Source organism: Rhodococcus sp. 06-470-2 (genome assembly GCF_002258235.1).
GTDB lineage: Bacteria > Actinomycetota > Actinomycetes > Mycobacteriales > Mycobacteriaceae > Rhodococcoides.
The window spans coordinates 1-52029 of record NZ_NOYB01000048.1 but is presented as its reverse complement, the minus strand read 5'-3'; the positions used below and the strand labels follow the sequence as shown (position 1 = coordinate 52029).

Sequence of the window (52029 nt, the reverse complement as noted above, 5' to 3'; positions counted from 1 at the left end):
ACAAATGCGCGCGCATTCGCGACGATCAGGGCCGAACCCGGATGCCGGCGCGCACACCGGCGGCCACCCGAGCGTCTCGGCACCCCGACTGCCGCCCCTGCTCGCACCCCCTCCGACAAACGCGCGCGTATTCGCCACCTGCGCGCGGAATCGCACCCCGACCAGCCCCATTTTCCGCGCACCCGACGAACGCGCGCGCATTTGCGGAACGGCGATCACCACCGGCAGCGAGCGCCTACCCGATCTCGACCCGACCACCACCCACCACCACCACCGCAGCCGGGATCAGCCCACATCCCCGCGACAAACGCGCGCGCAGTCGCCAACCGCGCGCACAATCGCGGCTCGGACACCCGCCATTTCCCGCGCACCCGACAAAGGCGCGCGCATTTGCGGACACCCAGGGCTGAACTCCGGGGCTGAAGTCGGGTGCCGGTGCGTGACGCGAGTGCGGGCTGCCGACGGGAGCGCGAACGCGCGCGCGTTTGCGAGCTGGGACTCTCGACCTCGACTCCGGTGGCAGTAGACGGGAGTTTCATCGGGCAGTACACGGTGTGTCGGTTCGTTGCGTCGGCCTATGTCGTCCGCAATGCCTACTGGTTGCCAAATAGCCGCTATGCCAACCTGATTCGTGGACCACAACGCGTGCGCCTCTAGCGTCGAATTTAATCGGTGGAGTTCGGGGCGGCGGCCGTGCATGATCGTGACACAGGCACATCGCAGAGACCGTGGAGGTGGACAATGGCAGCAGAAATGAATTACGCACGCCGTCGAGTTGTCTGCACGCGGTTTGCCATGGTCGCCGATCATGCTCTCTGAGTAGGCCTTCGGCCCAATCGGTGCTAATCGGTTGACCCAATTTCGCAATCTGACCAATACTTCGCCGCACAACAATGCCCTGTGTCCGGCGTCCACTTTTGTTGTAGGAGAACAGATGTACCACTACGAACAGATCCTGAACGAACACCGACAACGCGTCGCGCGTGGTGTGCAGAATTACGAACGGCGTCGGGTGGCGGAAGAAAGAGCTGCCGAAGCAGTTGTCGCAGAATCGGATTCACGTGAGAGTGAGGCCATGGGAGCGGTGGCCTCGAACGACTGCGAATCGGACTCCGAGATCGGCATCGGGGTGATGTCGTCCAGCCGGTGACAGTCAGGTCTCCACCAGATGTAAGTAGCGATCACCCGCGGCTGCTATGAAGTCGCGAACGAACCAGCACGTAGGGACAACGCGGAGTCCCTGCGTGCTGGTGTCGTCGAGAGCGAATTCGGTGAGCGCAGCGGCAAGTCCTCGGCCGCGAAACTGCGGAAGCGTCACAGTGTGATGAAACGTTCTGGAACTGTCCGATTCCAGGTACTCCGAGTAGCCCGCCAACTCGGAATCGACATGGATCTCGAATCGATGGTCGGCACTGTCATGGGTGATCTCGACAGTCATGGTGGTACCTCCTCGCCGAGTTCGGTGTCACCACCGTAACCGGCACTCGTCCCGCGGAGTGTTCTGCGGTTACTCGAGCACGCATCGACGCAGTAGGGTGAGAGAAACCGAGTCGTGCGAGCGCCACCCGTCGCAACACCGCTCTTCATAGATACGGGGCGCTCTCGAGGCTGAAGGTGGCAATCCGTGGAAGACACATCCGACCGGGGAATCAAGGCATTCATTCGAACCGTCGCTCAGCGCGGTGGTCGCGCAGAGCGGCTGACGACGTCGCGGCGTAACCCCGTGCAGGTCTGGTCCATGGACGGTAGTTCCTCGTGCATAGTCCGAGTGCGATCCAAGGTGACGGGTGACTGGAAAGCCCGCAGGCAGGACGAATCGCTCGAGAGTGACGACACTGGATCCTCGTACTGGGTGTTCGTCGATCTCGCGAACGAAGAGCCGCGCTTCTACATGGTCTCGTCCGAGGAGATGGCCACCGACATTCGCGGAGAAGTCGACCTGTGGGTCCAGGACTCGCCCCTCCGTACCAGGACTGGGCATCATGCAATCGCGGTGGACAGAGTGCTGCACGGCAGTGAGCGTTGGGACCTGCTCGGTCTGAGTGCAACCTTGGACACAACGGTCGATCTGGGACCCGAACAGACGTGGGTTCGTACTCCACGGGTGAAGACGCCTCGTAAATCGGCCAAGGCGGCCGTCGAAGAGGAAGTTGTGGACAACCGAGTACGCGTCGTTGCCGACTGCGAGGGCTATCGGCTGAGCGGCCGCTACGACCCCGAGACGCAACGGCTCGAGATCACCGCAGGGCCGATGGAGGGTCGACGGTTCGACAATCCTTCCGTCGCAGCCAGTGCGGTAGCCACTCACATCAGTGGGGACGTCGAGGAGCGCGACGGTTGGCAGTTCTGGCAGCTGGACACTCCGGATCGAGCTCCGTTGGGATCGTTTCAGTAGGAAACCACAGCGCACGGCTGCTCTGTTGTGATTGCTCACCAAATTGGCCTGTCCGGCAAAAACGGGACAAAGGTCCGATTAACCTAGCGCTGGTAGGACGAGCTCCCTGCTTTAGCCCCTGGGTCGAATCGATGTTCGAGAGTTCGTCCGCGCATCGAAATTCGGGTACCAGCGAGCTCAACGGTCGACAGTGCGAGGGGTGCTGTCGACCGTGGGGAGAGGTTTTCACCATGGAACATTCCTTCCGGACGGGCACAGCCCATGCGTCCCGTTTTCTGTTCCTCATCGCCCAGTTCGTCGATCGGAGAATCCCGGCCGAGTTCTTCTCTGCTCAGTTCCGCGAGCTGCAGAACACCCAATCCACCTATCTCGATGCCGACGTCTCTTCGGTCATCGGAATGTTGTCGGTCGACGTCGGCGCGTACCTGGGGGATGTCGAAATCAGAGGGGTGGACTACATCGACTCCGAACAACTGTGGCTGGCTGCCGGGCAAGCGTTTCGCGATCTCATGACCGTCCAGTCCCAGCACATCGAACGCGAGGCAGGGTGACGGCAACGCGTACTCTCACCGGAATCGATCACGCTGTCGCAGAAGGTCTTCGAGCCTGAATCGTCGGTGCGTGCCGCGCATTTCGATCGATAGGTCGCCCGCGTCGGCCAACCGTCTGACATAGGTGCCGGAGACACCGAGGACCTCGGCAGCTTGCGAAGTGGTCAGCAACTCGTCCACGGTTCCGATGGCCACCGCCCGGCCGGTCGAGAGTTGGGTCAGAAGTTCCAAGACCGCACTGCGTGATGCGTCGTCGAGTCGAACCTCCGAACCGCCGATTCTGAGGTCGACGTCCGCTCCGGTTCGCTCGTGAACGACTGCCGCCAACGAGTTGGCCGATCGCGACTCGAGAGCAGGCATGACGAATCGGAAGTCCATTCGTCCAGGATAGGAGTGGGCGCGGGCGTCGGTACGCATAGGCTCGGAGCACCCAGCATGTGAGGAGTGTTCCAGTGCCACAGTTGTTGCACCTCGATTCGTCCGCCGACCCGGATCGTTCGACAAGCCGTCGGGTGACGGCCCGCTTCTCGGACGCCTGGCATGGCATCGGCACCGACCACTCGGTGATCCATCGAGACCTGCATTCGAGTCCGTTGCCCCACCTACCCACCTCGGCGCTGCATTGGGCACCTCGCCTGCGAACCGCCGACGAAATCGTGGAGCCGTCCGCCGAGGCGTTGCAGGTCGAACTGATCGAGGAACTGATCTCGGCCGATGCGGTGCTGATCGGCGCGCCGATGTACAACTGGTCGATCCCGTCGACCCTGAAGGCATGGATCGACTACGTACACGTTCCGGGTGTCACTGTTCCGTTCGACAGTGACACGGCACCTCTCGTCGGCAAGCCCGTGGTCGTGGTGACCAGTCGGGGAAACGACTACACCCCCGGTACCGACAACGCGTCCTCCGACCACACCACCGCGCAACTGCGACAGGTGCTCGGAGTTGCGCTGGGGATGGACGTCCACTTCGTCCCGGTCGACTTGACACTCGCCGAGCGGGTGCCGGCGCTCGCACCGCAGATTCCGCAGGCACGAGCCAATCTCGAGGCGGCGTTCTCCGCCGTCGACGATCTTGCGTTGCGATTGGGTGGAGCAACCACCAGGTGAGCGCCGAGTAGCCTGGCGAGGTGCTCTCGAACGGCCCAGGTAACGACACCACCCGCGGTGAACGTGGATCAGGGCGCCATCGCATCAGGACGCCGTCGCGCAACCGCGGTCTCGCGCTCCGAATCGGCCGAATTGTCGTCGCCACTGCGGCAGTTGCCTCGATCGCGGTGAGTGGAATCGGCTTCGCGGTGTACCGCGAAGCCACCACGGGGCTGACCACCTCGGACGCGCTCGACGGCATCGCGAACAATGATCCGGGCGGCAACGGCGAGGACACCAACATTCTGTTGATCGGTCTCGACAGCCGCAAGGACATGGACGGCAACGACCTGCCTGCCGAGTTCGTCACCGATGCGCTGCATGCGGGCGACAGTGACGTCGGCGGTTACAACACCAACACACTGCTGCTGGTGCACCTTCCGGCCGACGGAGGGAGGGCGACTGCGCTGTCGATACCTCGCGACGACTACGTCGACGTTCCCGGATACGGCAAGCGAAAGATCAAGGAGGCGTACGGACTTGCCAAAGCCGACGCCGATACACAGTTGCTCGACGAGGGCGTCACCGATTCGGCCGAACGTGAGCGTCGAGCACGCGACGCGGGTCGGCGATCGACGTTGACCGCGGTTCGTGACCTGCTCGACGTGCCGATCGATCATTTCGCCGAGGTGAACCTGCTGGGCTTCTACGACGTCGCGACAGCCGTCGGGCCGATTCAGGTGTGCCTGAACAATCCGGTACACGACAACTATTCGGGGGCGGACTTCGCCGCGGGCGCGCAGGAACTGAGCGCTTCGCAGGCGCTGTCCTTCGTCCGGCAACGCCACGGCCTCGACAACGGCGATCTCGATCGAACCAAACGACAGCAGGCCTTCGTGGCAGGAGTGATGGCCAAGCTCAGCACCTCCGGTGTCATGGCGAACATCGGCGAACTCCGGGCGCTCGTCGCGGGTACCAAGAACGACGTCGTGATCGACGCGTCCTTGGATCCGGTGAAGCTTGCAGGCGGAGCCGGTGCAGTTATGCAGGGAGACATCGATTTCTACACGCTCCCGATCACCGGCTACGACACGATCGACGGGCAGGACGTCAATCTCGTCGACGTCGACGCCGTCCGGGCCGAGGCAGCCCGGCTGATCGGCGACGTACCTGTGCAGGCACCGCCGACCACCGCGGCAGCTGATCCCGCAACGACGCCGCCCCCGATCGAGGTCGCCGCACAGGATCCGTCCCTGGATCCGGCGGCAGCCCCCGACGAGGGTGTGCACAGCGACGGCGGCATTCCCTGCGTCGACTGAGTCCAGCGTCGACCGAACTCGCCAGCGGGTATCGGTCAGGGCGTCGGCGCGCTGAGCAGAACGTCCATCAACTGCTTCTCGACCGCCGCGAACTGCGGCGTCGTGACGATCTCGAGCCCGCGTGGACGTGGCAGAGCCACCTCGATCTGCCGTCGAACGTGTGCCGGTCTGGGGGAGAGAACGATCACGCGATCGGAGAGATAGACCGCTTCGCGGATGTCGTGCGTGATCATCAGGACCGTCCACCGAAACTCAGACCAGACCTGCTGCAACCAAGCCTGCATATCGCTTCGAGTCAACGAGTCCAGTGCCCCGAAGGGTTCGTCGAGCAGTAGTACCGATCGTCCCTGCACCACCGTGCGCAGCAGCGCCGCCCGCTGGCGCATGCCGCCGGAGAGCTCGGACGGTCTGGCCGACTCGTACCCGTCCAAGCCGAACACCGGGAACAGCTCGCGTGCCCGCGCCCGCGCCTCCTTCTTGGCAACGCCCTGCACTTCGAGCCCGAGGGTGGTGTTGTCCAGCACCGAACGCCATGGAAACAGGAGATCCTTCTGCGGCATGTAGGCGCACGGCGGTACTCGAACCGTGCCGGAGTCGGGCTTGTCGAGTCCGGCCAGCATGTTGAACACCGTGCTCTTACCGCAACCGCTCGGGCCGATGATCGACAGGAACTCGCCGGGGCCAGCACTGAACGACACACCGTCGAGTACGGGCTTGTCGCCGAATGATTTGGTGAGATCGTGAACGTCGATGCAGGTGTCGGGGTCAGACATGAAGACCAACCGACCCGTGGCGCGCCCAAGGCGCAACGAACCGCTCCACCAGGAAGGTGGAGACGAACAGGACCACGCTGATCACGGCCGTCACGGCAACCGCGGCGAGAACCAGATCGGTACGAAACGAGTTCTTTTGTTGGCTCATGTAGATGCCGAGCCCGGCACTGGCCCCGGCATATTCGGCAAAGATCGCGCCGACCACGGCGTAGGTGATTCCGATGCGCAGGGAGGTGAAGAACCGGGGTAGCGCCGACGGTAGCCGCACGTATCGAAACTGTTGCCAGCGCGAGGCACCCATGCTGGCCAGCAGCGATCGCGCGTCTCGATCCGCCGCCGCGAAACCCTCGATGAGTCCGATGGCCATCGGGAAGAACGTCGCCAAAGCGATCACCAGGATCTTCGGAAGCAGCCCGAAGCCGAACCAGATGATCAACAGTGGCGCGATCGCGATGATCGGAAGCGTCTGCGATACGACGAAGAGGGGAACGAACGCGCGACGCAGCCACGGCGAGAAGTCCACCGCGATGGCCAGCAACCAGGCCAGGGACAAGGAGACCGCGAACCCGACGAGGGTCACCTGCAGGGTTGCCGCTGCGTTCTCGGCGATCGCATCGCGTTGCGCCCAACCCTGGACCACCACGCGGCCGGGGGACGGCAGCACCTGCGGGCGGATGCCACTGATCTCGACGTAGATCTGCCAGGCGGCGATGATCAGAACGACGACGGTCAGCGCCGGCCACGCCCAACGCAGCGAGGCTCGGATACCACTGAGCGAGAAGGAAACTCGATCAGCGGCCACCGTCTCATCGATCGCCGAGGTAGTCATTGGTGAAGTAGGTCGACCAATCCGGCTCCGCGGTCAGAGGCGCGCCGTTCTCATCGGCCAACACGCCACTGTCGTACAGGAACTTGGAGTACGCCGTCCACTTGTCGATACTCTGTCGTCCTACTTCGCCGGACGAGTCCTTCATGTACTTCGCCGCGAGCATCTTCTGGCTCTCGAAGACCAGCGATTCGTCGGTGAACGTTCCCGGATTGGCGTCGATCAGATCCTGTGCGGCCTTGTCCGGATCGTCGGCGGCGAGTTGGTAGCCGCGCTGAAGAGCCTGGACGAACTTCTCGGCCTGGTCTGGATGGGCTGCGAGCCAGGGCTCGTTGCCGCTGATCGTGATGGCGTAGGCGTCGGGAAAGCCGTAGTCGGTGTAGTCGAAGTACTTCATCGGGGTTCCGCTGTGCTCGGCTTCGATGCCTTCCCACGCGAAATAGGAGACGGTGAAGTCCGCGGTCCCCGAATACACCGCCTCGTACGCCGAGGTTCCCAGGACGACGGTCTCGTATTCGCCTGTGCCACCGTCGTTCTTGATGACCTGCTGGAGTCCGGCCTGCTCACCGGATTCGCCGAAGCCGGCGTAGACCTTGCCGTCGAGCGCCTTCGGGCTCGGTATATCGTCTCGATCTGCGCGGACTCCGATGCCGGTCGCCCAATGTTGGAGCGGCGCGAGGACCGAGACGATCTGCGCGCCCGCCGAGGTGGCGAACACACCCGAACTCTGTGTACTGATACCGAATTCGGCGTTTCCGGCATCGACGAGAGTGTCCGCCGCGGTGTTGTTGTACGGCAGAATCTCCACGTCCAGACCGGCGTCGGCGAAGTAGCCTTCCTGCAGCGCCACGTAGAGGCCGGTGTGGTTGGTGTTCTGCGTCCAGTCCAACGCGAATCGAATGGTGTCGGAGTCCGTCGACTGCGAGCAGCCCACCAGTCCGGTCGTGGCAACGACGGCCGCCGCCAACGCGGCGAGGATCCGAGCGGTTCTCATGCGTGCACCGCACTCTCGGCCAGGGGCCACGGAGTGGGATGCAAAGCGCTGTCCCAGAACATCAATTCGTACCGCGATGCCACGACGAAGGCGTCGATCATCTGCTCTCGCTGTAGCGGAGTCGCGGCAGCCGCCGCGTCGTCCACGAATGTCCTTGCGGCGTCGACGATCGCATGGAATTCGGGTGCGTCGTACGCGGCCACCCACCGCGCGTACGGGTGGTCGGGATCGCGATCGAGAACCGCTCTCGCGGCACCGGCGAGTGAGCGGCCCACGTCGGCGTAGATCCAGAAGCACGGCAGAACAGCCGCTGCTGCAACAGGATACGGTTCGGTTGCCGCAATCGCGGTGAGGTAGGAGGTGTAACCGAGGCATGCCGGTGAAGGCTCGGGTGTCCGGGTCGAGGTGGGCAGCGCTCCACCGGTCAGCATCTCTTCGTGCGAGGCGGCCTCGTCCATCGCGCTGGCGGCGGCGCTCGCCCAGAATGCTCCGGCAACCGGGTTCGGTGCGTGTGCTGCCAGTAGCGACAGCGACTTGACGTACCCACCGAGATAGAGCGAATCCTGCTCGAGATACCGACGGAACGCATCGAGCGGAAGTGTCCCGGCTCCGAGAAGCCGGAGAAACTCGAGGTCGTCGATCGCGCGTCGGATGTTCTCGGACGCATCCCACAGTAGATCGGTGAAGCGGACCGGGTCCGCAGATACAACAGGCGTCATCGCCTTGACATCCCTTCGTCAGCATTACCTGCATCAGGTTCGGCGGGTTTGATCTCAGCATCCGCATCGGCGGACACACCCCGTGTCAGAACGAAAGCGACAGTAACACCGCTCACCCGGTGGCGCTGGTGCCGCCCCTGCATCTGCGGTCCGGCGTCAGCCCAGCATGTCCTCGAGTTCCATGCCCTTGGTCTCCCTGATCTTGGCCTTGACGAAGAAGAACGAGAGCGCGGCGAACAGAGCGAATCCTGCGTAGATCGCCCACAGCCCCACGGACGACGTCAGCGGCGGGAAGGCAAGCGTGACAGCGAAGTTGGCCATCCAGTTGGCTGCGGTGCCGATGCCGAGCGCCATAGCACGCATGCGGTTGGGGAACATCTCACCGAGCATGACCCACATGATCGGTCCCCATGTGGAGGCGAAGAAGATGACGAACAGATTGGCCCCGACCAACGCGATCGCACCCCACGGAGCGGGCAACGTGACGTCGTCGCCGCTGCCGGTCGCCTGCGAGAATGCCACCGACGCCATGACGAGCCCGACGAACATGCCGATCGAACCCCCCATCAGCAGTTTGCGCCTACCGATTCGGTCCACGAACAGGATCGCCACGAACGTCATGACCACGTTGATCACAGCGGTGATCACGGAGGTGGTGAACGATTGATCCTCGGAGAAGCCGACCGAACGCCACAGCGTCGTCGAGTAGTAGAAGATCGCATTGATGCCGACCAGCTGTTGCAGCACGGCCATCGTGATGCCCACCCAGACGATGGGTTGCAGGCCGAACTTCGGCCCGCGAATATCGGCGAACGACGAGCGTGACTCCTTGCGCAGCGTCAGCCTGATCTCGTGGACGCGCTCGTCCGGGTGCAGCTCACCGGTGATCTCGGCGAGTACGCGGGCCGCTTCCTCGTCGAGATGCTGACCGACGAGGTAACGCGGAGACTCCGGGATCAGGGTTGCCAGCAACCCGTACACGAGAGCGGGAATCACGCCGACCAGGAACATCCAGCGCCATGCCTCGATGCCGAACCACAAGTCGTTGGACGCGCCGTCGGCGGCACCGGCGAGAAGAGCGTCGGACAGCAGAGCAGCGAAAATGCCGATGGTGATGGCCAATTGCTGAAGCGAGGCCAAGGAACCGCGCCATTTGGCGGGAGCGATCTCGGCGATGTACGCCGGTGCGATCACCGAGGCGATGCCGATTCCGAGTCCGCCGAGCACTCGCCAGAGCATCAGGTCGGGGACGCTGAACGCCAATCCCGAGCCGATCGAGGAAACGACGAACAGGGCCGAGCCCAGCAGCATGACCTTCTTGCGTCCCCAACGATCTGCGAGGCTGCCGGCGAACCAGGCACCCACTGCGCACCCGATGAGGGCGATCGCCACCACGAAGCCTGTGGTGAACGAGCCGAGGAGGAAATGATCTTCGATCGAGTCGACAGCGCCGTTGATGACCGAGCTGTCGAAGCCGAACAGGAACCCGCCCACAGCAGCGGCGATGCTGACGCCGATGACCTTCGCTGTGTGGCGGTCCGAGGTCTGATTCATGTGTGATGCACCTTCCGGCCGCGCGCACGGGCGTCGGCCGCTGGGGAGACCGTACGGCAGGGATTGTCGTACCGTCCCCGGACATTACGCCTGGTAATTTGCCGCGCGAACGAGACCGTCAGCGAAGGTCGAAATCCTCGTTCGAGACGGTGAAACCGTGGCCGACCTGATCGGAGCACGTGACCCCGGTCTTCTCGTCGACGCTGCACTGCAGGCCGTTGGTGGAACCACTTCCGGGGACGGTGAGAACTTCGCCGTACGGCAAGGCCGTCGCAGGCCCGTCGAAACGGTGGAACTTGGGATCGCCGAGGCTCTCGAACTTCGCTGGGGACCCGGCGATCAGCTGTACGGCATTCGGTTTCACCGCCGTCCCCGACGCTCCGCTGCCGGGAACCTCGGGTGCCGAATCGGGGAGTGATCCGTGGCATCCGGCGATCGAGGATTCGAGGACGGCGATACCGCACTCGAATTTTCCGCTGGGGCTCGAGAAGTAGTACCAACCGGGTGCCTTGCCTGCGTAGTCCTGCGGCTTTGCCTGGGCTGCAGCAGGACTCGTCGGCACCACCGTGGTGGACGTCGGCGTGACGATCGATGTGGTGGACGGTGATGCCGACGTGGCAGAGGGCACGGAGGGAGCCGTGGCGACCGGGGTGGGGCGGTCGGTGATCACGGTTGCCATCGGACCGTCGCCTTCACCGCTCGCACCGCACCCTCCGAGCATGCATGCTCCGACGACTGCCACTGCGACACATCCGATTCTCTTCATCGCCGGTTCCTTCGCTCGCGGGCGTCGACGCTGTGAGTAACGTCGCCGAGGGGACGGTTGATGTTGGTACGTTGGGCAACGACCGAACGGGAGGTTCCATGGTCACCGCGTCCGACTCCGCTGCGTCCGATTCGACCGTGCTCGTGAGCACGCCCTACGGCGAGGTTCTCGGCTATCCGGTCGATGCCGATACGTCGCCGATCGTGGCCTGGCGGGGTATTCCCTACGCGACGCCTCCGGTGGGCAAGCTCCGGTTCCGCGCGCCGCGACCGTTGCAGCCCTGGGCGGGAGTGCTCGACGGCCTCGAGTTCGGTGCGATGGCTCCGCAGGGCCGCGACAGTCCGGTGCCGATCGATCCGTCGCTGTCGATTTCCGAGGACTGTCTCACGCTCAACGTCTGGGCTCCCCGTCCCGAGGCAGAACTGCGGCCGGTGCTGGTCTGGATCCACGGCGGCGCCTACTCGCTCGGATCGTCGGCACAGCGGGTGTACGACGGGAGGAACCTCAGCGAGAACGGCGATGTGGTGGTGGTGACCATCAACTTTCGTCTCGGTGCGTTCGGGTTCCTCGACCTGTCGTCGTTCTCCACCGACGAGCACACCTTCGAGACCAATCTGGGACTGCGAGATCAGATTGCCGCACTGCAGTGGGTCCGCGAGTGCATCTCGGCGTTCGGCGGCGATCCCGATCAGGTGACGGTGTTCGGCGAATCCTCCGGGGGAGCGTCGGTCACCACGTTGATGACCTCGCCGAAGGCCGAGGGTCTGTTCCAGAGAGCGATCGTGCAGAGCGCGCCTGCGACCTCGGTGTACGGCCCCGAACGCGGAGCCGCGGTGGCCTCGAGGTTCCTGGAGTTGGTAGGCGTCGAGCCGGCGGACATCGGTGAACTCTTGGACATGCATTTCACGAGGCTGGTCACCGCCGGTGACACACTCTGCTACGAGATCCCGACGACAGTGCCTGGGACACTTGGTCTTTCGCCGGTCGTCGACGGAGATATCGTTCCGCGCTATCCCGTGGCTGCCTTCCAGAAGGGGCTCTCGCACAAGATCCCGTTGATCATCGGCACCAACCACGACGAGCCCTCGATCTTTCGATTCATGAAGTCTCCGTTGATGCCGATCACCTCCGACACGGTCTCCGAGATGTTCCGCGCCATCGCTCACGACCACGCGGATCTGCCTGCTTATCGAGTGGCCGAGATCATGGCGGCATACCCGGACCGAGACAAACCGGCCGGGGCACAAGCCATATCGCGCGACGCGGGATTCCTCATGCCGAGCGTGTGGATCGCCGACGGGCACAGCAGGCACTCGCCGACATGGATGTACCGATTCGATCATGCGACACCGATGCTCAAGGCCGCACGAGTGGGAGCCGGCCACGCGACCGAACTGCCGTACGTCTTCGGCAATTTCGGAACGCTCAACCGAGACCCCACCTTCTGGCTCGGTGGCCGAAAGCCGGCAATGGCGGTGTCTGCGCGGATGCAGAGACGCTGGCTCGCTTTCGCGCGGTACGGCGTCCCCGCTGCGTTGGATGCGTCCAAGCATTGGGCTCCGTACACCGAGAAGACGCGCTGGACGCTGGTGATCGATGCATCCGACACTCTCGTCGACGACCCCGACGGCGACATGCGCGCTGCGTGGGGCGACCGCGTTCTGGGATTCAGCTGACACGTCGCCCGTGCGTTGTGTCGCACGGACGTTGCTGACATGAATCGAACGTAACAGCAACAACACGGGTCGCTCGAGTCACAGCGGTAACAATTGGATGTCAGCACGCTGTCGGTGGGGGCGGTTATGTTCGGTGTGTGTTGATGTCGAGGATCGTCGAAACCTCCCGTGCCGTGGCAGCGACGCGCTCGCGCAAGGTCAAGATCGAGCAGCTGAGCGCGCTCCTGGCCGAAGCGGCAGCCGGTGACATCGAGCCTGCTGTCTCGTGGCTCTCGGGGGAGTTGCCGCAGGGTCGGATAGGTGTCGGCTGGCGCACGCTGGCCGATCTCGACGTCGCGGCTGCCGCGGATTCGACACTGACGGTTGCCGAGGTGGACGAGGCGATATCGTCGGTCGCGGCGACGTCGGGGGCCGGTTCTGCTGCTCGCCGGGTGGCGCTGCTGACGGCCCTGTTCTCCCGGAGCACAGCCGAGGAGCGTCGGTTTCTGATCCGGCTCGTCACCGGTGAGCTGCGTCAGGGCGCGCTCGAAGGAATCATGGTCGACGCTGTCGCCGCCGCGACGAATCTGCCGCAGGCCTCGGTGCGTCGCGCATTCATGCTCTCGGGGAGGTTGCCTGCCACTGCGATCGCTGCCATCACCGGTGGCGTCGAAGCGCTGGACGCATTTCGGCTCGAGGTGGGTCGCCCGGTCCGGCCGATGCTGGCCTCGCCCGCGGAGTCTCTGCGGGGCGCATGGGAACAGCTCTCCGGCGATGTCACCGTCGAATACAAGCTCGACGGCGCGCGAATTCAGGTGCACCGCTCCGGAACCGACGTGAGCATCTACACGCGCACTCTGCGCGACATCACTGCGAGTGTGCCCGAGCTGGTGGATCTGGTTCTCGCGCTGCCGTGCGACTCCGTGGTCCTGGACGGTGAGACCCTCGCGCTCGAAGACAGCGGCCGCCCGCGACCTTTCCAGGAAACGATGAGTCGGTTCGGTGCCGAGAGTGCGCACGAGCTACTGCTGCAGCCCTACTTCTTCGACTGCCTGCACCTCGACGGTGTCGACCTGCTCGATGCCCCGTTGGAGCAGCGTCTGGCTGCACTGGACCGGGTGGCACCGGGACACCGAATTCCCTGTGTCGTCAGGCCCGACGCGGACGCGGCAGCAGCCCATTTCGACGCGGCACTCGACGCCGGGCACGAAGGGATCATGCTCAAAGCGCTCGGTGCTCCGTACGCCGCAGGCCGCCGCGGAAAGAGCTGGCAGAAGGTCAAACCCGAGCACACCCTCGACCTCGTCGTGCTCGGAGCCGAGTGGGGATACGGGCGTCGCACCGGTTACCTGTCCAACCTGCACCTCGGAGCTCGCGATCCCGACGGCGGTGACCCGATCATGGTCGGTAAGACCTTCAAAGGCCTGACCGACGTTCTGTTGCAATGGCAGACCGACGAATTCCCGAAACACGAGCGCGAGCGTGACGAGCACACCGTGTACCTGCGACCCGAGCTGATCGTCGAAATCGAACTCGACGGCGTGCAGGTCAGCCCACGCTATCCGGGCGGTGTTGCACTGCGGTTCGCGCGAGTACTCCGGTATCGACCCGACAAGAACCTTGCCACCGCGGACTCCATCGACGCCGTGCGTGCACTGCTTCCGCACTCGTGAACAGTTCGGACGATTAATACGTACGAAACCGCACGAACGATCCCGTAACACGGCGCAAAATATCTTGAGGGTGCAAGCCAGCGAGAGATGGAGTGCCAATGATGTCCACAGTTCGAGCTGCTCTGGTCCAAAGCAAGTGGACCGGTGACAAAGAATCGATGATCGCGGCGCACGAGGGGTTTGCTCGGTCCGCCGCCGAGCAGGGCGCGAAAGTCGTTTGTTTCCAAGAACTTTTCTACGGTCCGTACTTCTGTCAATTGCAGGATGCGAAATTCTACGAGTATGCAGAATCGGTACCCGGGCCGACCGTCGACCGTTTCGCCGCATTGGCGAAGGAACTCGGCATCGTGATGATTCTGCCCGTCTACGAGCAGGAACAACCCGGACTTCTGTACAACACCGCTGCCGTCGTCGATGCGGACGGCACCTATCTCGGCAAGTATCGAAAACACCACATTCCCCACGTGAACGGATTCTGGGAGAAGTTCTACTTTCGCCCGGGAAACCTGGGGTGGCCGGTGTTCGACACCGCGGTCGGCCGAATCGGTGTGTACATCTGCTACGACAGGCACTTTCCCGAGGGTTGGCGGGCGTTGGGCCTCGCCGGTGCCGAGATCGTCTTCAATCCCTCGGCCACCTCGCGGGGCCTGTCGAACTACCTGTGGAAGCTCGAACAGCCCGCATCCGCCGTCGCGAACGAGTACTACGTGGGCGCGATCAATCGAGTCGGAATCGAATCCGAATACGGTGACGACGACTTCTACGGAACCAGTTACTTCGTGGACCCCGAAGGCAAATTCGTCGGCGAGGTGGCGTCGGATTCCGAATCCGAAATAATCGTGCGCGACCTGGACATGGATTTGATCAAGGTGGTCCGCGACCGGTGGGCCTTCTATCGTGACCGTAGACCCGACGCATACGGCCCGTTGGTGCAACCCTGATGGCCACCACCTTCGTGCACGGCGGGACAGTGGTATCCACTACCGGCGCACAGGAATTGGATGTGCTCATCGACGGCGAGAGCATCGTCGCGGTACTGGCACCCGGATCGGTCTCCCTGGCCGCGGACCTGAAGACCTCGGCGGACGTGGTCGTCGACGCGACCGGAAAATACGTGATCCCGGGTGGGGTCGACGGGCACACTCACATGGAGATGCCCTTCGGCGGTACGTTCGCCTCCGACACCTTCGAAACCGGAACGCGCGCAGCGGCGTGGGGTGGCACGACGACGATCGTGGACTTCGCGATTCAGACTCCCGGTCAGCGCGTCCAGGACACTCTGGCGCAATGGCACGAGAAGGCCGCGGGGCAGTGTGCCGTCGACTACGGATTCCATCAGATCATCGGCGACGTGACCGACGATTCCTTGAAAGCCATGAGCGAGTTGGTATCCGAGGGCGTCACCAGTTTCAAACTCTTCATGGCCTACCCGGGTGTGTTCTACTCCGATGACGGCAAGATCCTGCGCGCCATGCAGTCCGCCGCCGAAACGGGTGCACTGCTGATGATGCATGCGGAGAACGGCATCGCGATCGATGTTCTCGTTGCTCAGTCGATCGCCCGTGGAGACACGGCCCCGTACTTCCACGGCACGTCACGGCCGTGGCAGCTCGAGGAGGAGGCGACGCATCGAGCGATAATGTTGGCCGACGTCACCGGTGCACCGCTCTACGTCGTACACGTCTCTGCCAAGCAGGCCCTGGAACAGATCGCGCAGGCCCGAGGCAACGGACAGAACGTCTTTGCCGAGACATGTCCGCAGTACCTGTATCTGTCGCTAGAGGAACAGCTCGGCGCTCCGGGCTTCGAGGGTGCCAAGTGGGTCTGCTCGACGCCGTTGCGGTCGCGAGCGGAGGGGCATCAGGACGAGTTGTGGCGATACCTGCGCACCGGAGACGTGTCGACCGTCAGTACCGATCACTGCCCCTTCTGCATGAAGGATCAGAAGGAGATGGGTATCGGTGATTTCTCGAAGATTCCCAACGGGATCGGCTCGGTGGAACACCGCATCGATTTGATGTTCCAGGGTGTCAAGAGCGGCAAGATCACGCTCGAGAAGTGGGTCGACGTCTGCTGCACCACCCCGGCCAGGATGTTCGGGATGTATCCGAGGAAAGGCGTCATCACCCCCGGTGCCGACGCGGACATCGTGATCTACGACCCGAACGGACACACCAGCATCGGCGTCGAGAAGACCCACCACATGAACATGGACTATTCGGCGTACGAGGGTTTCGAGATCGACGGCCATGTCGACACCGTGATCTCGCGTGGCCGGATCATCGTCGACGGTGGATCCTATTCCGGCACTGCGGGACACGGCCGATTCGTCCGGCGCGACCTGTCGCAGAATCTGATCTGAGCCATGGACATCGGGGTAGTGCTCCAGTGCAATCCGCCGGCGTCCCGTGTGGTCGACCTGGCCAGACAGGCGGAGACACATGGCTTCTCGCACGTGTGGACGTTCGATTCGCATCTGCTGTGGCAGGAACCGTACGTCATCTACAGCCAGATTCTGGCCGCGACGAGGCGTGTGACCGTCGGTCCGATGGTCACCAATCCCGCCACCCGCGACTGGACGGTGACCGCATCGACGTTCGCGACGCTCAACGACATGTTCGGCAATCGGACCGTCTGCGGCATCGGCCGCGGTGATTCGGCCGTCCGCGCCCTCGGCGGGAAGCCGACAACCCTTGCCACGCTGCGGGAATCGATCGAGGTGATCCGTAGCTTGGCCAATGGGCGAAGTGCCCGGATCGGGGAGACGACAGTGCAGTTTCCGTGGGCGGAGCGGTCCCGACTCGAGGTGTGGGTAGCTGCGTACGGCCCCAAAGCCCTCGAGCTCACCGGACAGGTGGCAGACGGGTTCATTCTGCAGCTGGCCGATCCCGACATCGCAGCGTGGACGATCGGCCGGGTCCGCGCTGCGGCCGAGCAAGCGGGTCGCGATCCGGATTCGATCTCGATCTGCGTCGCCGCTCCCGCCTACGTCACCGACGGTACCGACGCAGGGCTCGAACACGCCCGAGATCAGTGTCGTTGGTTCGGCGGGATGGTGGGCAATCACGTCGCCGATATCGTCTCGCGGTACGGCGGCGACGGCAGCGGTGTTCCACAGGCACTCACCGACTACATCGCGGCGCGTGAAGGGTACGACTACAACGAGCACGGCCGCGCAGGCAATTCGCACGCAGAGTTCGTTCCGGACGAGGTGATCGACAGGTTCTGTCTGCTCGGCTCCCCGGCCGATCACATCGTCAAGCTGAAGGATCTCGAGGCTCTCGGTGTCGATCAGTTCTCGGTGTACCTGCAACACGATGCCAAGGCAGCGACGCTGGAAGCCTACGGGGAGAGCATAATTCCGCAGATCCGCCCGAGCGTGACGGCGACGTCGTGACGGGTGTTCTCGATCAGGCCTCGGTGGTGACGCCTGCTCCCGCCGGTGCGCATCGAGGAGCGCGGCGTCCGTTGATGGCAGTGGGGGCCGTCGGCGTGCTGCTGGTGTTCTGGGAGTCGGTGAAAGTGCTCGTCCCCGACAACGGGGTGAGTATCGCCGGCGTGCGGGTGCTGCCCCGCACCGACGACGGAGCGCTACCGCACGTGTGGTCGGTGTTGGCAGCGCTGACCGAGCCGGAGGTGAACGTCGCGGGGGCTCGCAGTGTCGGTGCGGCGATCGTGTCCAGTGGCCTGTTCACCTTCGGGCTCGCGGTACTCGGGTTCGCGCTGGGGACGGTGGTCGGGCTGGTTCTGGCGGTGGCGATGCAACGATTCGTGTGGGTCGAGCGCTCCGTACTGCCGTATGTGATCGTCTCGCAGACGGTTCCGCTGATCGCGTTGGCACCGCTCGTCGCAGGGTGGGGCGGAAAGATCGCGATCGGCGGTTACGCCTGGCAGCCGTGGATGAGCATCACCGTCATCGCGTCGTATCTTGCGTTCTTCCCGGTGGGGGTGGGGATGCTGCGCGGCCTGCGTGCACCCGATCGGGCAGCGTTGGACCTGATGCACAGTTACGCGTCCGGATGGTGGACCACACTCGTTCGACTACGCCTACCCGCCTCGGTTCCTCATCTGATTCCGGCGCTGCGTCTGGCCGCGGCCGCTGCCGTGATCGGTGCCGTGGTCGCCGAGATCTCCACCGGAACGACCGGCGGTATCGGCAGGCAGATCATCGTGTTCTCGCAGCAGGCAACAGGAGACGCATCCCGCCTTTACGCAGCCGTTCTCGGCGCAGCGGTGCTCGGACTGGTGGTGACCGGGTTGGTGTCACTGCTCGACATAGCACTGGGTCGGTACGCCGGTCGCTCACCGGGTCGAAAGGATCGGTCATGACCGAGCATGCGGTACTCGTCGAGGGCGTCGGAAAGACGTTCGACGGGGGAGTGACTGCGTTGGAGGACGTATCGCTCGCGATCGCCCCCGGCGAATTCGTCTCGCTGATCGGGCCTTCGGGGTGCGGTAAGTCGACGTTGCTCCGTATCGTTGCCGATCTCGAGCAACCCACGTCCGGTACTGCCTCGGTGTTCGGTCTGACTGCTCGCCGAGCCCGCGTCGATCAGAAGTACGGCATCGCCTTTCAGCAGGCCGGGCTGCTCGAGTGGCGCACAGTGCAATCCAACGTCGCATTGCCGCTCGAACTCCACAAGGTTCCCAAGAAGGAACGCGCAGAACGGGTTCGCGAACTACTGGACCTCGTCGGACTCACCGATTTCGCCGACAAGTTTCCCAGCCAGCTGTCCGGTGGGATGCAGCAACGAGTGGCGATCGCGCGGGCGCTGGCCCGAACGCCGGGACTGCTGCTGATGGACGAACCGTTCGGTGCCCTGGACGAGATGACCCGCGAGAAGATGCAGAACGACCTACTGCGCATCGCCGAGGAGTCGAGCGCAGCAGTGGTGTTCGTGACCCACTCGATTCCCGAAGCGGTCTACCTGTCCGATCGGGTGGTGGTGATGTCCGCTCGGCCGGGGAGGATCGTCGACACACTCACGATCGACAGATTCGACACGAACGACGATCCGCGCGAATCGGCGGAGTTCTTCTCGTCCATCACCGCGGTTCGGGATGCACTGCACGGCCGTTCGGTTCGAAGTGCGGATCTGCGATGAAGCTCTGGCTGCCACCGGTGGTGTTCGGGGCGGCGGCGCTCGCACTGTGGCAAATGCTCACGGTCGTCGCGGGGGTTCCGTCGTTCCTGCTGCCGTCCCCGAGCGCCATCGCCGAGCAATTCGTGCGAAACCTCGGAAACATCGGATCGGCAAGTCTGGCAACGGGAACCAACGCTCTCGTGGGCTTGATCGCAGGCTCGGTCCTCGGTCTCCTGGCAGCGATGGCAGCAGTTCGCCTGCGGATCGTCGACGAACTGCTCACCCCGTTGGCAGCAGGTGCCGCAGCCGTTCCCATCGTCGCTCTCGCGCCGGTGTTCAACTCGATGTTCTCCTCGACCACCGATCTACCGCGCCGCCTCGTGGTCACCATCGTCGTGTTCTTCCCGGTCTTCGTCAGTGCGGCGAAGGGACTGCGTCAGGTCTCGGCCGTGCACCACGACCTCATGACGTCGTATGCCGTCGGTGGTTGGCAGTTCACCCGAATCGTCCGCCTCCCGTCCGCCGTTCCACACATCTTCACCGGGTTGCGGGTTGCCGCTCCCAATGCTGTCATTGCTGCCATCATCTGCGAGTACTTCGGCGGACTGCAGAACGGTTTGGGGTCGCGGATCACCTCCGCCGCGGCGAACACGGCCTACCCCCGGGCATGGGCCTACGTGATGGGCGCCATCGCAGTCGGTTTGCTCTTCTTTCTGCTTGTTCTGCTGCTCGAGAAGCTCGTGTCCCGGCGTCGTACCTAGGAGATGAACGTGAAGATCACCCGAACCCCCCGATCTCTTCTCGCCGCCGTGATGGCGCTTGCAGTGGTCGCCTCGGCGTGCAGTACCACCACGACAGACACCGACACCGGTGCCGACGGAGACACCACGATCAAGCTGCAATTGCAGTGGTTCAAGCAGGGCCAATTCGCCGGCTACCTCGCCGCCGTCGATCAGGGTTTCTATGCGGAACAGGGGTTGGACGTCGAAATCCTGGACGGTGGAACGGATATCGTCCCGCAAACCGTGCTTGCCCAGGGGCAGGCCGACTACGCCATCGCGTGGGTACCGAAGGCGCTCGCATCCCGCGAGGCCGGAGCCGGCATCACCGACGTGGCTCAGATCTATCAGAAGTCGGGCACCCTGCAGGTCTCGTTCGAGGATCAGAACATCGCCTCACCCGCGGACCTCCGAGGCAAGACCGTCGGAAACTGGGGCTACGGAAACGAGTTCGAATTGTTCGCCGGAATGACGAAAGCGGGAGTGAGCCCGGCGGACGTGACGCTGGTGCAGCAGCAGTTCGACATGAACGGCCTGTTGTCCGGCGATATCGCTGCAGCCCAGGCGATGTCGTACAACGAGTACGCTCAGTTGCTCGAGACCGTGAACCCGGCAACCGGAGCTCTCTACACCGCAGACGATTTCACCACGCTGAACTGGAACGACGACGGCGTCGCGATGCTGCAGGACGCGATCTGGGCCAACACCGACAAGCTCTCGGACGAGGCCTACCAGGAGCAGACCGTCAAATTCCTGGCGGCATCGTTGAAGGGCTGGATCTTCTGCCGCGACAACGTCGAAACGTGCCGCGACATCACCGTCGCTGCAGGCTCCACACTCGGCGCGAGTCACCAGCTCTGGCAGGTCAACGAGGTCAACAAACTGATCTGGCCGTCTGCGGAGGGCATCGGCATGATCGACGAGGCGGCCTGGCAGCAGACCGTCGACATCGCCAAGAGCACCGAGAATGCCGAAGGATCGACGGTGCTGACCGCCGATCCCGATGCCGAGGCGTACACCAACGAGTACGTCACGCAGGCGCTCGATTTGTTGAAGGCCGACGGAGTGGACGTCACCGGAGAGTCGTACGCTCCGATGGAGGTCACACTGGAGGAAGGCGGCAAGTAGATGGATCACGTGTTCTACTCCTGGGCGGCGCAGGCCGAACTGAACCCGATCACCGTCGAGGGAGCGGAGGGGGCGTGGTTCTGGGACGACAAGGGCAACCGGTACCTCGACTTCTCGTCGCAGTTGGTCAACGTCAATCTCGGTCATCAACACCCCGACGTGGTCGCCGCCATCGTCGAACAGGCTCAGGTTCTGACGACCATCTCCCCGACCGTGGCCAACAACAAGCGCAGTGAACTCGCCACGTTGATCGCCGAACGTGCGCCGGGTGATCTGAACCGAGTGTTCTTCACGACCGGTGGGGCGGAAGCCGTCGAGCATGCGGTGCGGTTGGCGCGACAGCACACCGGGCGTACGAAGATGCTTGCCGCGTATCGCTCGTACCACGGTGGAACCGGAGTTGCGATCGGTCTCACGGGCGAGCCGCGGCGATGGGGCACCGAGCCGACCAACGTCGACGTCGTACGTTTCTTCGGGCCGTACCCGTACCGCTCACCCTGGGGCACAACGACTCCCGAGGACGAGACGGCCGCAGCGCTGGCACACCTCGAGCAGGTCATCGTGCTCGAAGGTGCGCAGAACATCGCCGGACTGATCCTCGAATCGGTCATCGGCACCAACGGTGTGCTGATCCCGCCGCCCGGCTATCTGGCCGGCGTTCGAGCGCTGTGCGACAAGTACGGGATCGTCTACATCGCCGACGAGGTCATGGTCGGGTTCGGGCGCATCGGCGAATGGTTCGCCTGCCAGGCCTGGGATGTGACACCGGATCTCATCACGTTCGCCAAAGGCGTCAACTCCGGATACGTGCCCCTCGGCGGGGTCGTGATCTCGGAGAAGATCGCCTCGCAGTTCGACCACAAGCCGTACCCGGGCGGCTTGACCTACTCCGGTCACGTGCTCGGGTGCGCCGCGGGCGTGGCTTCCATCGGAGTGTTCGAGCGCGACAAGATCCTTCCTCACGTGCGTCACGTCGGCGAGGACGTACTCGGTGCGGGCCTGTCCAAGCTGGCCGAATCGCATCCGAGTGTGGGCGAGGTACGCGGTAAGGGATTCTTCTGGGCCGTCGAACTGGTCAAGGACGGAACGACCCGAGAGCCACTGGTTGCCTTCGCCGCGTCGGGCAAGGACGCGGCGGCGATGGGCACGGTGACCGCCGCGGCGAAGTCACGTGGACTGTGGCCGTTCGTCGCAGGCAATCGCCTCCAGATCGCCCCTCCGCTGACGACGTCCGAGGACGAGATTCGTCAAGGACTGGAAATCCTCGACGAGGTGCTGACGGTGGCGGACGGATTCACCGTCGACGGGTGATCACAGCACGGCACCGGGGTTGAGGATGCCCGCCGGATCGAGAGCGGTCTTGATTCGGCGGGTCAGTTCCATGACGTCCTCACCGACCTGATCGGGCAGCCACGCCTTCTTGAGGCGACCGACACCGTGTTCGCCGGTGATGGTGCCGCCCAACGAGATTGCCAGATCCATGATCGCGCCGAATGCGATGTTGGCGCGACGTGTCATGTCGGCGTCCTCGGGGTCGAAAACGATCAGCGGGTGAGTGTTGCCGTCACCGGCGTGGGCGATGACCGCCACCAGCACGTCGTATTTCGTGGACAGCTCGGCGATTCCGTCGACGAGGGCCGGAAGTGCGGGCAGCGGAACCCCGACGTCCTCGAGGAGCAGGCTGCCGAGTCGCTCGACAGCGGGAATGGCGAACCGCCGCGCGGCAGCGAAGGCCTCGCCCTCGTCGGGGTCGTCGGTGGTGAACACATCCGAGGCACCGGCCTCGGTGCACGCGGCCGCCATGATCTCGATCTCGCGGCCTCGGTCGGCACCGGGGGAGTCGGACCGAGCAATGAGCATCGCCGCCGCCTCGCGATCGAGCCCCATGTTCATGGCATCTTCGACGGCACCGATGGAAGCTCGGTCCATGAACTCGAGCATCGACGGGCGCAGTGTCCGGGTGATGGCCAGAATTGCGGCGGTTGCGTCGTGCACCGACGCGAACGAGGCGACCACCGTACTGGCGGGAGGTTGCGCCGGAATCAATCGAAGAGTGATCTCGGTGATGATGCCCAGCGTTCCCTCGGAGCCGACGAACAGCTTCGCAAGGGACAGACCCGCAACGTCTTTCAGTCGTGGCCCGCCGAGCCGGACGGCGGTACCGTCGGCCAGGACGACCTCGAGACCGAGAACGTAATCGGTGGTGACGCCGTACTTCACACAGCACAGTCCGCCCGCGTTGGTGGCCGCATTGCCTCCGATGGAACACATCTCGAACGAGGACGGATCCGGTGGGTACCAGAGGCCGTGTTCGGCGACGGCCTTCTTGACCTCCGCGTTGAGCAGTCCGGGTTGTACGACGGCGATGCGGGTCACCGGATCGACGGTGATCTCTCGCATCAACTCGGTGGTGAGCACGATTCCACCGTCCACGGCGGTGGCTCCACCGGACAGACCCGATCCCGCGCCGCGTGGGACGACCGCCACGGCGTGCTCGGTGGCCCACCGCATCACGGCACGAACGTCCTCGGTGGACTGTGCGCGCACGACGGCCAGCGGGGTGCCCGCGTCGGGATCCTTCGCCCAGTCGCGTCGATAGCCCTCGGTGATGTCCGGGTCGGTGACCACCGAGCCGGGTGAAAGAAGGGATTCGAGCGCACTCAGGCGGGCATCTGCATCGGTCGTCACGGACATCTCGGTCTCCTCACGTCAGAAATGTGACCGTCGACACTCGAGTCTGTCACGGCGGAGCGTGGGGCGGAGTCGGGGTCGGTCGACGCTCGGTCACTGGTTGCGTTGCAGTGTCAGTTCTGCCAGTTCCGTGGCGGCGGCGCACGGGTCGGTCGGACTGGTGCCTCGGTACTGCACCCACCAGGTGATGACGCCCGAATACGCCGCGCTGATTCCGCACGACGACGGGTCGGCCGGTCGTCGTGACAGGAACGCCGTGGTGCCGGCAACAGGGACGTTCTCGGTCGCGTAGCCGAGCCGCTCGGCCAACTCTCGCTCGCGGGAGAGCGCATCGTCCTCGAACCAGGCGAAGGTCACGTCGATGAGCCCGGCGGCACCGATGCCCGTCCACATGCACACTGCACCGTAGAAGTACTGATCGACGAGGTCGGCACCCACTGTGTCGGCGATGGTGGGATCCGGGACGGCGATGCACTCCTCGAGCAGCTTGTCGAACTCTCCGCTGTCGGCCGATCGAGCAGGTACCGCCGTACCGGCCACGGTGGTGGTGCATCCGGTACCGACGGCCGCAGTGACGAGGACAGCGGCGAGGACGCGACCTTTGGACTCGGTGGAGGGGAACGTCCTCATGGGGCTACTTCGCCTTCGACATCGTGGTTCGTGCCAGATCCTCGACGACGTCGCAGGAATCGCGGGGCCCGTCGATCACGTAGTTGACGGACCAGTGTAAGAAGCCGTCCCCGTTCTCGACCCCGGCCTCGCACGACGCTCCCGACGCCGCGGCGGTGAATCCCGGGTGACCGTCCACATCGATGCGCTCGATGGTGCGGCCGACGGCTTCGGCCACGGATCTCTCTCGGTCGATGGAGCTGCCGCGATACCAGGTGAACATCGCGTACGCGCCGGTCGCGGATTCCCATCGACACCGAACGGCGTTCTCGGACACCACCGTCAGGTCGGATACGGCCGTGAGTCTCTGCACTTCCGTATTGTCCATCGACCCGCATTCGCCGACGAAGAGTTCTTCGGTGACGGGCTGTTCGGCCGTCTCGGGCGAATTCGGATCGGCCTCGGTTCCCGGCGTGTTCGAGCATCCCACCAGCCCGCACGCGATCGCTGCGATCGACGCTGCAACGGCTCGGGTGCCCACGAATGCGGACTTTACCCACCCTGTTCGAGGTGGGTGAGCCTTTTCCGGAAGCGAGTCACATCAGTAACACCAGCCTCAGGCGTTACCAGATCGATGCGTCGTCGACACGCAAATTTGTAGTTCGCCACGCTAGCGTCCAGCGCAGCGAATCTCGCACCTCATGTGGTGCGAGTCGACAAGGAGGCTGCACCATGATCGATCCCGGAAGTGACTCCTGGAACTACGTGGCCGCGATGTTCTCGTACGAATTCCTTGGGGGCGGAATCGAATACGACACCATCGAGCGCATTCACCGAGGCGAGGTCGACGAATGGGTTCAGGCGTTGACCCAGTCCGGATTGTTCGATCGAGCCACCATCGCGCAGATTGCCCACTCGTGGCATCAGGCCCCTCGGCAGTTGTTCGACATGCTGGTGCTCGACGCGGACGAAATGACCGCAAGGCGGTGCTCGCTGGCGTGGTCCTCGCTGGATCGACTCGCTCCACTTGCCCGCCTGGGCTGACCGACGGTCAACTACCGAGCACACGCGTCCCCGACGCGTCGACGACGATGGCCTGGTCGTCGGTCAACCCGTGACAGTCCATGCCGGCCCGGCGAAGGCGCTGCACCGTCACATGCCCCGAATTCTGCTCGTCGAGAACGGAATTCAGGTGCGGGACAATGGAGAAATTCACCAGACCCAACCCGGTCCACACCGGATCGATACCGGTGGCGTGCCGAACCTCGCCCGGGTCGTCCGCGTCCTCGACTCCGATCAACGACGGTGCGGCCACACAGGCACCCGCACTGTATCCGCCGTACGCGATCGATCCTCGCCGAACTCGGTCGGCCAGAACCTCGTCCGCACCCGAGCGGGCGAGCTGAGCGCGCAGGACGAAGGTGTTGCCCCCGCGCACCCACACCGCACCGAATCCTTCGAGCGCGCGCTCGAAGGCCGCGGGCCGACCCACGTACTCGCGCAGATCCAGCTCCGCCGGCCGATACCCGAGAGCGCGCAGCGGACCGAACTCACTGCGAAGCGAGGACTCGCGAGCGGCGGCGGGCCACGCGTCCGACGCGTTCGCGATCACCGCAAGATCGGACGGCGGCCCGGTCAGCTCGACGAAAGCAGCGGAGTGGCCCCCGAATCGATACGACGACAGGAACAGTCTCACGCCGTCGATTCGCCGTTCAGCCGGGCCAGCCCGACGCGAACGGCGTCCGCGACATGCTCGGGCTCACGCAGGCGGCGCGTCACGAACCCGGTAGCGAACCGCAGCCGGTCCCGATGCCAGCGAGGCACCACGTGCAAGTGCAGGTGGAAAACCGTCTGAAACGCGGCCTTGCCGTCGTTGATCACGAGGTTGGCTCCGTCGGCGCGCAGATCCGAGTGGCGCACCGCGCGCGCCAGCGTGTGACCGACGCGAAATACGTCGGCGGCCGCGTCCGGATGGGTCGAGTTCAGATCGGTGGCGTGCTCGCGCGGGACGACGAGCAGGTGTCCGCGACTGACCGGCCGGATGTCGAGAAAGGCCATCGCGTGGTCGTTCTCGAACACGCGGTGTGCGGGGGCGTCGCCGGCGACGATGGCACAGAAGATGCAAGATTCCACGGTTGTCACTGTAGGGTCCGATCATCACCGATAGACCTGTATGGCGTGCATCACAATTGCCCGCCCTGTAACTGCGGAATGCCGAACGGACTCGATTCAGAACGAATCGGACTGTGTTCCGAGTTACCCGTGGTCTGTTTCCTCTGGCTACTATCAGGGACCTTGTGCCTTTGTCGCATGGGTTCGTCCACTCGTCGCAAGCTCGGGGCCGTTGGCCGATCAGTGGACACCATTCAACGCAGGAAGACGGAGATTTGGATACATCGCAGAGCACTGAGAAGGGTTCGGGATCCACGACCGTGGTCGGTGTGGTTCGGGAATCGGGGGAGGGCGAACGTCGCGTCGCCCTGGTGCCCAAGATCGTTGCCTCCCTGACGGGTAAAGGCGTCGAGATCGTCGTCGAATCGGGTGCCGGTTTGGGCGCTCTGATTCCCGACGAGCTGTACGTCGCCGCCGGAGCGACCATCGGTGATCCATGGTCGGCGGACGTCGTGGTGAAGGTCGCGCCGCCGTCCGACGCCGAGATCGCCAAGCTGTCGTCGGGTTCGACACTCATCGGATTTCTGGCACCGCGCAACGCGGAGAACAGCATCGGGGCGTTGAAGGCGGCCGGAGTGCAGGCCTTCGCCGTCGAAGCGATCCCGCGGATCTCGCGGGCGCAGGTGATGGACGCACTGTCGTCTCAGGCCAATGTCGCCGGATACAAGGCCGTCCTGCTGGCCGCGTCCGAGTCCACCCGATTTTTCCCGATGCTCACCACTGCCGCGGGCACCGTCAAGCCTGCCACCGTGCTGGTGCTGGGTGTGGGCGTGGCAGGTCTGCAGGCGCTTGCCACCGCGAAGCGTCTCGGCGGCCGGCCCACCGGGTACGACGTGCGTCCGGAGGTCGCGGACCAGGTTCGCTCCGTCGGGGCGCAATGGCTCGATCTCGGGATCGACGCCGCAGGTGAGGGCGGGTACGCGCGTGAGCTGACCGAGGACGAGCGGGTGCAACAGCAGAAGGCTCTCGAGGAGGCCATCAAGGGATTCGACGTGGTCATCACCACCGCGTTGGTGCCCGGACGCCCCGCCCCGCGACTGGTCACGGCCGCAGCCGTCGAGGGCATGAAGCCCGGCAGCGTCGTGGTCGACCTCGCCGGTGAGACCGGCGGCAACTGTGAGCTCACCGAGCCCGGAGAGACCGTCGTCAAGCACGACGTGACCATCTGCTCGCCGTTGAACCTGCCTGCCTCGATGCCCGAGCACGCCAGCGAGCTGTACTCGAAGAACATCTCGGCATTGCTCGAACTCATGCTGGTCGACGGCAAGCTCGCCCCCGACTTCTCGGACGAGGTTCTCGCCGGTGCCTGCGTGACACGTGAGAAGGAGAACTGATGTACACCCCGCTGCTCGCGAACATAGCGATCCTGGTGTTGTCCGGGTTCGTCGGCTTCGCGGTGATCTCCAAGGTGCCCAACACCTTGCACACCCCGTTGATGTCGGGCACCAATGCCATCCACGGCATCGTCGTGCTCGGCGCGTTGGTCGTCCTGGGCAAGGTGGCCGATCCGTCCATCGGATTGCAGGTGATCCTGTTCGTGGCGCTGGTCTTCGGAACGGTCAACGTGATCGGTGGATTCGTCGTCACCGACCGCATGCTCGGCATGTTCAAGTCCAAGCCTGTCCCTGCCAAGGCCGAGAAGGGCGCTGACTCCTGATGGACAATCTCGTCAACATCCTCTACATCGTCGCGTTCGCGATGTTCATCTACGGTCTGATGGGTCTGACGGGCCCGAAGACCGCTGTCCGCGGCAATCAGATCGCAGCCGTCGGCATGTTCATCGCAGTGGTGGCGACCCTCATCTCCATCCGAGACACCGGCAACTGGATTCTCATCGTCGTCGGCCTGGTCGTCGGCGTCGCTCTCGGTATCCCTCCCGCACGTCGGGTCAAGATGACGGCAATGCCGCAGTTGGTGGCCCTGTTCAACGGCGTCGGCGGTGGAACGGTTGCACTGATCGCCTGGGCCGAGTTCCTCGACACATCGGGATTCTCGAACTTCAAGCACGGTGAATCGCCGACGGTCCACATCGTCATCGGGTCGCTGTTCGCGGCGATCATCGGGTCGATCTCGTTCTGGGGATCGCTGATCGCGTTCCTCAAGCTGCAGGAGACCCTGCCCGGTTCGCCCATCACCATCGGCAAGTTGCAGCAGCCGCTCAACGCTCTGCTGCTGATCGGTGCCGTGGCGGCTGCGGTGGTCATCGGAATCAACGCCACTCCGGGCGGCGGGGTGTCGCAGTGGTGGATCGTCGCGGTTCTCGTACTCGCCGGAATTCTGGGTCTGACGGTCGTGCTGCCCATCGGCGGCGCGGACATGCCGGTCGTCATTTCGTTGCTCAACGCTCTGACCGGTCTGTCCGCTGCGGCGGCAGGTCTGGCGCTCAACAACACAGCGATGATCGTCGCAGGCATGATCGTCGGCGCGTCCGGCACGATTCTGACCAACCTCATGGCCAAGGCCATGAACCGTTCCATCCCGGCGATCGTCGCCGGCGGATTCGGTGGCGGCGACGCGGCTGCCGGGCCTGCGGGTGCAGGCGGCGGAACCGCGAAGGCCACGTCCGCGGCGGATGCGGCGATCCAGATGGCCTACGCCAACCAGGTCATCGTCGTACCCGGATACGGACTCGCGGTTGCGCAGGCGCAGCATGCGGTCAAGGACATGGCCAAGCTACTGGAGTCGAAGGGCGTCGAGGTCAAGTACGCCATTCACCCCGTGGCCGGTCGCATGCCCGGGCACATGAACGTGCTGCTCGCCGAGGCCGATGTCGCGTACGACGCGATGAAGGAAATGGACGACATCAACGACGAATTCTCCCGTACCGACGTCACGTTGGTCATCGGTGCGAACGACGTGACCAACCCGGCGGCGCGCAACGATCCGTCGAGCCCGATTCACGGGATGCCGATCCTGAACGTCGATCAGTCGAAGTCGGTCATCGTTCTGAAGCGGTCGATGTCGTCCGGGTTCGCCGGCATCGAGAACCCGTTGTTCTTCGCCGAGGGCACCTCGATGCTGTTCGGTGACGCGAAGAAGTCGGTGTCCGAGGTGACCGAGGAGCTCAAGGCCCTCTAGTCACGAGCAGTCAGCAGTCAGATGGGGCGCTTCCGGTTGTTCGTCAACGGGAGCGCCCCATTTTGCGTTGAACGGCCAGAGCGGCCGTGTCGAGCGGGTTGCGAGCTTCGCGGGCAGCTGCGACGGGCGAGTAGAGCATGACGATCGAGCACGCCGGCCACCACACGAACACGATCGACGCTGCGCTCACGATCCCGGTCACGGACGCGGAACCGACGAAAAGGGCAGCCGCCGCGACCGCGAGCGTTGCGACGGTGCCCAGGCCGAGGACCACGGGCCGCCACGCTGCGGACGCCACCATGGACGCTGCTCCGAGTAGAGAGGCCACCGCGACGAGTTGACCGTTCGGAAGATCTGCCGACGGCATCGACGCTCCCAGGACCTCGCGAGCGAGCGCACTGCTGACGACGGCACCGATGGTGCAGGCGATCACCACCCCGATCCCGAACGGCAGCTTTCGTATCAGCGCCACGACGGCGAGCGCGGCGACGGCGATCAACACCGCGGTCACATCGATCGCATCGAGTACGTGAGTGGCCAGTGCCGTGGCAGGGGTCGATTCGACGGACGTCGAGGGTGCGACCTGCGGTGCCCACATCAGGATCAACAGCAACAGGACGGCAGAGGCAGCGGACACGGCCGAGCGAGCGACCACGGCGCGCCGTCGCGGACGGGTGGGGGCACTGGACGACACCGCGGGCGTCTCGGCGTCGGTTTCGGCGTGACGGGACGCTTGGATCGGTCCGGAACCGAGGCTCGGTGTTGGCATGCGGCCACGGTGCCCGACTCGGCTGAACATCGGATGTGAGGAAGTTGGGAACGAGCTGATTGTTTTCGTAATAACGTTTCGATCACGCAGCGGCCTGAGGGGTATCGAAAAGTGAGCGGCAGGATGCTCACTTCGTCAAATTCTGCATGTCGGCAAATCGGCCACAAGTCGGGGCAAGAGATCGAAAACTGGCCCGATACAGAACTGCGTGCCTTCTTGCAGCTCGTGTAGCGGAGGCATGCTGAGTTCGAGTTGCTGCAGTCGGACGTCGGTCCGAATGGTGCGAATGCCCTCCGACCTGGCGTTTTGTCGATAACTTGTTTCCTGTCACAGCATTTCGTAAACCAAACTATGACTTCGTTGCAAGACGTTGATTGGATGGGTCCAAGTGTGTGACGATAGTCACAGAGTCCAGTTCACCCTGGGCGAGACCGACCAAAAGGGCGTAGTTTCAGCCGCATCGGAAACCCGCAATCGACCGTTACAGCCAAATCGATAACGATCTGGAAACGGACCGTGGTACCCGTCACAACCCGTCGGAATCGGGTATTCGACACCTACGGACGCCGACAACTCGAGGGAGAAGAACATGACCGCAATGTCTCAGGGACAGCTCGCTATGGTCCGCGCGTTCTTTTGCAACGAGTTCCAAGCGGACTCGCTCGACCGATCGACCGTGCCCGATCCCACGGCCGACGCCGTCGCCGAATGGATCGACGCTCTGGCAACCAGCGGACTGTTCGCACCTGCCGAAGTGCGGAACATCTCCTCCGTCTGGGCCTCCGAGCCGGAGACGATGGTTGCCCTGCTGGTCGGTGAAGTGGACGAAATTGCCGTCAAGCGCAACGAGGTAGCCGCTCCGGCTCCGGCGATCGCGACTCCAGCGCTGATCTCCGCGTTCGAGCGCGCAAGTTGATCGGCCCCGCTCGGTGCCTCGGCACCCGAGCGGGTTCAGCTTCGCTACTATCGGTCGAATTCCGATGACGGCAGTCGACAACGGTGTCGCGCGGCGAAGTGAGGGTTCTGTATGGGTGCGGTGGGACTGGACGAAGACGCGGTATCGACCTGGATCGCAGGATTGGGAATCGGCGCAACCTCGCCTCTCACCTTCCATCGGATCGGCAACGGTCAGTCCAATCTCACCTACGCGGTTCGTGATGCCGGCGGCAGTTGCTGGGTGCTTCGGCGTCCACCACTGGGGAAACTGTTGGCGTCCGCACACGATGTGGTGCGTGAGCATCGAATTCTGTCGGGCCTGCAGAACACGGCGGTTCCGGTTCCGAAAATGATTGCGATGACCGAGGATTCGTCGGTGTCCGAGGTCCCACTCGTGCTGATGAGTTTCGTCGACGGGATCGTCGTCGACTCGGTGGCGGTAGCCGAAGGACTCGACCCCGATCACAGGCGCCGAGTAGGGCTCGGCCTGACGGTCGCGCTGTCCGACATCCACCGCGTGGATCTGGACTCCTCGGGTCTGGCCGATCTGGCCAGTCACAAGCCGTACGCCGCTCGCCAACTGGCACGGTGGACCAAGCAATGGCAATCCTCGCGCACTCGCGACGTACCCGGTATCGATTCGCTGGCAACGCGATTGGCAGCCGGCATTCCATCGCAGCACGAGGTGACTCTGGTGCACGGAGACTTCCACCTCAGCAACGTCATCACGGCCCGCGACGACGGCCGTGTCGCCGCGGTTGTCGACTGGGAGCTGTGCACACTCGGAGACCCCTTGGCGGACCTCGGAGGACTTCTGGCCTATTGGCCGCAAGCCGACGACGGGGTCGCCGGTCCCTTCATGGCGTCGACTCTGCCGGGCTTTCCTACTCGGGCCGAACTCGTCGAGTCGTATGCGGGGCACACCGGCCGCGACGTCTCCGATGTCGGATTCTGGCAGGTACTGGCGCTGTGGAAGCTCTCGATCATCGCCGAAGGTGTCATGCGCCGGATGGAAGCAGACTCGCGAAACCGGGCGGTGGCAGGCGGGCCGACCACGACGCTCATCGACGACATCGTCAGCAGGGCTCTGCGTACGGCCGACGAGATCGGGCTGTAGTCGGTCAGGCCGACGCCGTCCCGATCACCAAAGTGCGAGCTGCAGTCTCGATTTCGGGCGGAATCGCCACCGGCCTACGGGTGACCCCATCGACGTACACGTGTACGAATCGACCCCTGGCCGCCAGCTCCAACGCATCGTCGTCGGCTTCGCGGAACAACCCGAGCGAGTACACGATGCTGCGGGTGCCCAGCTTCTCGACTGCCAGGCCCACCTGAAGGCGATCCGGAAAGCTCAACTCGGACAGGTATCGGCACGAGGTTTCGGCAACGACACCGATCGCAGGCAGTGTCCTGATATCGAGACCGGTCGTCTCCATCAGCCAACCGTTGACGGCGGTGTCGAAATAGGCGTAGTAGGTGACGTTGTTGACGTGGCCGTAGTGGTCGTTGTCGTCCCATCTCGTCGTCACCGGCCACAGTGCCGGAAAATCCGATGCGTGCGACAAGTCCGACGCGGGGCTCACTCGATCGGTCATGAACGTGACCCTAACCAGTGGCGTCGGTAGCTGGCGTCGCCGGGGATTGCCGACGCAGGATCGCTCGGACCATCAGACCGACGACCAAGGCCCAGAATGCGGAGCCGATCCCTGCGAATGTCAGGCCGGACGCAGCGACGAGGAATGTCAGAACCGTTGCTTCTCTGTCCGCTGCATGTTCCAGCGCGCCGAACAACGACGCCGCGAGGGTCCCCAACAGGGCAAGCCCGGCAACTGTTTCCACCACACCTGCGGGAGCGGCAGCGACCAGGGTGGCCAGGGCGGTGGAGAGAAGCGCCAGCACCAGGTAGGACGATCCGGCCGAGAAGGCGGCGATCCATCGCCGCTTCGGGTCCGGATGGGCACTGGGATTCGCCGAGAGCGCAGCGCTGATCGCGGCGAGGTTGATCGTGTGACCGCCGGCGAATGCGCCCAGGACGGTTCCGGTTCCGGTGACGGCCATCGAGGCACGCCAGGGAATGCGGAACCCGAACGACGCCATGACCGTGACGCCGGGGATGTTCTGGGACGCCATCGTGACGATGTACAGCGGCACCGCGATACCTACTGTGGCCTGCCAGCTCCAGTGCGGAACCGTCCAGTCGATTCGGGGGACCAGATCGTTCGGCGCGATCGGAGTGCCGCCGCCGACCAGACCGGCCGCGATCACCACCGCCGCCGCGGCGAATGCTGCCGGAACTGCCCAACGTGCACTGAACCGCAGGACCACGAGCCAGACCAGGACCACTGGAGCCACCTGGGCGGGGGAGTCGGCGAAGGCGACCACCGGTGCTGCGCAGAGAGGAAGGAGAACTCCGGCCAGCATCGCCTGCGCGAGTGGCACCGGAATTGTCGACACGAGTGCGCCGAGTCTCGGCCACAGGCCCGTCAGGACGATCAGGACTCCGACGGTGACGAACGCACCCACCGCCGCGGGCCACCCTCCGACCACCATGCCGGTTCCGGCGAGCAGCGCCGCGCCCGGTGTCGACCACGCCAGAGTGATGGGCTGTCTGTATCTGCGCGCGAGCCACATCATTCCCACGGCCTGGGTGACGCACAGTGCCAGCAAACCGGATGCCGCCTCGGTCGGGCTGGCACCTACCGCCCGCAGGCCCGTCAGTACAACGGCGAACGAGCTGGTGAAGCCGACCAGTGAGGCCACGATTCCAGCGCTGACGGGGGTGGAGAGTGGCGTCGGTCTGTCGGCAGCGTCGGCGGTGGTCACGACTGACGATGATGCACTGTGGGCCGTCGCCTGTCGCGTCGTTTCCCGTCGAGCCGAGTCGCCACCAGGGGTCGGTGGTCGAATGCTGTCGGGGCACCGCCGATGTGACGTAGTCTCTTGGTTGGACCGGACCAGTCCGTACCGCTGGTTCGGCGAGTGACGGAAAGGCCTGCGCAGTGGTGATGCCCGTACATCTGAGGGACAGTCAGGTCCCCAAGCACGAACAGCTTCGCGCAATTCTGTTGCACCGTTGCACGAAGGAGTTGCAACCCGGCGATCTCATGCCCAGCGAGCGAAAGCTGATGGAGGACTACGGCGTCAGCCGCATCACCGTTCGCGAGGCCATCGGTCAACTCGTCAACGACGGACACCTGGTGCGGGTCCGTGGCAAGGGCACGTTCGTGGCCAGTCGCACCGTGCAGTCTCGTTTGCACCTGGCGTCGTTCTCGGAGGAGATGCGGGCGCAAGGATTGACGCCGACGACGGTGGTGCTGTTCGCGCGGCTCGAAAGCCCCTCGGCGGCAACGACTCGCGCTCTCGGACTGGCCGACGAGGAACAGACCTACCACGTCAAGCGTCTTCGGTTGGCCGATGCCGAACCGGTCAGCGTCGACGACGCGTGGTACCGGGCTTCCTTGCTGCCCGGTCTGATCGAGCACGACCTGAGCAAGTCCGTGTACGAGGCCGTTCAGATTCACTACGGGTTGACCATCGACCGGGCCGAGCAGACCGTCAAAGCCACTGCGGCCGACAGTGATACCGCCACCCTGCTCGGCACCAAGCGCGGTGCCCCCGTGCTGTACTTCGACCGCGTCTCCTTCAGCGGCGACGAGCCGCTCGAACACACCGAGAGTTGGTACCGCTGCGATCGGTATCAACTGTCGATGGAAGTCGAAGGCGGGCGACGCACCTCGCAGCGTCGGTGAGATCAGGGCAGCTCGAACAACAGGTCGCCCACCGCCACGGTGTTGTCGATGCTGGCACTCGTCACCGAATCCGGCTTCGAGTCCATCAGAACCACGGGAACGACATCCGAGTAGCCTGCCGCCGCGATCGCCGCCGGATCGTAGGTGACGACGAGATCGCCGGCCTCGACTCGATCACCCTCTGCTGCGAAGAGTTCGAAGCCTTCGCCCTTCATCTTCACGGTGTCGATACCGATGTGCACCAATACGCCCGCCTTGTTCTCGGTGAAGACGACGAATGCGTGTGGATGGAGTTTGAGGATCGTGCCCGCGACCGGTGAACGAACCTCGACCGACCCGTCGTTCGGGGCCGGGCGCAGTGCGACACCGGAGCCGACCATCTGCGCCGAGAACACCGGGTCCGGCACGTCTGCAAGCGAAATCACCTGGCCGGCAACAGGGCTGAGGATCGCACCGGCGTCGCTCACAGGATGTCGCCGATGTCTTCTGCGAGCGTGTCCGCTTCGGGGCCGACGATGACCTGAACTGCGGTTCCCTTGTGGAAGACGCCGTGGGCACCTGCTGCTTTGAGTGCTGCCTCGTTCACCAACGACCCATCCTTGACCTCGGTGCGCAGCCGGGTGATGCACGCTTCGATCTCGACGATGTTGTCGGCACCGCCGAGGCCTTCGACGATCGCGTCCGCTTTGGACATGTGGGTTCTCGCTTTCTGTGGGCGTACATCTGTCGGGTGGATCACATGTCCGGGTTGACATGTGCTTGCCACCTGGCCAAACTACAACTGGTAATGACCGGACAGTACCCCTGATGGCACCCGGTCACAACAGCGAAAAGCCCCCGAAGGACCAGCCCTCGAAGAGAAGGTCGCCATGACCCCGAAGAAGACTGACTCGGTCGACACCGAGCCGAAGAAGGAATCTCGATCATTGGCCGGGCTGCAGCGCTTCGGTCGCAGCCTCATGCTCCCGATCGCTGTTCTGCCCGCCGCCGGAATTCTCCTGAGACTCGGGCAGGACGACCTGCTGGGTCGATTCAGCGCACTGGAGACCACCGCCGCGGTCATCTCCGCTGCAGGTCAGGCAGTTTTCACCTGGCTTCCCCTCATCTTCGCAGTCGGTATCGCCATCGGCTGGGCCAAGAAGTCCGACGGTTCGACCGCGCTCGCAGCTGTGGTCGGCTACATGGTGATGAACGGAGTCTTCACGGCCATGTCGCCGGTCGTGCTCGACGGAGAGGTCGACGCCAACGGTGACCCCGCCGTGATCGACTACGGCGTCCTGGCAGGCATCGTCATCGGATTGCTCTCGGCGATTCTCTGGCAGCGTTTCTATCGCCAGAAGCTGCCGGACTATCTCGGCTTCTTCAGTGGCCGTCGTCTGGTACCGATCATGACGGCAATCACCGGTCTCGTTGTCGCCGTGATCATGTCGTTCGTCTATCCGCTCTTCTACAGTGCACTCCAGTGGGTGGGCAACACCGTCGCCGACCACAGTGTGGTGGGCAGCGGCATCTACGGCTTCGCCAATCGCATGCTCATTCCCACTGGGCTGCACCACATTCTGAACTCCGTCGTCTGGTTCCTGGTGGGTGACTACCAGGATGCAGGTGGTCAACTGGTCCGCGGCGATCTGAATCGGTTCTTCGCCGGTGACCCGTCCGCGGGAGTGTTCATGACCGGATTCTTCCCGATCATGATGTTCGCTCTTCCCGCTGCGGCATTCGCGATCTATCGCAACGCGAAGCCGTCACAGAAGAAGCTCGTCGGCGGAATCATGTTGTCCACGGGCCTGACTGCGTTCGTCACCGGTATCACCGAGCCGCTCGAATACTCGTTCATGTTCGTCGCCTGGCCGCTCTACATCATCCACGCGGTGTTGACCGGAACGTCGATGGCCCTGTGCAATGCCCTCGGGATCCACGACGGTTTCTTCTTCTCCGCCGGCGGCATCGACTATCTGCTCAACTACGGAATCGCAACCAAAGCGTGGCTGCTCATCCCGATCGGCCTGGTGTACGCGGTGATCTACTACTTCTTGTTCAGCTTCGTCATCAAGAAATGGAACCTGCGCACCCCTGGACGTGAGGACGACGCAGTGCTCGAACCCGATCGGGCATGACCGCATCTACCACGACCACTCACCGCGGGCGGGTCGTCACGCGCGACCAGGTGATCGAGGACGGCGTCGTCGCGTGGACGGGAGACCGGATCTCGTGGGTCGGACCGGCATCGGCATGGCCCGGTCGGGCTGTACCGCAGACGGATTCGACGATCCTCCCTGGTTTGGTCGATCTGCACTGCCACGGCGGGGCGGGGGCATCTTTCCCGGATTCACCTGCCGTCGATCTCATGACGGCGGTACGGCATCATCGCTCACGCGGGACCACGACGATGCTCGCATCACTGGTGTCGGCACCGCCGGAACGGCTGATCATGCAGACATCGCTTTTGGCCGATCTGTACGAGACCGGTGATGTCGCCGGAGTCCATCTCGAGGGGCCGTTCCTGTCGGTCGACCGCTGCGGCGCGCAAGACCCCGCGTCGCTGCGCAGCGGCGATCCCGGACTTCTCCGCGACATTTTGAGCGCGGGCCGGGGCGCGGTGCGGTCGATGACCCTTGCACCCGAGATCGACGGCTTCACCGCCGTCGCAGAGATGTTGCGAGAGAACGGGATACTGCCCAGCATCGGCCACACGGACGCCGATGCGCTCACCACCCGACGCGGAATCGAGTCGCTGGGGGACGGTCCGATCACGGCCACACACCTGTTCAACGGAATGCCTACCTGGCATCATCGGGCGCCGGGCCCGGTGAGCGAGTGTCTGGCCGCTGCGGCGCGCAACGCGATGGTGCTCGAATTGATAGGCGACGGAGTGCATCTCGCCGACGAGACCGTCCGCGCGGTGTTCGATCTCGTCGGTGGTGCACACATCGCGCTGGTCTCCGACGCGATGGCCGCGGCCGGAATGTCGGACGGTCGCTATCGACTCGGACCACTGGATGTGACCGTCCGACACTCGGTAGCGCGGTTGTCCCGCGACACCGACAGCGAGACCGCTCCGATCGCGGGCGGGACCGCAACCGTCCTGGACCTGCTACGCCGCGCCGTGCTGAACGCCGGCGTGCCATTGGTCGAGGCCGTACTGGCCGCGTCGTCGACTCCTGCCGCGTCGATCGGCCTCGACTCCGACGTCGGTCACCTCGAACCAGGCATGCGAGCCGACGTATTGGTGGTCGACCCGGCCTTCGAACCACTGCGGGTGATCAGAGGCGGAACTGCAATCGGAGAGGACAGCTAGATGGAGGTCGTGATCCTCGACGGGGCCGACGCGGTGGACCGAACAGCCGCCGACGTCGTCGAACGAGTCGCACGAGTCGGCTCCACTCCTGTACTGGGACTGGCAACCGGGTCCACCCCGGTGGGCACATATCGCGAATTGGCGCGACGGCATCGGGACGACGGCCTGTCATTCGCGCGATGCCGCGCCTTCCTGCTCGACGAGTACATCGGACTGGCGAAAACAGCAGAGCAGTCCTATTTCTCGTTCATTCGCGAGAACTTCGTCGACCACGTCGATCTGGACGACACCGCGGTCTTCTCGCCCGACGGCGAAGCGGACGACATAGCTGTGGAGGCGCAGCGGTACGACGCGGCGATCGCCGCCGCAGGCGGCATCGATGTTCAGATACTCGGAATCGGCACAGACGGGCACATCGGTTTCAACGAGCCCGGATCGTCGCTGAGATCTCGAACGCGGGTGAAGACGCTGACCGAACAGACTCGCGTCGACAACGCCCGATTCTTCGATTCGCCCGAGGACGTGCCGCATCACGTACTGACCCAGGGGCTGGGCACCATCGACGAGGCGCGTCACCTGCTGTTGATCGCAACAGGGCAGTCGAAAGCGGACGCGGTGGCGGCGGCCGTGGAAGGACCGTTGTCGGCGCACTGCCCGGCGTCGGCGATCCAATGGCACCCGCACGCAACGGTGCTGCTGGACGAGGCCGCGGCGTCGTCGCTCGCACTCGCGGAGTACTACCGGTACGCCTATGCCAACAAGCCCCGGTGGCAGCACCTGTGAGTCAGCTGCGCGAGAACTCCGATGCGCGCGCGATCTGTTCGTCCGACGGCCGAACTCCGGTGTAGAGAACGAACTGTTCTGCAGCCTGGAGCGCGATGACCTGAGCGCCGGTGATCACGGGCTTGTTCGCCGCCCGAGCGGCAACGATCAGCGGCGTTTCCGACGGCATGGCGACGACGTCGAACACGGCATTCGCTGCATCGATCTGCTGCTCGGTGAACGGTGCCGAATCGGCATCCGGCCCTCCGGCCATACCCACCGGGGTCACGTTCACGAGCAGGTCTGCGCCCACCGCTTCGGCCGACCAGTCGTAGCCGTAGGTCTCGGCGAGGGCAGGGCCGGTGTTCGCGTTGCGGGCGACGACGGTGCCCCGGGTGTAGCCCGAATCCCGAAGTGCGGCAACGACGGCCTTGGCCATCCCGCCGCTGCCGGTGACGGCCACCGAGTAGTCGGTCGAGAAGCCACTCGCGGCGAGCAGATTCGCGACGGCCTGGTAGTCGGTGTTGTAGGCGTGGAGGACGCCGTTCTCGTTGACGATCGTGTTGACGGATTCGATGGCGCTTGCCGACTCGTACATCACGTCGACCAGTTCGATCACGTCTTCCTTGAACGGCATGGAGACGGCGCAGCCTCGGATGCCCAGGGCGCGAACGCCCCCCACTGCGGCGGCGAGATCGGTGGTGGTGAACGCCTTGTAGACGAAGTTCAGGCCCAACTCGTCGTAGAGATAGTTGTGGAAGCGAGTTCCGATGTTGCTCGGTCGGCCGGACAAGGACATGCAGAGCTGCGTCTCACGGTCGAGGACGCTGCGCGGGTGTGCTGTTGCCATCGCTCAGACGTTACGCCGCGCACGTCGAGGCGACCGAAGCGAGAACACCCTGATCGGCCTGGGTGATCGGTAACTCGTACTGCGCAGCGACCGACAGATACTTACCCGCATAGAAGCAGTGGTAGGCCGCGTTCGGTGGCAGCCATTGCGAGGGTGTCTTGTCACTCTTGCTCTGATTGTCCGCTCCGTTGACCGCGAGCAGATTGAACGCCACGTCGTTGGCGAACCGAACGCGCTTGTCGGGCAACCACGTGTTCGCGCCCATGTCCCATGCAGCGGACAGCGGGTAGACGTGATCGATCTGAATCTTTCCGGCGTCCGACTTGGTGAACTGGATCGGCTCACCGGAGTACGGATCTGCGAGCGAACCCGACAGCACGACGCAGTCGCGGGTGCCTGCGCGGAACTCGACCTCGGTCATCGACAGCGCCAGGACGTTGTCGCGGGTACCGCAGCCGTCGTGACCACCCGGCCCGTCGTAGTCGTCGGTCCACGCCGGGCCGAACACACACCCTTCGCCGCTCTTGCACCCGCGCTCGTAGCCGAGGGCATCGGGCCTGGCCGCGACCACGCGAACCTGGGCGAGCAACTGCTCGATCTGAGTACGCGTGGGACTGCCGGGAGCGGGTTGGGCGGGTGTGAAACCGGGGATGACGGACCGCTCGCACGAGCCGAACACGGCCATCACTGCCGCAGCGAGCACCAGCAGTACCGCGACCCACAGTTTTCTCACGCACGCCCCATCGTCGATCTCAGTACTCGGTCATCGGTCCTCGCGACAGCAGTGTGCCGGAAGGTACCGACAGTGATCCCCGCACCCGTCTCGGTGTCAGCGAACTTCGACGACGACCTTGCCGAGCACGTGTCCGTTCTCCACGAGGGCGAGAGCCTCGCCCGCACGCTCGAGGGGGAAGGCATGGTCGATACGCGGACGAATGACGCCCGACGCGGTCAGGTCCGCCAGCCGCGCGAATGCTGCGGTGGTGCGGTCCCGATCGACTCCGGATCCGTCCCACTGCGCCGCGAGCATCGGGTCTGCGACGCTGACGATCGGTACCCCCGCCGTCAGTGCGGTCGCCGCGGCGCGCAAGGTCTCGCCTCCGACGAGATCGACGATGCCGTTCACCGGTCGCGAGATCGAATCGACGAAGTCGCCGCCGGAGGCGACGAATTCGGCTCCGAGGCTCTCGATCCACTCCTGTTTGCCAGTACTCGCAACTGCGAGAACGTCGATACCGTCGGCTCGCGCGAGTTGCAGAACGGCCGAACCCACGCCGCCACCCGCACCGAGCACCAGGACGGAATCGCCCGCGCCGACGGCCAGTCGGCGCAGCGCGTCGTACGCGGTCCCGGCAGCCACCGGCAGGGTGGCCGCCGCCGCCCACGAGACGGCCTCCGGCTTGTGGGCAGTGCTCGATGCGTTGAGCACCGTGTACTGCGCGTACCCTCCGTGTCCCGAGGCGGTGGCCCCGAACACATGGTCGCCCACCGAGAAATCGGCCACACCCGCGCCGGCCGTCACGACGGTGCCCGATACTTCCCGACCCAGAACCGCGGGCAAGGTGATCTGCACGGTGTCCTTGCGATTGCCCGCCCGCACCTTCCAATCCGCAGGATTGACCCCGGCGGCGTGGACCGCCACGAGAATCTGCCCCGGTCCCGGCTCGGGGACGGGTAGGTCGAGAAGGTACTCGGTGTCGGGTCCGCCGTATTCGCTGAAGCCGTACGCGATCATGCATCCACTGTGCCTCACCGAGCGACTTGCTCGGGAGTGCCTCACCCGAGGTGTGTCGGTGCTTGCTGGTTGGATGGACCGATGCTGCACGGTCTCTGGTCTCCCGGTGCCGGGCTGATGCTGTGGGACGACGAGATCTCCACCGGCGACGAACCCGATCTGCCGCCGACACACGCGCACGTCCTCACCCGACCGTTCCGGCACCGTGCTGCGGTGTCGTTTCCGGCACCCGGGCGCAGTGCCACCGCGCAGGCCCCGGTGCAGGTTCCGGCCATCGCGCTCGCCCCGCACGACGGTGCCGATCTGCTGTTGCGGACGCCGTCCGAGCACGCTTCGATTTCCGGCGATCTCCGGTACCTGGCGCACGTCGCCCGCGGAATCGAACGCTGGGTTCGCGGCGGTCGTGTGGTTCCTGCTCTGAAGTTGATGGACGGGCAGTGGTGGCCACGGTGGCGTCTGGTCGGGGGTGAACGTCAACGGGCCTGGCTGAGCGAACTCGCCGTCGCGATGCCGTCGGTGCAGCGTGCGGGAGAGCGGCCCAAGAAGATCCTCGACGACATGGTGGAGGAGCTCACCGATCCGATCGTCAGATCGGTTCTGGGTAGGCCCGACTCGGAGCATCCGCTGTTGTCCGCTCTGATTCGCGACGACCCGTACGTGGATGGCACCCAACAGATGTCGACGTTGCTCGACAACTGGCGCGCAAGCCTCACCGTCGACGAGCCGTCCCTGGTGCTACGCCTGCTCGAACCCGATGACGACGATGGCGTCGTCGACAGTTCCTCCGAGGAATCAGCGGAGTCGTTCTGGACGCTGCAGGTGTGTCTGCGAGCGGATGGTGAAGCGCCGCGGCCGGTCCCGATGAGCCGTAAGGTCGATGCAACCCTGCTCTCGATCGCCGTGCGCAAGCTCGGTGAGGCCGTGGCGGCGTACCCGAGACTGCGTGATCTGCCGTCTCAAGAAGGCACCCTCGATCTGTTGCTTCCGACGTCGGTGGTCATCGACCTCGTCGAACACGGTGCGACGGCGCTGCAGGCCACCGGAACGACGGTTCTGCTTCCTCGGGCCTGGACGAGGTTGGATCCGTCGATGAGGCTGCGCGTCGATTCGCCTGCGGTGACGAAAGCGGCCGCCGATCGGGCGGTCGGCATGGACGAACTGGTGTCGTACGACTGGCAACTCCAACTCGGCGACATGGTGCTCACCGAGGCGGAGATGAACAGACTCGCCGTCTCGAAGGGCGATCTCGTTCGACTCCGCGGGCAGTGGGTACTGGCCGACGGCGGTCAGCTCGCACGAGCCGCCAAGTACGTCGCCGAGCATCACGGCGACGGGACTGCCCTGAGCACGCTGATGCGCGAGATGACGCTGGCCGACCCGCCGCCGGCTCCGGTCCAGGACATCAGAGCCACCGGATGGGCAGCGACGTTGCTCGAGCCCGGTGCGGTGCCCGAGACGATCCCCGTACCGGCCGGTGTGAACGCAACCCTGCGGCCGTATCAGCAGCGTGGGCTCGATTGGCTCGCGTTCATGAGTCGGCTCGGTCTCGGGGCTGTACTCGCCGACGACATGGGGCTCGGCAAGACGTTGCAGGTGTTGACACTGCTCGCGCACGAGAAGAGTTCGACGCCGACGCTGCTGGTGGCACCGATGTCGGTGGTCGGCAACTGGCAACGTGAGGCGGCGAAATTCACCCCGGCACTGCGAGTTCTGGTGCACCACGGCCCGGCTCGGTCCAAGGGCGACGAGCTGGACCGGGCGATCGCAGAGCACGATCTGATCGTCACCACCTACGCGCTGATGGCGAAGGATCGCGCGCAGCTGTCCGAGCAGACGTGGCGTCGGGTGGTCCTCGACGAGGCGCAGCACATCAAGAACTCGGGCACCGTTCAGGCCAAGGCGGCGCTCGCGATCCCTGCGGATCACAAGTTGGCACTCACCGGAACACCGGTCGAGAATCGTCTGGACGAGCTGAGGTCCATTCTCGACTTCGCCAATCCGGGCATGCTCGGTAGGCCGTCGGACTTTCGGAAGCGATTCTCGGTTCCGATCGAGCGCGAGAACGACGAGAGCGCGGTCTCGCGTCTGCGCGCCATCACCTCGCCGTTCATTCTGCGTCGTGTCAAGACCGATCCGACGGTCATCTCGGATCTGCCCGAGAAGAACGAGATGACCGTGCGCGCCAACCTGACAGCCGAGCAGGCCGCGCTGTACAAGGCGGTCGTCGACGAGATGATGGCGCAGATCGCCGACGCGAAGGGCATGAAGCGCAAAGGTGCGGTGCTGTCCGCGCTCACTCGTCTCAAGCAGGTGTGCAACCATCCCGCCCACTTCCTGTCCGACGGCTCACCGGTGCTCAAGAGGGGGCAGCATCGCTCGGGCAAGATCGGTCTGGTGGAGGACATGCTCGACTCGATTCTGGGCGACAACGAGAAAGCGTTGCTGTTCACCCAGTTCCGGGAGTTCGGTGAGCTCGTGGCACCGTACTTCGCCGAACGATTCGGGACCGACCTGCCGTTCCTGCACGGCGGCGTGAGCAAGTCCAAGCGCGACGAGATGGTGGAGAAGTTCCAGAGCGGGAACGGTCCGCCGATCATGATGCTCTCGCTCAAGGCCGGCGGTACCGGCTTGAACCTCACAGCCGCCAATCATGTCGTTCATCTTGATCGTTGGTGGAACCCGGCGGTGGAGAACCAGGCGACGGACCGGGCCTTTCGCATCGGGCAGCGCAAGAACGTCGAGGTGCGAAAACTGCTGTGCGTGGGCACCGTCGAGGAACGGATCGATTCGATGCTCGTCTCCAAGCAGGATCTGGCGAATCTGGCGGTGGGCACCGGCGAGAACTGGGTGACCGAGATGGACACCGCGGAGCTGCAGGAACTGTTCCGCCTCAGCGAGGACGCGGTGGGGGAGTGATGGTCGACTTCTCGCAATACGGGAAACGGCGAAAAGCCAAGGGCGGCATCGAGTCCAGGAACAAACGCGGTGCATTCGGGCAGACGTGGTGGGGCAGGCATTTCGTGTCGGCCATGGAAGACCTCGCGGATCCGGGTCGGATAGCGCGTGGCAGAACGTATGCGCGCCAAGGGCAGGTGCTCACTCTCGGTGTCGAGCGCGGGCAGATATACGGCGAGGTGCAGGGCAGTCAGCTCGAGCCGTTCTCGGCCTCGGTCACCGTCGACCCGCTCACGCAGGGTGAGGTTGCCGCGCTCGTCGGCAGGGTGCGATCGAACCCCGGCATGCTGGCCGAGCTGGCCTCCAATGCCATTCCGCAGGCACTGGCGTCGGTATTGCTGCCGCACGACAAGGGGCAGCTCGATTTCGACTGCACCTGCCCCGACGACGGCTGGCCCTGCAAACATGCGGCGGCTCTGATGTACATCGCTGCCGAGCACATCGACGCGTCCGCCGCCACCATCCTGACGCTGCGTGGCGTCGATCTCGATCAACTGATCGAGGGTGTCGGTGACGGGGACGACGAGTTCGACCCCGACGACTGGTTCGCCGATCGCGCATCGTTCTCGGAACTTCCCCAGGTGTCGTTCGCTCCGGCGGTCGACGATCTCGATCCGTTGATCCTGCGCCGAATCTTCCGCGCCGACGGCTCCACCGAGGCCGAGGTCAGTCGTGCCGTCGCCGATCTGAGGCAGTTCTACGACCGGATGTGACCACTCCTGGACTTACGTGGACATCCGACTATAGGATGGGCGTACTTCACTTCCACGCTCGAGGACGGACAAATTCCATGGCTCGCGAACTCACGCACTTCATCGGCGGCAAGCATGTCGCAGGCACCTCCGGAAAATTCGGGGATGTCTTCGATCCCAACACCGGCGAGGTTCAGGCCCGGGTTCCCCTGGCCGACGTATCCGAGGTCGAGGCCGCGATAGCCGACGCCGAACAGGCGCAGCGTGAATGGGCAACCTGGAACCCGCAGCGTCGCGCCCGAGTGTTGATGAAATTCCTCGCGCTGGTCACGCGCGACACCGAAGAGCTCGCTCGTCTGCTCTCCTCCGAGCACGGTAAGACCATCGCCGACGCCAAGGGCGACATTCAGCGCGGCGTCGAGGTCGTCGAGTTCGCCGTCGGTGTCCCACACCTGCTCAAGGGTGAGTACACCGAGGGTGCGGGCGGCGGAATCGACGTCTACTCGATGCGTCAGCCACTCGGCGTCGTAGCCGGAATCACCCCGTTCAATTTTCCCGCGATGATTCCCCTGTGGAAGGCCGGCCCGGCCATCGCCTGCGGAAACGCGTTCATTCTCAAGCCCTCCGAGCGTGACCCGTCCGTTCCGCTCAAGCTCGCCGAACTCTTCCTCGAGGCAGGACTTCCGCCGGGTGTGTTCAACGTCGTCAACGGCGGCAAGGATGCCGTCGACGTGCTCCTCACCGACGACCGCGTCAAGGCGATCGGCTTCGTCGGTTCGACCCCCATCGCGCAGTACATCTACGAGACGGCAGCCCAACACGGCAAGCGAGCGCAGTGCTTCGGTGGAGCCAAGAACCACGCCCTGGTGATGCCCGACGCCGATCTCGACGAGGTCGCCGACGCACTGCTCGGTGCCGCCTACGGTTCGGCAGGTGAGCGTTGCATGGCGATCTCCGTCGCGGTACCGGTCGGGGAGGAGACTGCCGACGCGTTGGTCGCCAAACTGACCGAGCGAGTGGCGAAGCTGAAGATCGGCCGCAGCGACGACGAGAGCGCGGACTTCGGGCCGCTCGTGGGCAGCGATGCGCTGAAGAGGGTGAACGACTACACCCAGATCGGTGTGGACGAGGGTGCCGAGCTCGTCGTCGACGGACGCGGTTTCAGCCTCGAAGGCCATGAGAACGGATTCTTCGCCGGCGCAACGCTGTTCGACAAGGTGACCACCGACATGCGGATCTACAAGGAGGAGATCTTCGGACCCGTCCTTATCGTCGTCCGCGCCAAGGACTACGAGGACGCGCTGCGCCTGCCCACCGAGCACGAGTACGGCAACGGCGTCTCGATCTTCACCCGTGACGGCGATACCGCTCGCGACTTCTGCTCGCGCGTCCAGGTGGGCATGGTCGGAGTCAACGTGCCGATCCCGGTACCGATCGCGTACCACACGTTCGGTGGTTGGAAGCGTTCGGGATTCGGCGATCTGAACCAGCACGGACCCGATTCGATCCGCTTCTACACCAAGACCAAGACGGTCACCCAGCGCTGGCCGTCGGGCACCAAAGAAGCAGTTGCACAGAATCACTTCGTCATTCCGAACATGGACTGATCCGGCGATGTTCACCTTGAACGAGGACGAGCGAGCGATCAACGACACCGCTCGCGAATTCGCCGACGAGTTCCTGGCACCGAATGCCATCGAATGGGATCAGCAGAAACACTTTCCGGTGGACGTGCTGCGCAAGGCAGCGGGACTGGGAATGGGCGGCATCTACATTCGCGAGGATGTGGGTGGATCGGGTCTGACCAGAGTCGATTCGGTGCGGATCTTCGAGCAGTTGGCCACCGGTGATCCGTCCATCGCGGCGTACATCTCCATTCACAACATGGTCGCGTGGATGATCGACACCTACGGCAACGACGAGCAACGGCAGCGTTGGCTCCCGGGCCTGTGCGCGATGGATCAGCTGGGGAGCTACTGCCTCACCGAGCCGGGCGCGGGATCCGACGCCGCGATGCTCGGCACCAAAGCTGTGCGTGACGGTGACGAATATGTGCTGGACGGCGTCAAGCAATTCATCTCCGGCGCGGGCACATCCGAGGTGTACGTCGTGATGGCGCGCACCGGTGCACCAGGGCCGCGCGGCATCTCGGCGTTCATCGTGCCGAAGGACTCCGCGGGACTCTCGTTCGGAGCCAACGAGAAGAAGATGGGCTGGAATGCCCAGCCCACCCGGCAGGTCGTTCTCGAAGGAGTCCGCATCCCGGCCGAGAACCTGCTCGGCAACGAGGGCGACGGGTTCCGTATCGCGATGAACGGACTCAACGGAGGGCGCATCAACATCGCGGCATGTTCGATCGGCGGCGCGCAGTCCGCTCTCGACAAGGCCGTTGCCTACCTCGCCGAGCGCAAGGCGTTCGGGGCGCGGTTGCTCGATGCGCAGGCGCTCCAGTTCCGACTCGCCGATTTCAAGACCGAACTCGAAGCCGCCCGCACGTTGCTGTGGCGGGCCGCGGACGCGCTGCAGAACGACGCGCCGGACAAGGTCGAAATGTGCGCCATGGCAAAGCGTTTCGGAACCGACACCGGATTCGAGGTCGCCAACGGAGCGCTGCAACTGCTCGGCGGCTACGGCTATCTCAGCGAGTACGGCGTCGAGAAGATCGTTCGTGACCTTCGGGTGCACCAGATTCTGGAAGGGACCAACGAAATCATGCGGGTGGTCGTCGCTCGGTCGATCGTGGGTGCCGCATGAGCGACGTGATCCTCGAGGTCTCCCGCGGTATAGGTCGAATCACCTTGAACCGCCCCAAAGCCATCAATGCGCTCGACCATGCGATGGTTCGCGAGATCGCACCGGCGTTGGCGCAGTGGGCAACCGACGACGCTGTGGACGTCGTCCTGCTGACCGGAGCAGGTGAGCGCGGACTGTGTGCAGGCGGCGACATCGTCTCCATCTACCACGACGCCAAGGACGGCGGCAGCGGTAGCAAGGACTTCTGGCGCGAGGAGTACATCCTCAACGCCGCGATCGCTCGGTTCCCCAAGCCGTTCGTGGCCATCATGGACGGCATCGTCATGGGCGGAGGCGTCGGACTCTCGGCACATGCCAACACTCGCATCGTCACCGAACGATCGAAGATCGCGATGCCCGAGGTCGGAATCGGATTCGTTCCCGATGTGGGTGGCACGTACCTGCTCTCGCGTGCGCCGGGCGAGATCGGCACTCACTTCGCGCTCACCACGGCGCGGATGAATGCTGCCGACGCCATCGCGGTCGGCTTCGCCGATCACTACATCCCATCCGACAAGCTCGAGGACTTCTACTCGGCACTCGAGACGGTCAGCGTCGGAGAGGCCGTCGCGACGTTCAGCGAGCCGGCACCGGAGTCCACGATTGTCGGTCAGCAGGGGTGGATCGACGAGTGCTACGCTGGCGACGACGTTCAGAGCATCGTGGACGCGCTTGCCGCCAGCACAGTGCCCGAGGCGCAGAAGTCGGCGCAGGACATCGCGTCCAAATCACCTGTGTCGCTGGCAGTGACACTGAGATCGCTGCGTCGTGCCGCGACGCTGCCGACGCTGGAGTCGGTACTCGACGAGGAATACCGCGTGTCGGTCGCGTCGCTGAACAGCCACGACCTCGTCGAGGGAATCCGAGCACAAGTGGTCGAGAAGGACCGCAACCCGCAATGGCAACCGCGTACGTTGGCAGACGTCACGCCCGAGGACGTCGACCGGTACTTCGCGCCCCTCGGGGACGCGGAGCTGGGCCTGTCGAACGCACACACAGAAGGTGAGCAGTCATGAGCGAGAAGACGATCGGCTTCATCGGCCTCGGCCACATGGGTGGACCGATGGCCGCCAATCTGGCTGCGGCCGGCTACACGGTGCAGGGCTTCGACCTGGTTCCCGCCGCGCTCGAGCAGGCCACGAAGGACGGCGTCACCGTGATGGAATCGGCCGTGGCCGCCGTCGCCGATGCCGACATCGTCATCACGATGCTGCCCAACGGCAGACTGGTACTGGGGTTGTACGCGGACCTGCTGCCCGCTGCCGCGCCGGGTACGTTGTTCATCGATTCCTCGACCATCGACGTCGCCGATGCGCACACCGCCCACAAGCTGGTGCACGAGGCAGGACACCGCAGTCTGGACGCGCCGGTTTCCGGCGGAGTCGGGGGAGCGGCCGCAGGAACACTGACCTTCATGGTCGGCGGTTCCGAGGAGGATTTCGCCTCTGCTGCAGAGGTTCTCGACGTCATGGGTCGCAAGGTGGTGCACTGCGGTGCAGCAGGCAACGGCCAGGCCGCCAAGATCTGCAACAACATGATTCTCGGAGTGTCGATGATCGCCATCAGTGAGGCCTTCGTGCTGGGGGAGAAGCTGGGGCTGAGCAATCAGGCATTGTTCGACGTGGCGTCGACTGCGTCGGGTCAATGTTGGGCACTGACGACGAATTGCCCGGTGCCAGGACCGGTCCCGACGAGCCCTGCCAACAACGAGTACAAGCCCGGCTTCGCGGCGGCTCTCATGGACAAGGACCTGGGTCTGGCTGCCAATGCACTGCGCGACAACGGTGTCGAGGGTGTCCTCGGCCTACGGGCGGCCGAGTTGTACTCTCGGTTCAAGGAAACATCCGGGGGCGGCACCGATGTCGACTTCTCCGGCATCATCAACGACATCCGCGAGCGCTCGAACGGAGCAGGCCAGTGAGTGACTACGAGACGATTCTGCTCGAGCGTCGGGGACGCGTCGGCATCATCACACTCAATCGTCCCAAGGCGCTGAACGCGCTCAACTCCGAGCTGATGCGCGAAGTGGTTTCGGTGGTCGAAGAACTCGACGCCGACTCCGGCATCGGTGCGATCCTGATCACCGGCTCCGAGCGAGCCTTCGCGGCCGGCGCCGACATCAAGGAGATGCAGCCCAAGTCCTATATGGACGTGTACCTCGACGACTTCTTCGCGGCGTGGGATCGACTTGCGTCGGCTCGGACGCCGTTGATCGCAGCGGTCTCCGGTTACGCGCTCGGCGGCGGGTGCGAACTCGCGATGCTGTGCGATGTCCTGATCGCCTCGGACACCGCGGTATTCGGACAACCCGAGATCAAGCTCGGCGTCATCCCGGGAATCGGCGGGTCGCAGCGCCTGACGCGAGCGGTGGGCAAGGCCAAGGCCATGGAGATGTGCTTGACCGGTCGCAACATGAAGGTCGAGGAAGCCGAGCGAGCCGGACTGGTCTCGCGCATCGTGCCGGTTGCCGATCTGCTCGACGACGCCATCGCGACCGCGACCACCATCGCCGAGATGTCGCTACCGGTTGCCCAGATGGCGAAGGAAGCGGTGAACCGATCGTTCGAGTCCAGTCTGCGCGAGGGTGTTCTGTTCGAGCGCCGCGTGTTTCACTCGACTTTCGCCACCGAGGATCAGAAGGAAGGTATGTCGGCCTTCATCGAGAAGCGGACGCCGAACTTCCAGCACCGGTAGCGGCGGGCTCCACTCTCGGTGCCGTCCTACCTGTCGGGGGACAGGAGGGCGGCCCCGCGGGCCGAGACCAGCTCCGGCATCGACGGCACCAGCGTCGTCAGACCGGTACGCAGCTCGAGAGAACGCGCAATCGAGGTGATGTTCGCACCACCGCCCACCACGACGATGGACTGCGGTCTGGCACCGGACAATTGGATGGTCTGCTCCACCAGCATGCCCGCATACCGCACCGGTCCTGCGATCAGATCGTCGAAGTCGCGCCGAGTGAGCACATGCCGCGCAGTACCGGACGGATCGGTGGTGCTGACGACGGAGTCCACGCTCAACTGCTCCTTGATGGACCGGCTGGCGTCGATTCCGACGCGAACGCCGTTGGACGAGAGCAGCCTGCGAATCGAGTGATCGAGATCGTCGCCGCAGAACGTGGCAGTGCGCCGCGTCATGAGAGTGCGAGTGGACGCGAGATCGATGACGGTGACCGTGGTGCCGGTGCTACCGATATCGCACAACACGGTGACGCCGTGATTGGGCACCAGCCCGATGAAACGCAGATACCGCACTTGCGCAGCAGTTTCCGGCACGAGCGACGCGGTGCGGGCCGTACCTCGGGTGGCGACTGCGCCTGGATCGGTGGCAACTCGATAGGCGATGGCCGAGAACTGCACCGGCAGCGACATAGTCGCTGCGATCGAGTGGATGGCGTCGACACCGGTGGCGATCGTGGTGGACAGCGACTGCCCGGGCGTGCGGCGCACCGTCCGCGACACGATGGGGGTTCGATGGGGACTGTCCAGATACGTCAGAATTGCGCGTGCACCGTGCGCACCCGCCCCGACCCCCAACACCAGTACCGCCCGGAGGGAGGCGAGCACCGGCTCCAGCGGCAGGTAGGCGCCGAGCGAGCACACATCGCCCTCGTGCGAGCCGTAGCCTTGCAGCAGC

General features: G+C 64.4%; 54 protein-coding genes and 1 riboswitch. Of the genes, 32 read left to right on the top strand and 22 right to left on the bottom strand.

Annotated elements, in window-relative coordinates:
• Positions 1 to 934: 934 nt before the first annotated feature.
• Entirely contained in the window at positions 935 to 1150 is a 216-nt protein-coding gene (locus CH276_RS27585; protein WP_094632303.1) for a hypothetical protein, read from the top strand.
• 3 nt (positions 1151 to 1153) lie between these two features.
• Here CH276_RS27585 and CH276_RS27580 read toward each other — a convergent pair whose 3' ends face one another.
• Entirely contained in the window at positions 1154 to 1438 is a 285-nt protein-coding gene (locus CH276_RS27580; protein WP_032393458.1) for a GNAT family N-acetyltransferase, read from the bottom strand.
• 186 nt (positions 1439 to 1624) lie between these two features.
• On the opposite strand from CH276_RS27580, the gene CH276_RS27575 reads away from it, so the two are divergent.
• Both CH276_RS27575 and CH276_RS27570 read left to right on the top strand, forming a co-directional pair.
• The gene (locus CH276_RS27575) at positions 1625 to 2395 is read left to right on the top strand and encodes a hypothetical protein (protein WP_045194378.1); all 771 of its coding nucleotides are present in this window, start codon (positions 1625 to 1627) and stop codon (positions 2393 to 2395) included.
• A gap of 230 nt (positions 2396 to 2625) precedes the next feature.
• Positions 2626 to 2946 (top strand): hypothetical protein, encoded by a 321-nt coding sequence (locus CH276_RS27570; RefSeq protein ID WP_032393530.1) that lies wholly within the window; start codon positions 2626 to 2628, stop codon positions 2944 to 2946.
• A gap of 15 nt (positions 2947 to 2961) precedes the next feature.
• On the opposite strand, the gene CH276_RS27565 is transcribed toward CH276_RS27570, so the two are convergent.
• Positions 2962 to 3324: a helix-turn-helix domain-containing protein gene (locus CH276_RS27565; protein ID WP_094632301.1), complete on the bottom strand. Its 363-nt coding sequence runs from the start codon at positions 3322 to 3324 to the stop codon at positions 2962 to 2964.
• A gap of 74 nt (positions 3325 to 3398) precedes the next feature.
• Between CH276_RS27565 and CH276_RS27560 the strand changes: the two genes are divergently transcribed.
• Both CH276_RS27560 and CH276_RS27555 read left to right on the top strand, forming a co-directional pair.
• On the top strand, positions 3399 to 4055 hold the full coding sequence (locus CH276_RS27560) for an FMN-dependent NADH-azoreductase (RefSeq protein ID WP_094632299.1): 657 nt from the start codon (positions 3399 to 3401) through the stop codon (positions 4053 to 4055).
• Positions 4056 to 4075: 20 nt separating this feature from the next.
• Positions 4076 to 5353 carry an LCP family protein gene (locus tag CH276_RS27555; RefSeq protein ID WP_094632297.1) on the top strand — a complete coding sequence of 426 codons (1278 nt, stop codon included), beginning with the start codon at positions 4076 to 4078 and terminating at the stop codon, positions 5351 to 5353.
• A gap of 35 nt (positions 5354 to 5388) precedes the next feature.
• Here CH276_RS27555 and CH276_RS27550 read toward each other — a convergent pair whose 3' ends face one another.
• The 6 genes from CH276_RS27550 to CH276_RS29155 all read right to left on the bottom strand — a co-directional run bounded on the left by CH276_RS27550 (position 5389) and on the right by CH276_RS29155 (position 10985).
• Entirely contained in the window at positions 5389 to 6126 is a 738-nt protein-coding gene (locus tag CH276_RS27550; protein WP_094632295.1) for an ABC transporter ATP-binding protein, read from the bottom strand.
• Entirely contained in the window at positions 6119 to 6955 is an 837-nt protein-coding gene (locus CH276_RS27545) for an ABC transporter permease (RefSeq protein ID WP_094632293.1), read from the bottom strand. Before CH276_RS27545 ends, CH276_RS27550 begins: the two co-directional genes overlap by 8 nt.
• Entirely contained in the window at positions 6933 to 7946 is a 1014-nt protein-coding gene (locus CH276_RS27540; RefSeq protein ID WP_094632291.1) for an ABC transporter substrate-binding protein, read from the bottom strand. The genes CH276_RS27545 and CH276_RS27540 overlap by 23 nt, the downstream gene beginning before the upstream one ends.
• Complete coding sequence (locus tag CH276_RS27535; RefSeq protein ID WP_094632315.1) at positions 7943 to 8665, bottom strand: TenA family protein; 723 nt, start codon at positions 8663 to 8665, stop codon at positions 7943 to 7945. The genes CH276_RS27540 and CH276_RS27535 overlap by 4 nt, the downstream gene beginning before the upstream one ends.
• A riboswitch (TPP riboswitch) is annotated at positions 8659 to 8758 on the bottom strand. (Overlaps the previous gene by 7 nt.)
• A 63-nt stretch (positions 8759 to 8821) precedes the next feature.
• The gene (locus CH276_RS27530; protein WP_032393467.1) at positions 8822 to 10219 is read right to left on the bottom strand and encodes a sugar porter family MFS transporter; all 1398 of its coding nucleotides are present in this window, start codon (positions 10217 to 10219) and stop codon (positions 8822 to 8824) included.
• Between the two features lie 118 nt (positions 10220 to 10337).
• Positions 10338 to 10985 carry a hypothetical protein gene (locus tag CH276_RS29155; RefSeq protein ID WP_254924455.1) on the bottom strand — a complete coding sequence of 216 codons (648 nt, stop codon included), beginning with the start codon at positions 10983 to 10985 and terminating at the stop codon, positions 10338 to 10340.
• A gap of 98 nt (positions 10986 to 11083) precedes the next feature.
• Between CH276_RS29155 and CH276_RS27520 the strand changes: the two genes are divergently transcribed.
• From CH276_RS27520 to CH276_RS27475, 10 genes are all read left to right on the top strand, one after another.
• A complete protein-coding gene (locus CH276_RS27520; RefSeq protein ID WP_032393469.1) occupies positions 11084 to 12661 on the top strand; it encodes a carboxylesterase/lipase family protein in 1578 nt (525 codons plus the stop codon).
• Between the two features lie 137 nt (positions 12662 to 12798).
• Positions 12799 to 14313 (top strand): ATP-dependent DNA ligase, encoded by a 1515-nt coding sequence (locus CH276_RS27515; RefSeq protein WP_094632289.1) that lies wholly within the window; start codon positions 12799 to 12801, stop codon positions 14311 to 14313.
• Positions 14314 to 14414: 101 nt separating this feature from the next.
• Positions 14415 to 15254, top strand: coding sequence for a nitrilase-related carbon-nitrogen hydrolase (locus tag CH276_RS27510; protein WP_197914655.1), 840 nt, complete (start codon positions 14415 to 14417; stop codon positions 15252 to 15254).
• Positions 15254 to 16675, top strand: coding sequence for a dihydropyrimidinase (gene hydA / locus CH276_RS27505; protein ID WP_045194399.1), 1422 nt, complete (start codon positions 15254 to 15256; stop codon positions 16673 to 16675). Before CH276_RS27510 ends, hydA begins: the two co-directional genes overlap by 1 nt.
• A gap of 3 nt (positions 16676 to 16678) precedes the next feature.
• The gene (locus tag CH276_RS27500) at positions 16679 to 17710 is read left to right on the top strand and encodes a TIGR03842 family LLM class F420-dependent oxidoreductase (RefSeq protein ID WP_094632287.1); all 1032 of its coding nucleotides are present in this window, start codon (positions 16679 to 16681) and stop codon (positions 17708 to 17710) included.
• Complete coding sequence (locus tag CH276_RS27495) at positions 17707 to 18642, top strand: ABC transporter permease (protein WP_094632285.1); 936 nt, start codon at positions 17707 to 17709, stop codon at positions 18640 to 18642. Before CH276_RS27500 ends, CH276_RS27495 begins: the two co-directional genes overlap by 4 nt.
• On the top strand, positions 18639 to 19418 hold the full coding sequence (locus tag CH276_RS27490) for an ABC transporter ATP-binding protein (protein WP_032393475.1): 780 nt from the start codon (positions 18639 to 18641) through the stop codon (positions 19416 to 19418). Before CH276_RS27495 ends, CH276_RS27490 begins: the two co-directional genes overlap by 4 nt.
• Positions 19415 to 20158 (top strand): ABC transporter permease, encoded by a 744-nt coding sequence (locus CH276_RS27485; protein ID WP_094632283.1) that lies wholly within the window; start codon positions 19415 to 19417, stop codon positions 20156 to 20158. The genes CH276_RS27490 and CH276_RS27485 overlap by 4 nt, the downstream gene beginning before the upstream one ends.
• A 9-nt stretch (positions 20159 to 20167) precedes the next feature.
• Positions 20168 to 21304: an ABC transporter substrate-binding protein gene (locus CH276_RS27480; protein ID WP_094632313.1), complete on the top strand. Its 1137-nt coding sequence runs from the start codon at positions 20168 to 20170 to the stop codon at positions 21302 to 21304.
• A complete protein-coding gene (locus tag CH276_RS27475) occupies positions 21305 to 22615 on the top strand; it encodes an aspartate aminotransferase family protein (RefSeq protein ID WP_094632281.1) in 1311 nt (436 codons plus the stop codon). It abuts the gene before it with no gap.
• On the opposite strand, the gene CH276_RS27470 is transcribed toward CH276_RS27475, so the two are convergent.
• The 3 genes from CH276_RS27470 to CH276_RS27460 form a co-directional block, all read right to left on the bottom strand.
• A complete protein-coding gene (locus tag CH276_RS27470) occupies positions 22616 to 23998 on the bottom strand; it encodes an FAD-binding oxidoreductase (protein ID WP_032393479.1) in 1383 nt (460 codons plus the stop codon).
• 90 nt (positions 23999 to 24088) lie between these two features.
• Complete coding sequence (locus CH276_RS27465; RefSeq protein ID WP_094632279.1) at positions 24089 to 24625, bottom strand: DUF3558 domain-containing protein; 537 nt, start codon at positions 24623 to 24625, stop codon at positions 24089 to 24091.
• A gap of 4 nt (positions 24626 to 24629) precedes the next feature.
• On the bottom strand, positions 24630 to 25145 hold the full coding sequence (locus tag CH276_RS27460; protein ID WP_094632278.1) for a DUF3558 domain-containing protein: 516 nt from the start codon (positions 25143 to 25145) through the stop codon (positions 24630 to 24632).
• A 191-nt stretch (positions 25146 to 25336) separates the two neighbouring features.
• Between CH276_RS27460 and CH276_RS27455 the strand changes: the two genes are divergently transcribed.
• On the top strand, positions 25337 to 25648 hold the full coding sequence (locus tag CH276_RS27455; RefSeq protein ID WP_032393481.1) for a hypothetical protein: 312 nt from the start codon (positions 25337 to 25339) through the stop codon (positions 25646 to 25648).
• Positions 25649 to 25655: 7 nt separating this feature from the next.
• Here the strand turns inward: CH276_RS27455 and CH276_RS27450 are convergent, their stop codons facing one another.
• Positions 25656 to 26300: a Type 1 glutamine amidotransferase-like domain-containing protein gene (locus CH276_RS27450; protein ID WP_094632276.1), complete on the bottom strand. Its 645-nt coding sequence runs from the start codon at positions 26298 to 26300 to the stop codon at positions 25656 to 25658.
• Positions 26297 to 26737 (bottom strand): HIT family protein, encoded by a 441-nt coding sequence (locus CH276_RS27445; RefSeq protein ID WP_032393483.1) that lies wholly within the window; start codon positions 26735 to 26737, stop codon positions 26297 to 26299. The genes CH276_RS27450 and CH276_RS27445 overlap by 4 nt, the downstream gene beginning before the upstream one ends.
• Before the next feature lie 254 nt (positions 26738 to 26991).
• On the opposite strand from CH276_RS27445, the gene CH276_RS27440 reads away from it, so the two are divergent.
• Genes CH276_RS27440 through CH276_RS27430 form a run of 3 tightly spaced genes read left to right on the top strand, consistent with a single transcriptional unit; the run spans position 26992 to position 29854 of the window.
• Positions 26992 to 28110, top strand: coding sequence for a Re/Si-specific NAD(P)(+) transhydrogenase subunit alpha (locus CH276_RS27440; protein WP_045194417.1), 1119 nt, complete (start codon positions 26992 to 26994; stop codon positions 28108 to 28110).
• Entirely contained in the window at positions 28110 to 28433 is a 324-nt protein-coding gene (locus CH276_RS27435) for an NAD(P) transhydrogenase subunit alpha (RefSeq protein ID WP_094632274.1), read from the top strand. The genes CH276_RS27440 and CH276_RS27435 overlap by 1 nt, the downstream gene beginning before the upstream one ends.
• A complete protein-coding gene (locus CH276_RS27430) occupies positions 28433 to 29854 on the top strand; it encodes an NAD(P)(+) transhydrogenase (Re/Si-specific) subunit beta (RefSeq protein WP_032393486.1) in 1422 nt (473 codons plus the stop codon). The genes CH276_RS27435 and CH276_RS27430 overlap by 1 nt, the downstream gene beginning before the upstream one ends.
• 43 nt (positions 29855 to 29897) lie before the next feature.
• On the opposite strand, the gene CH276_RS27425 is transcribed toward CH276_RS27430, so the two are convergent.
• Positions 29898 to 30623: a hypothetical protein gene (locus tag CH276_RS27425; RefSeq protein ID WP_094632272.1), complete on the bottom strand. Its 726-nt coding sequence runs from the start codon at positions 30621 to 30623 to the stop codon at positions 29898 to 29900.
• A gap of 589 nt (positions 30624 to 31212) precedes the next feature.
• Here CH276_RS27425 and CH276_RS27420 point away from each other — a divergent pair.
• Together CH276_RS27420 and CH276_RS27415 are read left to right on the top strand one after the other, a co-directional pair.
• Entirely contained in the window at positions 31213 to 31539 is a 327-nt protein-coding gene (locus tag CH276_RS27420) for a hypothetical protein (RefSeq protein WP_052049157.1), read from the top strand.
• 111 nt (positions 31540 to 31650) lie between these two features.
• Positions 31651 to 32676 carry a phosphotransferase family protein gene (locus CH276_RS27415; protein ID WP_094632270.1) on the top strand — a complete coding sequence of 342 codons (1026 nt, stop codon included), beginning with the start codon at positions 31651 to 31653 and terminating at the stop codon, positions 32674 to 32676.
• A gap of 4 nt (positions 32677 to 32680) precedes the next feature.
• Here CH276_RS27415 and CH276_RS27410 read toward each other — a convergent pair whose 3' ends face one another.
• Positions 32681 to 33154 (bottom strand): acyl-CoA thioesterase, encoded by a 474-nt coding sequence (locus tag CH276_RS27410; protein WP_045194423.1) that lies wholly within the window; start codon positions 33152 to 33154, stop codon positions 32681 to 32683.
• A 10-nt stretch (positions 33155 to 33164) separates the two neighbouring features.
• Complete coding sequence (locus tag CH276_RS27405) at positions 33165 to 34382, bottom strand: benzoate/H(+) symporter BenE family transporter (protein WP_094632268.1); 1218 nt, start codon at positions 34380 to 34382, stop codon at positions 33165 to 33167.
• Positions 34383 to 34561: 179 nt separating this feature from the next.
• On the opposite strand from CH276_RS27405, the gene CH276_RS27400 reads away from it, so the two are divergent.
• Entirely contained in the window at positions 34562 to 35308 is a 747-nt protein-coding gene (locus CH276_RS27400) for a GntR family transcriptional regulator (protein ID WP_032393533.1), read from the top strand.
• A gap of 2 nt (positions 35309 to 35310) precedes the next feature.
• Here the strand turns inward: CH276_RS27400 and CH276_RS27395 are convergent, their stop codons facing one another.
• Both CH276_RS27395 and CH276_RS27390 read right to left on the bottom strand, forming a co-directional pair.
• Entirely contained in the window at positions 35311 to 35775 is a 465-nt protein-coding gene (locus CH276_RS27395; RefSeq protein ID WP_094632266.1) for a PTS sugar transporter subunit IIA, read from the bottom strand.
• Positions 35772 to 36002 carry a glucose PTS transporter subunit EIIB gene (locus CH276_RS27390; RefSeq protein ID WP_032393491.1) on the bottom strand — a complete coding sequence of 77 codons (231 nt, stop codon included), beginning with the start codon at positions 36000 to 36002 and terminating at the stop codon, positions 35772 to 35774. The genes CH276_RS27395 and CH276_RS27390 overlap by 4 nt, the downstream gene beginning before the upstream one ends.
• Positions 36003 to 36177: 175 nt before the next feature.
• On the opposite strand from CH276_RS27390, the gene CH276_RS27385 reads away from it, so the two are divergent.
• Genes CH276_RS27385 through nagB form a run of 3 tightly spaced genes read left to right on the top strand, consistent with a single transcriptional unit; the run spans position 36178 to position 39389 of the window.
• Entirely contained in the window at positions 36178 to 37425 is a 1248-nt protein-coding gene (locus CH276_RS27385; RefSeq protein WP_045194431.1) for a PTS transporter subunit EIIC, read from the top strand.
• Positions 37422 to 38606 carry an N-acetylglucosamine-6-phosphate deacetylase gene (locus tag CH276_RS27380; RefSeq protein WP_176459475.1) on the top strand — a complete coding sequence of 395 codons (1185 nt, stop codon included), beginning with the start codon at positions 37422 to 37424 and terminating at the stop codon, positions 38604 to 38606. The genes CH276_RS27385 and CH276_RS27380 overlap by 4 nt, the downstream gene beginning before the upstream one ends.
• Complete coding sequence (gene nagB / locus CH276_RS27375; protein WP_094632264.1) at positions 38607 to 39389, top strand: glucosamine-6-phosphate deaminase; 783 nt, start codon at positions 38607 to 38609, stop codon at positions 39387 to 39389. It begins immediately after the preceding gene.
• A gap of 1 nt (position 39390) precedes the next feature.
• Here the strand turns inward: nagB and CH276_RS27370 are convergent, their stop codons facing one another.
• The 3 genes from CH276_RS27370 to CH276_RS27360 all read right to left on the bottom strand — a co-directional run bounded on the left by CH276_RS27370 (position 39391) and on the right by CH276_RS27360 (position 41953).
• On the bottom strand, positions 39391 to 40218 hold the full coding sequence (locus CH276_RS27370) for a shikimate 5-dehydrogenase (RefSeq protein WP_094632262.1): 828 nt from the start codon (positions 40216 to 40218) through the stop codon (positions 39391 to 39393).
• Between the two features lie 10 nt (positions 40219 to 40228).
• Positions 40229 to 40951, bottom strand: coding sequence for an HNH endonuclease family protein (locus tag CH276_RS27365; protein WP_254924453.1), 723 nt, complete (start codon positions 40949 to 40951; stop codon positions 40229 to 40231).
• Between the two features lie 96 nt (positions 40952 to 41047).
• The gene (locus CH276_RS27360; RefSeq protein ID WP_045194439.1) at positions 41048 to 41953 is read right to left on the bottom strand and encodes an NADP-dependent oxidoreductase; all 906 of its coding nucleotides are present in this window, start codon (positions 41951 to 41953) and stop codon (positions 41048 to 41050) included.
• A gap of 81 nt (positions 41954 to 42034) precedes the next feature.
• Between CH276_RS27360 and CH276_RS27355 the strand changes: the two genes are divergently transcribed.
• From CH276_RS27355 to CH276_RS27325, 7 genes are all read left to right on the top strand, one after another.
• On the top strand, positions 42035 to 44869 hold the full coding sequence (locus CH276_RS27355; protein ID WP_045194440.1) for a DEAD/DEAH box helicase: 2835 nt from the start codon (positions 42035 to 42037) through the stop codon (positions 44867 to 44869).
• Entirely contained in the window at positions 44869 to 45621 is a 753-nt protein-coding gene (locus CH276_RS27350; protein ID WP_094632260.1) for an SWIM zinc finger family protein, read from the top strand. The genes CH276_RS27355 and CH276_RS27350 overlap by 1 nt, the downstream gene beginning before the upstream one ends.
• A gap of 77 nt (positions 45622 to 45698) precedes the next feature.
• Positions 45699 to 47207 carry a CoA-acylating methylmalonate-semialdehyde dehydrogenase gene (locus CH276_RS27345; protein ID WP_032393499.1) on the top strand — a complete coding sequence of 503 codons (1509 nt, stop codon included), beginning with the start codon at positions 45699 to 45701 and terminating at the stop codon, positions 47205 to 47207.
• Between the two features lie 7 nt (positions 47208 to 47214).
• On the top strand, positions 47215 to 48354 hold the full coding sequence (locus CH276_RS27340) for an isobutyryl-CoA dehydrogenase (RefSeq protein ID WP_032393500.1): 1140 nt from the start codon (positions 47215 to 47217) through the stop codon (positions 48352 to 48354).
• The gene (locus CH276_RS27335; RefSeq protein WP_094632258.1) at positions 48351 to 49409 is read left to right on the top strand and encodes an enoyl-CoA hydratase/isomerase family protein; all 1059 of its coding nucleotides are present in this window, start codon (positions 48351 to 48353) and stop codon (positions 49407 to 49409) included. Before CH276_RS27340 ends, CH276_RS27335 begins: the two co-directional genes overlap by 4 nt.
• Positions 49406 to 50314, top strand: a complete 909-nt coding sequence (gene mmsB, locus CH276_RS27330; RefSeq protein ID WP_094632256.1) for a 3-hydroxyisobutyrate dehydrogenase — start codon at positions 49406 to 49408, stop codon at positions 50312 to 50314. Before CH276_RS27335 ends, mmsB begins: the two co-directional genes overlap by 4 nt.
• Positions 50311 to 51087 (top strand): enoyl-CoA hydratase, encoded by a 777-nt coding sequence (locus CH276_RS27325; RefSeq protein ID WP_045194450.1) that lies wholly within the window; start codon positions 50311 to 50313, stop codon positions 51085 to 51087. The genes mmsB and CH276_RS27325 overlap by 4 nt, the downstream gene beginning before the upstream one ends.
• A gap of 26 nt (positions 51088 to 51113) precedes the next feature.
• Here CH276_RS27325 and CH276_RS27320 read toward each other — a convergent pair.
• Positions 51114 to 52029: hypothetical protein (locus tag CH276_RS27320; protein ID WP_254925928.1), on the bottom strand; the 916-nt coding region annotated here is incomplete at its 5' end.

Excerpts from the sequence above, each read along its gene's own strand:
- CH276_RS27585 (WP_094632303.1), top strand. The coding sequence starts at position 935 with ATGTACCACTACGAACAGATCCTGAACGAACACCGACAACGCGTCGCG.
- CH276_RS27580 (WP_032393458.1), bottom strand. The coding sequence starts at position 1,438 with ATGACTGTCGAGATCACCCATGACAGTGCCGACCATCGATTCGAGATC.
- CH276_RS27570 (WP_032393530.1), top strand. The coding sequence starts at position 2,626 with ATGGAACATTCCTTCCGGACGGGCACAGCCCATGCGTCCCGTTTTCTG.
- CH276_RS27565 (WP_094632301.1), bottom strand. The coding sequence starts at position 3,324 with ATGGACTTCCGATTCGTCATGCCTGCTCTCGAGTCGCGATCGGCCAAC.
- CH276_RS27550 (WP_094632295.1), bottom strand. The coding sequence starts at position 6,126 with ATGTCTGACCCCGACACCTGCATCGACGTTCACGATCTCACCAAATCA.
- CH276_RS27545 (WP_094632293.1), bottom strand. The coding sequence starts at position 6,955 with ATGACTACCTCGGCGATCGATGAGACGGTGGCCGCTGATCGAGTTTCC.
- CH276_RS27540 (WP_094632291.1), bottom strand. The coding sequence starts at position 7,946 with ATGAGAACCGCTCGGATCCTCGCCGCGTTGGCGGCGGCCGTCGTTGCC.
- CH276_RS27535 (WP_094632315.1), bottom strand. The coding sequence starts at position 8,665 with ATGACGCCTGTTGTATCTGCGGACCCGGTCCGCTTCACCGATCTACTG.
- CH276_RS27530 (WP_032393467.1), bottom strand. The coding sequence starts at position 10,219 with ATGAATCAGACCTCGGACCGCCACACAGCGAAGGTCATCGGCGTCAGC.
- CH276_RS29155 (WP_254924455.1), bottom strand. The coding sequence starts at position 10,985 with ATGAAGAGAATCGGATGTGTCGCAGTGGCAGTCGTCGGAGCATGCATG.
- CH276_RS27520 (WP_032393469.1), top strand. The coding sequence starts at position 11,084 with ATGGTCACCGCGTCCGACTCCGCTGCGTCCGATTCGACCGTGCTCGTG.
- CH276_RS27510 (WP_197914655.1), top strand. The coding sequence starts at position 14,415 with ATGTCCACAGTTCGAGCTGCTCTGGTCCAAAGCAAGTGGACCGGTGAC.
- hydA (WP_045194399.1), top strand. The coding sequence starts at position 15,254 with ATGGCCACCACCTTCGTGCACGGCGGGACAGTGGTATCCACTACCGGC.
- CH276_RS27500 (WP_094632287.1), top strand. The coding sequence starts at position 16,679 with ATGGACATCGGGGTAGTGCTCCAGTGCAATCCGCCGGCGTCCCGTGTG.
- CH276_RS27490 (WP_032393475.1), top strand. The coding sequence starts at position 18,639 with ATGACCGAGCATGCGGTACTCGTCGAGGGCGTCGGAAAGACGTTCGAC.
- CH276_RS27485 (WP_094632283.1), top strand. The coding sequence starts at position 19,415 with ATGAAGCTCTGGCTGCCACCGGTGGTGTTCGGGGCGGCGGCGCTCGCA.
- CH276_RS27475 (WP_094632281.1), top strand. The coding sequence starts at position 21,305 with ATGGATCACGTGTTCTACTCCTGGGCGGCGCAGGCCGAACTGAACCCG.
- CH276_RS27470 (WP_032393479.1), bottom strand. The coding sequence starts at position 23,998 with ATGTCCGTGACGACCGATGCAGATGCCCGCCTGAGTGCGCTCGAATCC.
- CH276_RS27465 (WP_094632279.1), bottom strand. The coding sequence starts at position 24,625 with ATGAGGACGTTCCCCTCCACCGAGTCCAAAGGTCGCGTCCTCGCCGCT.
- CH276_RS27455 (WP_032393481.1), top strand. The coding sequence starts at position 25,337 with ATGATCGATCCCGGAAGTGACTCCTGGAACTACGTGGCCGCGATGTTC.
- CH276_RS27435 (WP_094632274.1), top strand. The coding sequence starts at position 28,110 with ATGTACACCCCGCTGCTCGCGAACATAGCGATCCTGGTGTTGTCCGGG.
- CH276_RS27430 (WP_032393486.1), top strand. The coding sequence starts at position 28,433 with ATGGACAATCTCGTCAACATCCTCTACATCGTCGCGTTCGCGATGTTC.
- CH276_RS27425 (WP_094632272.1), bottom strand. The coding sequence starts at position 30,623 with ATGCCAACACCGAGCCTCGGTTCCGGACCGATCCAAGCGTCCCGTCAC.
- CH276_RS27420 (WP_052049157.1), top strand. The coding sequence starts at position 31,213 with ATGACCGCAATGTCTCAGGGACAGCTCGCTATGGTCCGCGCGTTCTTT.
- CH276_RS27415 (WP_094632270.1), top strand. The coding sequence starts at position 31,651 with ATGGGTGCGGTGGGACTGGACGAAGACGCGGTATCGACCTGGATCGCA.
- CH276_RS27410 (WP_045194423.1), bottom strand. The coding sequence starts at position 33,154 with ATGACCGATCGAGTGAGCCCCGCGTCGGACTTGTCGCACGCATCGGAT.
- CH276_RS27390 (WP_032393491.1), bottom strand. The coding sequence starts at position 36,002 with ATGTCCAAAGCGGACGCGATCGTCGAAGGCCTCGGCGGTGCCGACAAC.
- CH276_RS27385 (WP_045194431.1), top strand. The coding sequence starts at position 36,178 with ATGACCCCGAAGAAGACTGACTCGGTCGACACCGAGCCGAAGAAGGAA.
- CH276_RS27380 (WP_176459475.1), top strand. The coding sequence starts at position 37,422 with ATGACCGCATCTACCACGACCACTCACCGCGGGCGGGTCGTCACGCGC.
- nagB (WP_094632264.1), top strand. The coding sequence starts at position 38,607 with ATGGAGGTCGTGATCCTCGACGGGGCCGACGCGGTGGACCGAACAGCC.
- CH276_RS27370 (WP_094632262.1), bottom strand. The coding sequence starts at position 40,218 with ATGGCAACAGCACACCCGCGCAGCGTCCTCGACCGTGAGACGCAGCTC.
- CH276_RS27360 (WP_045194439.1), bottom strand. The coding sequence starts at position 41,953 with ATGATCGCGTACGGCTTCAGCGAATACGGCGGACCCGACACCGAGTAC.
- CH276_RS27355 (WP_045194440.1), top strand. The coding sequence starts at position 42,035 with ATGCTGCACGGTCTCTGGTCTCCCGGTGCCGGGCTGATGCTGTGGGAC.
- CH276_RS27350 (WP_094632260.1), top strand. The coding sequence starts at position 44,869 with ATGGTCGACTTCTCGCAATACGGGAAACGGCGAAAAGCCAAGGGCGGC.
- CH276_RS27345 (WP_032393499.1), top strand. The coding sequence starts at position 45,699 with ATGGCTCGCGAACTCACGCACTTCATCGGCGGCAAGCATGTCGCAGGC.
- CH276_RS27340 (WP_032393500.1), top strand. The coding sequence starts at position 47,215 with ATGTTCACCTTGAACGAGGACGAGCGAGCGATCAACGACACCGCTCGC.
- CH276_RS27335 (WP_094632258.1), top strand. The coding sequence starts at position 48,351 with ATGAGCGACGTGATCCTCGAGGTCTCCCGCGGTATAGGTCGAATCACC.
- mmsB (WP_094632256.1), top strand. The coding sequence starts at position 49,406 with ATGAGCGAGAAGACGATCGGCTTCATCGGCCTCGGCCACATGGGTGGA.